At 36.6% G+C, this 46004-nt stretch carries 45 protein-coding genes and 2 pseudogenes; 33 read left to right on the top strand and 14 right to left on the bottom strand.

Annotation, left to right across the window (positions count from 1 at the left end):
• Positions 1-113: 113 nt before the first annotated feature.
• From PR683_RS14410 to PR683_RS14370, 9 genes are all read left to right on the top strand, one after another.
• Positions 114-503 carry a helix-turn-helix domain-containing protein gene (locus tag PR683_RS14410; RefSeq protein WP_004263121.1) on the top strand — a complete coding sequence of 130 codons (390 nt, stop codon included), beginning with the start codon at positions 114-116 and terminating at the stop codon, positions 501-503.
• Positions 504-585: 82 nt separating this feature from the next.
• Positions 586-1149 carry a fimbrial protein gene (locus PR683_RS14405; protein ID WP_004266219.1) on the top strand — a complete coding sequence of 188 codons (564 nt, stop codon included), beginning with the start codon at positions 586-588 and terminating at the stop codon, positions 1147-1149.
• An 84-nt stretch (positions 1150-1233) separates the two neighbouring features.
• On the top strand, positions 1234-1761 hold the full coding sequence (locus PR683_RS14400) for a fimbrial protein (RefSeq protein ID WP_042851703.1): 528 nt from the start codon (positions 1234-1236) through the stop codon (positions 1759-1761).
• Between the two features lie 29 nt (positions 1762-1790).
• Positions 1791-4322 carry an outer membrane usher protein gene (locus tag PR683_RS14395; RefSeq protein WP_042851471.1) on the top strand — a complete coding sequence of 844 codons (2532 nt, stop codon included), beginning with the start codon at positions 1791-1793 and terminating at the stop codon, positions 4320-4322.
• 13 nt (positions 4323-4335) lie between these two features.
• The gene (locus PR683_RS14390; protein WP_004266216.1) at positions 4336-5085 is read left to right on the top strand and encodes a fimbria/pilus periplasmic chaperone; all 750 of its coding nucleotides are present in this window, start codon (positions 4336-4338) and stop codon (positions 5083-5085) included.
• Between the two features lie 8 nt (positions 5086-5093).
• Positions 5094-5711: a fimbrial protein gene (locus PR683_RS14385; protein ID WP_109912303.1), complete on the top strand. Its 618-nt coding sequence runs from the start codon at positions 5094-5096 to the stop codon at positions 5709-5711.
• Between the two features lie 39 nt (positions 5712-5750).
• A complete protein-coding gene (locus PR683_RS14380) occupies positions 5751-6317 on the top strand; it encodes a fimbrial protein (RefSeq protein WP_004266214.1) in 567 nt (188 codons plus the stop codon).
• 13 nt (positions 6318-6330) lie between these two features.
• Entirely contained in the window at positions 6331-7332 is a 1002-nt protein-coding gene (locus PR683_RS14375; protein WP_004266213.1) for a fimbrial protein, read from the top strand.
• Positions 7333-7626: 294 nt separating this feature from the next.
• Entirely contained in the window at positions 7627-8166 is a 540-nt protein-coding gene (locus PR683_RS14370; protein ID WP_004266212.1) for a DUF2058 domain-containing protein, read from the top strand.
• Between the two features lie 102 nt (positions 8167-8268).
• Here PR683_RS14370 and PR683_RS14365 read toward each other — a convergent pair whose 3' ends face one another.
• The gene (locus PR683_RS14365) at positions 8269-8958 is read right to left on the bottom strand and encodes an RluA family pseudouridine synthase (RefSeq protein WP_004266211.1); all 690 of its coding nucleotides are present in this window, start codon (positions 8956-8958) and stop codon (positions 8269-8271) included.
• 189 nt (positions 8959-9147) lie between these two features.
• Between PR683_RS14365 and PR683_RS14360 the strand changes: the two genes are divergently transcribed.
• From PR683_RS14360 to PR683_RS14345, 4 genes are all read left to right on the top strand, one after another.
• Positions 9148-9624, top strand: a complete 477-nt coding sequence (locus tag PR683_RS14360; RefSeq protein ID WP_042851702.1) for a cold-shock protein — start codon at positions 9148-9150, stop codon at positions 9622-9624.
• Between the two features lie 370 nt (positions 9625-9994).
• A complete protein-coding gene (locus PR683_RS14355) occupies positions 9995-10735 on the top strand; it encodes a MurR/RpiR family transcriptional regulator (protein WP_109912305.1) in 741 nt (246 codons plus the stop codon).
• A 194-nt stretch (positions 10736-10929) separates the two neighbouring features.
• On the top strand, positions 10930-12486 hold the full coding sequence (locus PR683_RS14350; protein ID WP_004266208.1) for a PTS transporter subunit EIIC: 1557 nt from the start codon (positions 10930-10932) through the stop codon (positions 12484-12486).
• Positions 12487-12500: 14 nt separating this feature from the next.
• Positions 12501-13871: a class-II fumarase/aspartase family protein gene (locus tag PR683_RS14345; protein ID WP_004266207.1), complete on the top strand. Its 1371-nt coding sequence runs from the start codon at positions 12501-12503 to the stop codon at positions 13869-13871.
• A 72-nt stretch (positions 13872-13943) separates the two neighbouring features.
• Here PR683_RS14345 and ytfE read toward each other — a convergent pair whose 3' ends face one another.
• Entirely contained in the window at positions 13944-14606 is a 663-nt protein-coding gene (gene ytfE, locus PR683_RS14340; protein ID WP_196719960.1) for an iron-sulfur cluster repair protein YtfE, read from the bottom strand.
• A 62-nt stretch (positions 14607-14668) separates the two neighbouring features.
• A pseudogene (norV, locus tag PR683_RS14335) lies at positions 14669-15862 on the bottom strand (anaerobic nitric oxide reductase flavorubredoxin); the annotation flags it as partial.
• Between the two features lie 181 nt (positions 15863-16043).
• On the opposite strand from norV, the gene norR reads away from it, so the two are divergent.
• Positions 16044-17558, top strand: a complete 1515-nt coding sequence (norR, locus tag PR683_RS14330; protein ID WP_210845131.1) for a nitric oxide reductase transcriptional regulator NorR — start codon at positions 16044-16046, stop codon at positions 17556-17558.
• 35 nt (positions 17559-17593) lie between these two features.
• On the opposite strand, the pseudogene PR683_RS14325 reads toward norR, so the two are convergent.
• Positions 17594-17701 (bottom strand): annotated as a pseudogene (locus PR683_RS14325) (TetR/AcrR family transcriptional regulator C-terminal domain-containing protein); the annotation flags it as partial.
• 36 nt (positions 17702-17737) lie between these two features.
• Positions 17738-19564, bottom strand: a complete 1827-nt coding sequence (locus tag PR683_RS14320; RefSeq protein WP_272581829.1) for an FUSC family protein — start codon at positions 19562-19564, stop codon at positions 17738-17740.
• Between the two features lie 108 nt (positions 19565-19672).
• On the opposite strand from PR683_RS14320, the gene PR683_RS14315 reads away from it, so the two are divergent.
• Complete coding sequence (locus PR683_RS14315) at positions 19673-20140, top strand: MarR family winged helix-turn-helix transcriptional regulator (protein WP_110731507.1); 468 nt, start codon at positions 19673-19675, stop codon at positions 20138-20140.
• A gap of 62 nt (positions 20141-20202) precedes the next feature.
• Here PR683_RS14315 and PR683_RS14310 read toward each other — a convergent pair whose 3' ends face one another.
• The 9 genes from PR683_RS14310 to PR683_RS14270 form a co-directional block, all read right to left on the bottom strand.
• A complete protein-coding gene (locus PR683_RS14310) occupies positions 20203-20553 on the bottom strand; it encodes a YbaY family lipoprotein (protein WP_162617353.1) in 351 nt (116 codons plus the stop codon).
• A 131-nt stretch (positions 20554-20684) separates the two neighbouring features.
• Positions 20685-21104: a winged helix-turn-helix domain-containing protein gene (locus PR683_RS14305; protein WP_115168233.1), complete on the bottom strand. Its 420-nt coding sequence runs from the start codon at positions 21102-21104 to the stop codon at positions 20685-20687.
• Between the two features lie 318 nt (positions 21105-21422).
• Positions 21423-21881, bottom strand: a complete 459-nt coding sequence (locus PR683_RS14300; protein WP_164528250.1) for a hypothetical protein — start codon at positions 21879-21881, stop codon at positions 21423-21425.
• A complete protein-coding gene (locus PR683_RS14295) occupies positions 21859-22521 on the bottom strand; it encodes a hypothetical protein (RefSeq protein WP_004266198.1) in 663 nt (220 codons plus the stop codon). Before PR683_RS14295 ends, PR683_RS14300 begins: the two co-directional genes overlap by 23 nt.
• On the bottom strand, positions 22493-23050 hold the full coding sequence (locus PR683_RS14290) for a hypothetical protein (RefSeq protein ID WP_109912314.1): 558 nt from the start codon (positions 23048-23050) through the stop codon (positions 22493-22495). Before PR683_RS14290 ends, PR683_RS14295 begins: the two co-directional genes overlap by 29 nt.
• Entirely contained in the window at positions 23034-23783 is a 750-nt protein-coding gene (gene sctJ / locus PR683_RS14285) for a type III secretion system inner membrane ring lipoprotein SctJ (protein ID WP_272581828.1), read from the bottom strand. Before sctJ ends, PR683_RS14290 begins: the two co-directional genes overlap by 17 nt.
• Positions 23784-23786: 3 nt before the next feature.
• Positions 23787-24083: a type III secretion system inner rod subunit SctI gene (gene sctI / locus PR683_RS14280; RefSeq protein WP_110731501.1), complete on the bottom strand. Its 297-nt coding sequence runs from the start codon at positions 24081-24083 to the stop codon at positions 23787-23789.
• Between the two features lie 55 nt (positions 24084-24138).
• On the bottom strand, positions 24139-24447 hold the full coding sequence (locus tag PR683_RS14275; RefSeq protein WP_123382662.1) for an EscF/YscF/HrpA family type III secretion system needle major subunit: 309 nt from the start codon (positions 24445-24447) through the stop codon (positions 24139-24141).
• 51 nt (positions 24448-24498) lie between these two features.
• A complete protein-coding gene (locus tag PR683_RS14270) occupies positions 24499-25707 on the bottom strand; it encodes a PrgH/EprH family type III secretion apparatus protein (RefSeq protein ID WP_272581827.1) in 1209 nt (402 codons plus the stop codon).
• A gap of 228 nt (positions 25708-25935) precedes the next feature.
• Here PR683_RS14270 and PR683_RS14265 point away from each other — a divergent pair, with 228 nt between their 5' ends.
• The 18 genes from PR683_RS14265 to PR683_RS14180 all read left to right on the top strand — a co-directional run.
• Positions 25936-26715 carry a helix-turn-helix domain-containing protein gene (locus tag PR683_RS14265; protein WP_109912320.1) on the top strand — a complete coding sequence of 260 codons (780 nt, stop codon included), beginning with the start codon at positions 25936-25938 and terminating at the stop codon, positions 26713-26715.
• Positions 26705-28408: a type III secretion system outer membrane ring subunit SctC gene (gene sctC, locus PR683_RS14260; RefSeq protein WP_196719964.1), complete on the top strand. Its 1704-nt coding sequence runs from the start codon at positions 26705-26707 to the stop codon at positions 28406-28408. Before PR683_RS14265 ends, sctC begins: the two co-directional genes overlap by 11 nt.
• Entirely contained in the window at positions 28399-29499 is a 1101-nt protein-coding gene (gene sctW / locus PR683_RS14255; protein WP_123382661.1) for a type III secretion system gatekeeper subunit SctW, read from the top strand. The genes sctC and sctW overlap by 10 nt, the downstream gene beginning before the upstream one ends.
• A 20-nt stretch (positions 29500-29519) precedes the next feature.
• On the top strand, positions 29520-31586 hold the full coding sequence (locus PR683_RS14250; RefSeq protein ID WP_123382660.1) for an EscV/YscV/HrcV family type III secretion system export apparatus protein: 2067 nt from the start codon (positions 29520-29522) through the stop codon (positions 31584-31586).
• 95 nt (positions 31587-31681) lie between these two features.
• On the top strand, positions 31682-32086 hold the full coding sequence (locus PR683_RS14245; protein ID WP_004266188.1) for a type III secretion system protein: 405 nt from the start codon (positions 31682-31684) through the stop codon (positions 32084-32086).
• 6 nt (positions 32087-32092) lie between these two features.
• Positions 32093-33385: a type III secretion system ATPase SctN gene (gene sctN / locus PR683_RS14240; RefSeq protein WP_109912323.1), complete on the top strand. Its 1293-nt coding sequence runs from the start codon at positions 32093-32095 to the stop codon at positions 33383-33385.
• Positions 33385-33840, top strand: coding sequence for a hypothetical protein (locus tag PR683_RS14235; RefSeq protein ID WP_004266186.1), 456 nt, complete (start codon positions 33385-33387; stop codon positions 33838-33840). Before sctN ends, PR683_RS14235 begins: the two co-directional genes overlap by 1 nt.
• Complete coding sequence (locus tag PR683_RS14230; protein ID WP_210782958.1) at positions 33812-35515, top strand: SpaN/EivJ family type III secretion system needle length determinant; 1704 nt, start codon at positions 33812-33814, stop codon at positions 35513-35515. Before PR683_RS14235 ends, PR683_RS14230 begins: the two co-directional genes overlap by 29 nt.
• A 2-nt stretch (positions 35516-35517) precedes the next feature.
• Complete coding sequence (locus tag PR683_RS14225) at positions 35518-36450, top strand: FliM/FliN family flagellar motor switch protein (RefSeq protein ID WP_110731495.1); 933 nt, start codon at positions 35518-35520, stop codon at positions 36448-36450.
• Positions 36451-36460: 10 nt separating this feature from the next.
• Complete coding sequence (locus PR683_RS14220; protein WP_272513474.1) at positions 36461-37117, top strand: EscR/YscR/HrcR family type III secretion system export apparatus protein; 657 nt, start codon at positions 36461-36463, stop codon at positions 37115-37117.
• Between the two features lie 13 nt (positions 37118-37130).
• Positions 37131-37403 carry a type III secretion system export apparatus subunit SctS gene (gene sctS, locus PR683_RS14215; RefSeq protein WP_004266181.1) on the top strand — a complete coding sequence of 91 codons (273 nt, stop codon included), beginning with the start codon at positions 37131-37133 and terminating at the stop codon, positions 37401-37403.
• Complete coding sequence (sctT, locus tag PR683_RS14210; protein WP_042851467.1) at positions 37400-38194, top strand: type III secretion system export apparatus subunit SctT; 795 nt, start codon at positions 37400-37402, stop codon at positions 38192-38194. Before sctS ends, sctT begins: the two co-directional genes overlap by 4 nt.
• A 21-nt stretch (positions 38195-38215) precedes the next feature.
• Positions 38216-39277, top strand: coding sequence for an EscU/YscU/HrcU family type III secretion system export apparatus switch protein (locus PR683_RS14205; RefSeq protein WP_272581826.1), 1062 nt, complete (start codon positions 38216-38218; stop codon positions 39275-39277).
• A gap of 156 nt (positions 39278-39433) precedes the next feature.
• The gene (sicA, locus tag PR683_RS14200; RefSeq protein ID WP_272517691.1) at positions 39434-39955 is read left to right on the top strand and encodes a type III secretion system translocator chaperone SicA; all 522 of its coding nucleotides are present in this window, start codon (positions 39434-39436) and stop codon (positions 39953-39955) included.
• A 10-nt stretch (positions 39956-39965) separates the two neighbouring features.
• Positions 39966-41879: a type III secretion system translocon subunit SctE gene (gene sctE / locus PR683_RS14195; protein WP_164528255.1), complete on the top strand. Its 1914-nt coding sequence runs from the start codon at positions 39966-39968 to the stop codon at positions 41877-41879.
• Positions 41880-41899: 20 nt separating this feature from the next.
• Positions 41900-43234 carry a type III secretion target, IpaC/SipC family protein gene (locus PR683_RS14190; RefSeq protein WP_272581825.1) on the top strand — a complete coding sequence of 445 codons (1335 nt, stop codon included), beginning with the start codon at positions 41900-41902 and terminating at the stop codon, positions 43232-43234.
• Positions 43235-43237: 3 nt separating this feature from the next.
• Positions 43238-44476, top strand: coding sequence for a hypothetical protein (locus PR683_RS14185; protein ID WP_272517693.1), 1239 nt, complete (start codon positions 43238-43240; stop codon positions 44474-44476).
• 77 nt (positions 44477-44553) lie between these two features.
• Positions 44554-46004, top strand: a 1451-nt coding sequence (locus PR683_RS14180; RefSeq protein WP_272581824.1) for a hypothetical protein, incomplete at its 3' end; no start/stop codon positions are given.

Here is a 46004-nt window from a genome sequence, read left to right as displayed (position 1 = left end):
AACATTTTGATTTATTTTGTTGCGTTTTTTTTGCATTTCAAAAAATAAATTGTTCACTTTATAAGCGGTTCTGATTGTTTTGCCACATTACACAAGGCTTTAATTGGTGAGATATGAAAAGTAATAAATTAAAGACCAGTATAGATAGCTTTCAGAAAATACTAACTGAACAAATTGGCATGGAATTATCGCATCTTAGAAAAGAGAAAGGGCTTAGTGGTAGTGATCTAGCTAAAAAATTAAAGATATCACAACAACAAATATCTCGTTATGAAAGAGGAATATGTAGCATTAATTGTGGAATGCTATTTTCAATTTTATTTTATCTAGAAATTAGCCCGAGTGCATTTTTTGAAAGTGTATCATTGAAAATAAATGAAAAAAATCCTAGTGCTAATTCATTTATTCATAATAGTGAATGCTTATCCGATGAAAAGGATAACTACCATTATATTTTTAATCGACAAACAGAAATTATTTTAAATTCTTTATACAGCAAATAGTTATTTTAAAAATAATAAATTCTAACTATGCCCTACATCATGTTGGGTAATCATCACGTTGTTATATATAAATGAGGTTCAAATGAAAAAAGTATTTTTAGCCGCGCTAGTTTCTGCCGCTATTGCATCTCCAGCACTTGCTGATCAAGGGCATGGTAAAGTCACATTTAAAGGTGAAATCATTGATGCACCTTGCTCAATTAGTTCAGATTCTATTGACCAAACAGTATGGTTAGGCCAAATCGCTAACTCTGTTTTAGCGAATGGTGGTACTTCTAGCGCGAAGCAATTCAATATTGAATTGGAAGACTGTGTATTCCCGAAAGATGCAGATGATAAAGTGTACAACGATAAAGTGAGTATCACATTCTCTGGTGCTAGCGCTGCTTTCAACTCTAAATTACTCGGTGTAACAGGCTTAGATGCAACAGACCCAACTATTGCTGGCAACGTGGGTATTCAATTAACGGATACTAATGGTGCAGCGTTAAATATGGGAGTTGCAACAGCTCAAGAACACCAATTACAAGCGGGTGATAATACATTGCGTTATAGCGCTTATGTACAAGGTGCAAACGTTGCGGTTGATAAAATTCCATTAGGTAAATTCGAAGGCGTAACTAACTTTACCTTAACTTATAACTAATTGATTAGTTTAAGAGGAATACCTTTGTGTTCCTCTACTAATCACCAAATTAAGTCAGAGGTTAAAGTGAAAGGATTTATCTATTTGCGAAGAAAAGTATCTTCTCTATTTCTTCTAACATTATTTCTTTCGCCACAAATGGCTGCATCATCTCATGGATGGGGAAAAGTCACGATGAATGGCGAAATAGTCGATACTGCCTGCGCAATAGATATTGGGTCTAGGGATCAGACCATTAATATGGGGGTGCTTCCAACAAGCTATATTCGTGAAGTTGGGAAAGGCCCCATAAAAGAATTCAATATTAAGCTCATTGATTGTCGTTGGGAAAAATATTCGAAAGATAATAACGAATGGAATTCACTCGAAGTCACTTTTGATGGTCCATCAGAAGGTGATTTTTTCACACTCTCGGGTGAAGCAAAAGGAGTGCAATTGGCATTGCATGATATATCGGGATATTCCATTACACCAGGAAAGCCATTACCCGCATTAGGAATTACGCCAGGGACAATGATCCTGAAATATCAAATGCAATTAGTCACCAATTATCATCCTGTTAAAGCGGGTAATTACCAAACCTTATTAAGGTTCAAGGTCGATTATTATTAATTCTAAGAAATTATATTGGTGTTTTAGGGATGTTTTTTATGTTTTTTAAACAACACAAAATAAATATAATAACGACAACGATAATGATTACATTTGGATCATTATCCGCTCAGTTATATGCTGCCGATACCATACAATTTAATACGGCATTATTTGATTTAGAAGACAAAAAAAACATTGATATTAAGCAATTCTCACGTGCAGGCTATATTATGCCTGGTATTTATCCCCTCAAAGTACAAGTAAATAAAGAAACTTTACCTGAGCAACGGTTTTCATTCTATGCACCAGAAAACGACCCTGAAGATAGCCTCGTTTGTATCACACCAGAACAAGTCCAGCAGCTAGGATTAACAGCTAGTTCGTTGAAGCAAATTACGTGGTGGCATAATAATGAGTGTCTTGATTTACGCAGTTTGCCTGGCTTTCAAGCTCGAGGGGATTTATCTGACTCTACGTTGTATCTGAGTATACCTCAAGCCTACCTTGAATATAGAACAGCTAACTGGGATCCGCCTTCTTTGTGGGATGAAGGAATTTCAGGGGCTATTTTAGACTACAATATAAACGCAAGAGCGAATAAGCCTCATGATAACAATAGCAACTATAATGTGACAGCAAATGGTGTCGCAGGTGTGAACCTTGGTGCATGGCGCTTTAGGGGAGATTGGCAGGGGCGTGCTCAACGAGAAACTGGCTCGAATAGTAAAAATGAGCATGACTTTCAATGGAGCCGACTATACGCCTATAAAGCGTTAACCAGTATTAAAGCGAAATTGACCTTGGGTGAGGACTATTTTAACACCGATTTATTCGATAGTTTTCGATTTACAGGTGTTGGCTTACGCTCTGATATCTTAATGTTACCACCTAATTTACGTGGGTATGCACCTGAAATAACAGGTGTTGCTACGACAAATGCGACGGTGATTGTTAGCCAACAAGGGCGAATTATTTATCAAGAACAAGTCGCCGCGGGTCCTTTCCGTATTCAAAATTTAAGTGATGCGACGACGGGAAAACTGGATGTTCGAATCGAAGAGCAGGATGGTTCGGTTCAAGAATATCAGGTTGAAACAGCCAATATCCCTTATTTAACTCGACCAGGTAGTATTCGATATAAACTAGCGATGGGTCGCCCAACGGATATGGATCATCATGTCAATGGAGATACATTTGCGAGTGGTGAAATGTCGTGGGGTGTCACTAATGGTTGGTCATTGCTTGCTGGTTCATTAAATAGCCAAGACTATAATGCATTCAACGTGGGTGTCGGTCGTGACTTATTGGCATTTGGTGCCTTATCTTTCGATATTACGCATTCTATTGCAAATATTCCTAATGATAAAAAACTCACAGGTAATTCTTATCGAATAAACTATTCAAAACGTTTTGATGACTATGATAGCCAAGTTCAGTTCGCAGGTTACCGATTCTCAGAACGCAGTTTTATGACTGTAACCGATTTTTTAACGGCTAAAGATTCAGGTGAGCGTCAAGGTAGTAATAAAGAAATGTATGTGATTTCTTTAAATAAAAACTTTAGAGAATCGAGAATTACAGCTTATTTAAACTACTCGCACCAAACCTATTGGGATAAGCCAGAAAGTAATCGCTACAATTTAATGGTGACAAAAACCTTAGATTGGGGAAGCCTGAAGAATATTAATATTTCGTTATCGGCCTATCGTAATAAATATAACGAAACAAATGATGATGGCCTGTATATCTCAGCTTCAATGCCTTGGGGAAATGGTGCAAATATTGGTTATTCATTACAAGCAACACGGGATGATACTGTTAATCGAGCAACCTATTATGACAAATTGTCAGATAGAACCAATTATCAAGTCAGTGCAGGTTCGACCAACAAAGGTGGAACCGCAAGCACCTATATTACCCATTATGGTGATAATACTAAGTTAACTGCGAATGCCAGCTATATTCATAATAATTACACATCATTTGGGGTAGGGGCACAAGGCGGATTTACCATGACTTTAAATGGTGCGGATGCTCATCGAGTCTCAAATATTGGCGGAACTCGTTTGCTCATTGACACTGATGGTGTGGCTAAAATTCCCGTATCAGACCGAGGGATACCTATTGCATCAAATGCATTTGGTAAAGTGGTTGTCCCTGATTTAAATAGCTACTACCGCAGTAAAGTTAAAGTCGATTTAAATGCATTACCGAATAATGCCGAGGTAACGGATTCTATTGTTCAAGCGACATTAACAGAAGGCGCGATTGGCTATCGCAAATTTAATGTGTTGTCTGGTGAAAAGATGATGCTTTCAATGCGTATGTCTGACGGTTCTGCACCGCCATTTGGCGCTCAGATCACGAATTTGAAAGGAAAAGAAACGGGAATAGTCACTGATAATGGATATGCCTATGTTAGTGGTATCAACCCAAATGAAGTCATGATTATTCATTGGGGTGGTGAAGCACAATGTGAAATTAATTTTCCTGAAAATTTAGAAACAATTAACCAAGGATTATTTATTCCTTGTAAACCATTATCAAATAAACGTAATGAAGCAGATAATAATCTGTAAATGAGTGATTGCTATGAAAAAATTAACTAATTTATATATCAGTACTATTTTATTAAGCAGTTTAGTTAGCGGAAGCGCATTCTCGGCAATTGCTTTAGATAGAACCCGAGTTATTTTTAATGGCGATCAAAAAAGCGTTTCAATTACTATTACTAATAAAAATAACCAGCTACCTTATTTGGCTCAAGGGTGGATTGAAAATATTCAAGGGGTAAAAATCACTTCACCGTTTGCTGTATTACCGCCAGTACAGCGAGTTGAACCCGAAAAATCAAGCCAAGTCCGTATTGAGGCGCTTCCTGAAATTAGTCAGTTACCTCAGGATAGAGAAAGTGTTTATTACTTTAATTTAAGGGAGATCCCGCCAAAAAGTGATAAACCGAATGTTTTGCAATTAGCGTTACAGAGCAAAATTAAATTATTTTATCGTCCTAAAAGTATCATGCTAAGCGAAACAGAAATGCTGAATAACCCTTGGCAAGAAAAAACACAGCTTATTAAGCAAGGTGACCAATATATCATTAAAAACCCAACTCCCTTTTATATCACGATTATTGGTGCGGCTGAGCGAAAAAATTCACCGGTAAATCAGAATTTTAAGGCAGTTATGGTTGCACCATTTAGTGAAGAAAAATTAGGAGTTCCAAGTTCTACTGTGGGGGCAAATCCGGTATTGACCTATATAAATGACTATGGTGGCCGGCCAAAACTTCAATTTAAATGTCAAGCAAATACATGTCAGGTTGTTCCTGAAAGTAAATAGAGAGGAAAATGATGATTAATCAAAAAAGCTTTTCCTTACTCTTTGGATTATCTCTCATATTTCATTCAGCTGTGATATATGCGGCCTCAAATAATGCCTTTTATAACACAACAGGTAATTGGGATGTTGAAGGTGCAAATGGTAAAATTTTCGTTTATGGCTCATTAACGGAGAGTGCATGCCATTTATCGATGGATTCTGCATTTCAATCCGTTGATTTAGGAAATATTGAAACTGCATCATTAAAAACAATTGGCGCCCAAGGCCACAAGACGCCGGTAAACATCGAGTTATTGGATTGTATCGAAACCCCAACGGTATTGAGAAACAATAAATCCGGTAATGTCACATGGAGTCTTTCTCAGCCAGGTATGAAAATTAGGTTTATCACGCCAGTTGTCCCTTTTAGGCCGAACATAGCGAGAGTTGAAGGTGTTAATGGGCTTGGATTACAGATAACTAATCCTAAAGGAAAAGAAATTGCTTTTGGTGAGTACAGTGAACCTGAGCTTATTTCTCCGGGGCAAAATATTTTAACTTATTATGTAGCTCCCGTAAGAATCGCAGAAAAATTACAGGCTGGAGCTTATCGAAGTGTTATTTCTTTTCAAATAACGTATGAATAATCTTAATAGATTTTCTGATATAGCATTGAAGGTATTTATATGAATAACTTAAATTTCAATTTTTATAAATTTAAAAAAATAATACTCTCGATGCTATTAAGTTTGTTATTTTTTCCGTTACCGAGTCAGGCAAAAAATGGTCAAATCGGTGAAATTAAGATACGAGGACAACTTGTCGCAGAAGCTTGTACAGTAAGACCTGGTGATGAAAATATCATTGTGGACTTTGGTACTATTGTTAATAAATACCTCTATATTAACCAAAAAACACCACTTGAAAATTTTAATATTCATTTAGATGACTGTGATAATAGTATCTTTAGAACGGTGACCGTTAAGTTTACAGGAAGCGAAAATACCCATTTACCAGGCCTTCTTGCATTAGATTCTGGCAGCATGGCTTCGGGTATCGGAATTGAAATCTTAGAATTTAGTGGTAAAAAAATTCCTATTAATAGTACGACGCCTGCATACAATTTAGAGAATGGCACGAATATTTTAAGTTTTAATGCGAATGTGCAAGGGGAACCTGATGCAATAAAAAATAAAAGTATTGCGTTTGGCCATTTTACTGCAACCGCTATTTTTAGTTTAATTTATGATTAAGGTATCAGTAACAATGAAGATGTTAATATTACTTCTCGCAACCTTATTATTTTCCCCGACTATTTTTGCTTTCCAGTGTAAAACTAATGGAGGACAAGAAGTTGGTGGGGGAACACAAAGTATTTATGATGTTCCTCTAGATAATGATATTTTTGCTGTACCTAATCGTATAAATGAATTTGCGGATGTGAGTGATTTTATGACCTGCCGTAATGAAGCCCCTAGTGCTTATGTTGATTATTTAAATGTGACTGGTGCTGACCTTGGTCCCACATTTAAGAATAACCCAGAATTAAAAGCGGGAGTGGTCGTGCGTGGTGCTTACTATTTAGCACCATTTAGCGGTAAAGAAATTCAAGTATTTCGTTTAACCACAGCAAGTGAACCTTTACAAATTAAATTATATTTACAGGTAAATGTTAAACCAACGCCATCAGTTTTGGTAAGAAAAGGCGATTTGCTGATGACGTTAGATCTCCATAAATATGCGACATTTGTAAATAGTAATCAGCATATTGACCATGCTTATTTTAAATGGAATTTCTATGCAGGTAATGATGTAGTTGTTGGAACGGGTACGTGTGATATCAATGATAACCAAATCATCATTGTTGATTTTGAAACAGTAAATGCATCGGGTATTTCAACAGTGGGAAGTGCAAGCCGTTTTCAACGTAACGCAGAAATCACTTATAGTTGTGAAGATAATAATCTGACAGCGCCAATAAAGATGATTATTAGCGGAGAAACTTCGACTTTTTCATCTGACGCTTTACTTGTTAGAACTGGAGATATTGGTAGTCAAGGTCCTATTATGCCGGGATTAGGTGTTGAGATTTATCATCAAGGGCAAAGAGTTTCCCCTATGAATGGGCATTTCGATTCAAAAATAGAAAATGGGCATGGTAGAGACACACTAATGTTTACGCTAGTTAAAAAACCTAATTTATCGCCAAATGAATTGATAGAAGGCCAGTTTAGTTCAGCAGCTACCATTATTATGTCCACTCCGTAGTTATTGAAATAGAGAGGTTTTTATGTGGATGAAAGCCTCTATTTTTTCTCATCAGCTCTCTATGGTTACTGAGTAAATCGTGCCTATAAAAAATCACAATATATTGATGGTTTTTTATAAACACATTTTAGATTAGACAAAATAAGTTAAACACGCCGAATTTTGAATTATCCTCGTTAGCATATTTTCTTAAATAACATCACATAATTTCTCTATCAATGAAGCTCAAAGCCTATCAGGTCTCAGCGGCTAAAGGTATAATCACATAATTATCTGATAGATTTAGAGGCGAAGATGGCAAAACTCACCTTACAAGAGCAAATGCTAAAAGCAGGATTAGTCACCAGTAAGAAGATGGCTAAAGTGCAAAGAACGGCTAAAAAATCACGCGTTCAAGCGCGTGAAGCAAGGGAAGCCGTAGAAGAGAATAAAAAAGCACAGCTTGAACGTGATAAGCAATTAAGCGAACAGCATAAGCAAATGGTGCAATCCAAAGAGTTTAAAGCGCAAGTTAAACAACTTATTGAGATGAATAAAGTTGATATTTCAAAGGGAGATATTAGTTTTAATTTCACCGATAACAATGTGATCAAGCAAGTTGTTGTAGATAAAATAACACAAACACAATTGATCAGCGGTCGTCTGGCGATTGCCCGTTTAGCGATTGAGAATAGTGATAACAATGAGTATGTGATTATCCCTGCAAGTGTAGCGGATAAAATAACCCAAAGGGATGCGGATAGTATCGTACTCAATAATGCGCTCAGCCAAGAAGAACAAGATGAAGATGACCCGTACGCGGACTTTAAGATCCCTGACGACCTGATGTGGTAATATTCGTCATAACTTAAATTGAAGTACGGCTAGCGATGTGCACTTACAGGGCAGAGCAATTTATTTTACCAGTCATAAAATGAGACAGTGGTTACTTGGGCGTTAAAACGGGCTCGCACAGCGAGTATTAACGCTTTCTTGGCTAATGGGATGAACAAAATGCAGTTCGCTGGCGTGCAACATGAGCCGAGATGCATGCTCTGGTATTTGGCCCCCATATAGGTCACAGCCTAATATAGGGTGACCTAATTGTTGGCAATGGATACGAAGCTGATGCGTTCGACCCGTTTCTGGAATTAATTGGACTCGGGTTACTGGAAGCAATGTGCCATTATCTAGTGGGTGATACAGACGTTCAATCACGTGATAGTGGGAGCGGGCAGGTTTGCCATTAATTTCGCAAAGAGACATGCGAGGAAACAGTGCTGGGTCTCTTGCTATTGCAGCATCAATGATACCCTCATCATCAGTTAAGTGACCACAAAGTAGAGCTTGATATACTTTAATTACCGTTCGCTGGCTAAATTGTTGGCTCAGAGCGGCATTCACTGCTTTATTACGTGCAATCACCATTAATCCTGAAGTGCCAAAATCGAGTCGGTGAACAAGAGTACATTCAGGGAAGATTTGTACTAATCGGTAATGCACTGAATCTAAGTTTTGTGGGTTTTTTCCAGAAAGGCTTAGTAGGCCACTCGGCTTATTAATAAGAGCAAGATGTTCATCCTGGTAGATAATTTCTATCTTACCGTGGCAGGGCGGCGCAATAAAGGTGTCGATGATTTCAGTCATTAGCCTTTCCAACAAAGAATAGCGGTTGATAATAACCAATTTTTAGTATGCAGGCGAATGCTTGCTACTTGCATCACGTAAATTTATCACTCAGACTAAAAGTAAAGCCGTAGTCTGCACACGCATTGTGCTCTATACTGCGCGTTGTAAAAACTGAATCAATAAAAGATTAATTAGGCGGTAATGGCGATGAATGGAACGATCACAACATGGTTCGAAGATAAAGGTTTTGGATTTATCAAAGATGAGAATGGCGATAACCGTTATTTTCATGTGGTTAAAGTTGCCAACCCTGAGTTGATTAAAAAAAATGCTGTAGTCACTTTCGAACCGACGACAAATAATAAAGGGTTGTCTGCATTTGCAGTCAAAGTCATACCTGAAAGCAAATATATTTATATTGCGGGTGAGCGCATTAAGATTACATCTATAAAATCTTATCGCGTTTATTCGGTGGACGTGCCTGCCGATACACGTATTGATAAAGAAAATACTGTGTTATCTATTGGTGCATTGATGAACAGCATTAAACCTAAATCAGATAAACCGGACCAAATGCGCTCCTTGAAAAAATTAGAAATTAGCACATTACATGGTACTGCTTTAACATTTTCGGAAGATGAAATTGATATTGATGAAGCTGTGAAGCAACTCAAATTTAAGTGATTTTTTGTAAGGCAAATAGCGCTCAAGGGAAGCGCTATTTGCTTGTTTATCATGTTATTCTTTCTTCTACTATTCAGTACTAGAAAGCATCAGATTGACGACGAGCTCCCTAGTGAGAACACTCAATGTACCGTGTTTGTAATGGTGCTGATGAAGTAGCTGAATTATTTGTATAAAAGGTATCACAAAGGAAACAACCTATTGTGATACCAATTTTTCCTCGATTACTGTCGCATTTCACAAAAATCACTTCTTAAATTCAACATCGGTTGCTCATTTAACGTATAATCAATCGATTGGTTGCCTATATTGACTTTATTATCATAAAAAGAATGACTTCTGGGTTAATTAGGCTGATTAAGGGGGGGATATGTTGGATTTCTTAAAAAATTACGATAATTTAACCATTAGCGAAAAAAAAGTTTTAAAATACCTGACTGATAACATTACGGATATCCCTTACTTAAATATTAATGAGCTGGTTGCTAAAACCTTTGTTTCTAAAACAGTTATCATTAATTTATCGCAAAAATTAGGGTTTAGTGGGTTTAAAGAGCTTAAATTTCAGATTAATAATTATATTTTAACAAAAAATAAAACTGAAAAAATTATCCCGTCATCTTATAAAAAACAACTCGAAAAAAATATTAATAAAAGCTTTACGTTAATTAATGAAGAGCAAATTAGTGATTGTGCTAAAATACTACATAAATCGAGAAATATTTTTATTGTTGCAAGAGGAACAAGCAAAGCGGTTGGTTATTACCTTGAGCATTTGCTATTTGCGTTAGGACTACACTGTTTTTTCATTAATGACTACAATTTATCTGACTCTTTCACTCGATTAGTTAGCAAAGATGACACTGTCATTTTTATCTCGCTATCTGGTGGAACAAAAAAAATTATTGAAACAGCAAAAATTGTGCAATTAAAAGGGGCGAATATTATTAGCATGACCGCTTTTAATACCAATGAATTAACCACTTATACTGATAATACTCTGTTTTGTTTTGCCGATAATTTTGATACTAAAAGGGATGATACCAAATCCAGAATTGGCTTTTTTATTTTAGTTGATTTACTTATCAATGAATTAGAAAACCTACTTTAAACTTCCTTTTTTACTTCCTAAAAAAATTTCACCTGTCTTTCATTTTTATTTTTGGCAATGAGTTTTGTATTAAAATGACCTAGGTCATTAATTATGACCTAAGATAATTTTTAAAACCGTGACATCATTTCTTTTATAACCCCCCCAAGCTAGTATGCCTTTAATTCTAATAATAGAAGTCATAAGGAAACAGTATGGCCAGAAAAAAGTTTGGTGAATCTATTCAACGCTTTGGGAGAACATTACTCCTTCCGATAGGTGTATTAGCCCCTATTGGTATGATATTGGGTATCAGTGGTGCATTAGTGCAGACTTATATGATTGCACGTTTTCCTTTTCTTGGAAATGAAACGGTTAATGCATTACTTGTCAGTATTCGTTCAATCGCAGGTGTTATTTTTGATAATATTCCCTTGCTCTTTGCAATGGGTGTGGCCTATGGGATGAGCCATCGAGATAAGGGAATTGCCGTCTTTGCCTCGGTAGTCGGTTACTTATCGCTGATCATCACCATGAATATTTGGTTAGTCCTTACCGGCAAACTTGCAGACCCTGCAATGATGGGTCAAGTGGGACAAATTAAAGTTCTTGGCATACAAACTTTAAATATCAGTGCTGCCGGAGGGATTATTACTGGTTTGATTGCCGCTTGGGCCACCGATAAGTTTTATAACCTTGAGTTACCGACCGCATTCGCTTTCTTTTCCGGTAAAAAATCCGTTTCTATTATTATGATAGGCTTAATGATTGGGGTGGGAGCGTTATTACCGTTTATTTGGGAAGTATTAGTTCAAGGTTTAATGAAACTCTCTGCGGTATTTTTAAGTCCAGTGGGGCCATTTTTTACGGCTGGAGGCGAACGTTTATTTATTCCATTTGGTTTACACCATGTATGGAACGTTTTGTTTAGATTCACTGAAGCGGGTGGTACTTATATTATTGATGGCCAAACCTTTGTTGGTGTTGTCCCTGCATTAACTGAAGTGCTATTTAACCAAGGCCCGGATAGCGAATATTGGGCGATGATGCCAAGTTTGACTCGCTTTATGGCGCAGCAACAAATGTTGGTTACATTGTTCCTCTTCCCTGCGATTGCTCTTGCTATATATAAAACATCGAAGAAAGAAAACCGCGCAGAAGTGAAATCCATGCTTGTCACCATGGTATTAACGGCAATGCTTGGTAACGTCACAGAGCCACTCGAATTTACCTTCGTATTCATTGCGCCATTACTGTATTTAATTTATGCCATTATTGTCGGTATTGGTGCGGTGTTACTTTCATTGGCTGAGGTTGGTATCGGTTATATTCGTGGAACCGTCTTTGATTTTACTATCTTTGGTCTGCTGTACGAACACACTAACTGGATCTTCCTTGTTATTATCGGTAGCTGTTTAGCCGTCGTCACTTACTTTATTTTCTACTGGGCAATTATTAAATTTGATATTAAAACTCCTGGTCGTGAAGAATCTAGTAATCTGAAAAATACTTTAATTAAAGAAAAACGCTACGGCGAAATCGCAGAAATTTTAATCCAAGCATTAGGTGGAAAACAAAATATTCGTAACGTAGATAACTGTATTACTCGTATGCGTATTGATGTTGGAGAAGTTAACCAAATTGATAAAGATTTAATGTTGGAATCAGGATGTACCGCATTCTTCTTTCCATCGGCAAACCACGTCCATGTCGTATATGGACCAAAGGTTGAGTTCGTTCGCAATGCTGTTGATGAAGCAATGAAGAAATAAAGAAAGGATACGAAATGAGAGCATTATACGATTCTAAAAGTAAAACTATTGATGACCGTGGAATTAAAGACTTATTGTCTGATGAAGCAAAATATTCTACTTGGTTAATGTTTGAATCCATGTTGGCCCAAGCTCAAGCTGAACTGGGATTTATTCCTCAATCAGCGGCAAATGAAATTAAAGAAAAGGCCGTAATCGAAAATATCGATTTTGAAGAAATGAGCCGTATTTACCAAAAAATAGGCCATGGTTTCGTACCTTTCTTAAAGGTTTTAGTGAATGCTTGCTCTGAGGAAAGCGGTAAATATATCCATTATGGTATTACCACACAAAATATTCAGCAAAGTTCACAGCTGTATATGATGAAAACCGTACACCATAAATTTATGTTGTTATTGGGTGAAATCATCGAAAACTTGTCGAATCTGGCTGAAAAAACCAAACATATGGTGATGCCGGGAAGAACCCATGGGCGTCATGCAATTCCGATAACCTATGGCTATAAGGTTTCAGTGTGGATCAGTGACTTTATTGACTGTTATCAGCGAATGAAAGAGTGTGAAAAGCGCGTATTCACTATTATGATGGGCGGTGCAGTTGGCGCTTTTAACTCGATGCCTGAGGTTGGAATGGCGGTACAAAAACGTGTCGCTGAACTGGTGGGGATGGAAGCCATGGAAGTACCATCCAGAAATTTGAGCACCCATAAACTTGAATATATGGCAAATTTAGCGCTAATGGCGAATATTTGCCATAAAATCGGCGAAGAGGTCTATAGCACAACGTTAGAAGAAATTGCAGAAGTTTCTGAAGGGTTTACCAAAGGAACAGTAGGCAGTAGTACTATGCCACATAAAATAAACCCGAAACTGGCAAAGGGAATTATCGCTAACTCGCAGAAATTATATTCCTTACCAAGTGTTGGTATGTATTCCGCGGTAAGGCCTTATGAAGGAGATAGTAGTTCTTATATGTTATTTGATGGGTTAATCGAAGAAGCTTTGGAATTAACCACAGAAATTTTATTAAGAACAGAGGAGCTTTCGAGGACGATTGTGCCACATGAAGAGAGAATGCTTCATAATGTATTGAGAAATAAAGGTCTTGATAATACTGAATATGTCATGATGAAGATGGCGGAAAAATTAGGTAAAGATAAAGCTCATTCCCTTCTGTATGAAGAAGCTATTAAAACGGCAGCGGATGGGGAGGATTTCTACACTAATTTAACCAAAAACAGTGTGATATCAGCAGCGTTCAGTAATGAAGAAATTAAAGCCATGCTCGACCCAAGGTCTTATATTGGGTTATCTGTCGAAATTGCTGAAAAAGAAGCAAAACGTGGATTAGCAATTGCCCAAGAAATTAAGCAACAATATCAATAGGTATTTTTAGTATATTATATAAAAATATTTAAAATAACGGCCTATCTATTATATAAATAGGCCGTTATGTGTTTATTCGCCAGCGAGTGCTCTTGGGAATAATAAATTATTTTCTAGGTTAATATGATTCATTAAGTCATCAATCAATTCATTGATACCATTATACAATACACGCCAGGTAGTACAGGCTTCTGGTGGCGGTGTAACATTATCGGTAATGCCTTTAATGGCCTCTAAGATATCACCAGCATCATCATGTTCTTGCTCCATCACACTAATTGGGCCTGCCGCGTTTTTGCCCATTCCATTTTTTATCATAGGGAATAAAACGCGTTCCTCTTTCATCATATGGCTAGTTAATTCTTCCAGTAATGCTTCTAAGTATTTTGATAAACCTTTTGGCACGCTTGGCTTATTTGCATGAACGCGTTCAACTTTTTGTGCTTGTAAAATAAGCTCAGGTAATTGTTCTCTATGCCTATCATGATAGCGAATAATGATAAAATCGATAATTTCACCGAGCGGAGCTTTACGCCAGTCTTTTTCTAACGTTTCTGTGGCTAATTTAGCTAATTGGCTTTCTAATAGGTCAATATCTAAATTTAATTTTTCTGCACTACGGCTGAGAGTCTGTTTTCCACCACAACAGTAATCCATATTATATTGGCGGAATAAAGAAGAGGCTCTAGGAATAGATAATGCGAGCTGTCCAAGTGTTTTATCTCTAAATTGCATATGAGGTATCCTCTAAAAAATCATAAAATTCTGATGCTACTTTGTTAGTTAATTTATGCAGGTAATGCCCATTGGCGAGCAATATTACGTCCATACTCACGGCAGTCATCTAATGTTTTTGTGTCTGGTTTCCATTTTGCTTTTAAAGATAATGCGGTATCAAAACCGGCATCCATCAAACGTGTTTGAACACGATCAACAGCGCCACCATTCCAGCCAAAACTCCCAAAAGCAGCGGCTTTTTTATTTAAAAAACGTAAGCCAGTAATTTCTTCAAGCATACCTGCTATTTTGGGCATCATGACATTATTCATGGTTGAGGTACCGACCAGTGCCGCCTTGGAGCGGAAAACATGAGTAATAATGTCGTTTTTATCACTGCGTGCAACGTTAAATATTTTAACGGAGACATTAGGGTCGGCCTCATTGATGCCTTGAGCGATTGCATCTGCCATTAAACGGGTATTATTTGACATGGTATCGTAGAAAATAGTGATTCGGTCTTCTTGGTAATCTGCTGCCCACTTCAAATATAATTCAATGATTTGATTTGGGTTATTACGCCATACTACCCCGTGTGACGTGGCTATCATATCGACAGGTAGGTTAAAGCCTAAAATTTCATTTATTTTTGGCGTTACTAAGCGGCTAAATGGTGTAAGAATATTGGCATAGTAGCGCTGGCATTGCTCAAATAATTCATTTTGGTCGACCTCATCATTAAATAATCGCTCATCACAATAGTGCTGCCCGAAAGCATCATTACTAAAAAGCACTGCATCTTTAGTAAAATAAGTCATCATACTGTCAGGCCAATGTAGCATTGGAGTTTCAATGAAAATCAATTGCTTATTATTACCTATATTGAGCGTATCGCCTGTTTTAACGATCTTAAAATTCCACTCGGGATGGTGGTGGTGACCATTTATTGAATCAATAGCATTGGCGGTGCAATAGATCGGGGTATTAGGAATAAAGCGCATTAATTCAGTTAATGCACCGGCATGATCTTCTTCTGCGTGGTTAATCACGATATAGTCAATATCATTTAAATCAATTTGTGAACGTAAGTTTTCAACAAATTCACGACTAAACTTATGATCGACAGTATCAATAAGGACATTTTTTTCTTCGCGGATTAAATAACTATTATAACTACTTCCCTTTAATGTTTTATATTCGGTTCCATGAAAGTCACGTACTTCCCAATCACGTTGACCCACCCAATGAATATTATTTTTTACATGAATCGCCATATTAATTTTATCCTGTATTTTTTAAAGTATAGGAAGATATAATCAATATTCATGCCAATATTTAACCAATTGATTTTTAGATAAATTTAAATAAATATTTTTAATTTATAGTCATAATGACTGTATCAATAATCGTCATTATGACTATACTTGTTGTCAAATTGACTATGGGGAGTAGATCATGGGTTTTTCTGTTGAAGCATTAGCAAAGATCGCAATAGAGTTACAAGATGGTATGGAACATGCAGATCGGTTTCAGCGTTTGATTACTACATTAAGGCAATCATTAGGGTGCGATGCTTGTGCGTTATTGCGCTATGAACCAGGTCAATTTATTCCCTTAGCAATTGATGGATTAATGGCTGATGTTTTAGGTCGCCGATTCTTTTTGACGGGACACCCTCGGCTTGAAGCAATTGCAAGAGCTGGCGATGTAGTACGTTTTCCTGCGGATAGCCAGCTCCCTGATCCATACGATGGGTTAATTCCTCATCATCAGCATCTAAAAGTCCATGCTTGTGTCGGCTTACCTTTATATGCGGGGCAGAATCTTATTGGTGCATTAACATTAGATGGCATGGAACCTGATCAATTCGATGCATTTAGCAATGAGTCACTTAGGTTAATTGCTGCATTAGCTGCTGGGGCATTAAATAATGCATTACTTATTGAACAGCTTGAAAACCAAAATATATTGTCGGGTAAACCTATACGATTTAAACCTTCAGGAGAAACCGAAATCATCGGTTTATCTCTTCGTATGCAACAATTAAAAAAGGAAATCGATATTGTTGCTGTGTCAGAATTAAATGTTCTGGTTAGCGGAGAAACGGGAACAGGAAAAGAATTAGTTGTTAAATCCATTCATGAAAAATCCCTTCGAGCAGAGTATCCTCTTATTTATTTAAACTGTGCGGCATTACCTGAGAGCGTGGCAGAAAGTGAATTATTCGGCCATGTTAAAGGGGCTTTTACGGGAGCAATTAGTCACCGTAGTGGTAAATTTGAAATGGCGGATAATGGCACTTTATTTTTAGATGAAATTGGAGAGTTGTCATTAGCATTACAGGCAAAATTACTGCGAGTATTGCAATATGGTGATATTCAACGTGTTGGTGATGACCGCAGTTTACGCGTTAATGTCCGTGTATTAGCGGCAACTAATCGTGATCTACGCGAAGAAGTATTAGAGGGGCGGTTTAGGGCAGATTTATTCCATCGTTTAAGCGTATTTCCTCTACTTGTTCCCCCATTAAAAGAACGTGGTGAAGATATTATTTTATTAGCCGGATATTTTTGTGAGCAATATCGTCAGCGTTTTGGTTTATCTAGTGTGGTACTGAGTTCTTCATTACAAAGGTATTTACTCAACTATTCATGGCCTGGCAATGTACGTGAATTGGAACATGCGATTCATCGTGCTGTTGTTCTTGCTCGTGCCTCAATTGACACTGGCGATATTATCTTACAGCCTCAATATTTTATCTTTGATAACAATGAGTATGAGTTTACGGAAACCTCAAAGAAAGTAATACCATTAACTAAAAACTTACGTGAAGCAACAGATGACTTTCAGCGTAAAGTCATTACACAAGTACTGGAACAAAACCATCATAATTGGTCTGCATGTGCTAGAGAATTATCTTTAGATATTGCTAACTTACATCGACTAGCTAAACGACTAGGCCTGAAATAAAGTATTAAGGGCATCGTAATGCTGCCCTTAGAATCTTAATTTTCTAATCCATTAATAATAAGCTGTAGCCCGTCAGCAAATTTCAAATCGTAGTTATTAGCAAACAACATTTCTTTGGCTTTCCATGTATAGGGATATTTATCTTTAGATAATTGGTTAAATTCAGATTATTTCTTGCCTTATTTTTGGCAATATTCCTTTTTCATATAGAGTTTCACATATTTCTCGAGTTGCTCAAGCTCTTCATTATCACTTTCGTTACGTTGTAAATGCCGAAATAGTGTGGAGATTTTCTTCAAATCAAACCGGTTTTGTTGAATACGTTTTTCAAGTGCAATAAGGGCTCTTTTCTTTGATGCATGATGTGCAAATTGCTTTTGTAAAATAAGTAGGTACAGCCAAATACTTTGCCGAGTGATAAAAAAATCGAATATAGGTGAGGGCGAGAAATTTGCTTTTTTTGCTAGTAATAATCCACTAAATAAGCGGTGGATAAACTGAGTTGTAGATGGTTTATGGCTTTGGATTAGAGCTGTAATTCCCTGTTTAAATTGCTGTTCTGAAAGATAAATTAATTGCTGGTAACGTTTTTTAGGGCTGGTGGGATAAATCCATGCGAAAGCGGCCATTGCAACTAATGGGCCGGAAACAATCGCAATGGCATTACCGATGCTTTGAGGGAATGAAAGCGCAAAAGGATAAGACGGTTGCAGTAAAATCAACGAAACCATGATGTAATCAAAAGCGATTAAAATTAAGCGATTATGAGAAAAAATCACAATGCCGCTAATAATCACAGGAATGATGAGAAAGGTCATTTGCCAAGATGAAGAAGTAAAGGGCCATAAACACCACATACAGATTAACGCAGCAATAGCACCAAAAAATTGCCCTGTGAAAATATTTTTCATGAATCTTGCGGGGTGATCAAGGGAAGCGAATAGAGCCAACATCACGGAAAGGCCGAGAATGAGGTAAGCCAACATTTGCCATTGTGTCCAGAACCATAAAACACCGACGGCGCCTATTGTAACAAAAGAACGAGTGAAAGATTGCCATGCGGAAATTTTATCTTGGTGGAGTTTTAATTTGTCAGTTTTATTTATCTTCTTGATTGATTTACCTAAAGTAGCATAGTAAAACGGGACTAAAAGCATTTTAAGTACACCATTGGGGCATAATGATAAAATATATTTCCACTCTTTGTCAGCGGGCTCTTGTGCAGGAAAATAAAAGGGTGCAATGGATTGATATTTATCTAGGTGTAATAATATTTGGCTTTGAAACATAAGTTTTTGACGTGCTTTAGCAACTTGTTTACGGTGGTAATGACAGCCGATGCGATTCGTTTCTAGAATTTCCTCATAACTTGTCATCACTTGCCAGAGTTGGTCAATTTCCTGTGACTTAATTGGTTTTTTTTTCTCAAGTGTGCGATGCAAAATTTGATAAAATAGTATATCAACTTGGTTTTTAAGTGTAATAACGGGTTCTTGTTCACGTTTTGGTGTAAATAAAACATTGAAAACTACTGCGGAAAGAACGCCAACAAGGATAGTCCATAGCCGATCCCAAGCGACCATAAACAGGTTATCTGTAATGTGGACACTTAGCATGCTGACCATGACCGCGGAATAACCCGCTAAAAAGGTACCATAGGCCACAAAGCCTTTTTGCAGTTGACCAATACCGCTACATGCTCCTAACCATAATGCCAGCCCTACGATAAATAATAGCGGGCTGATAATGTGTAGTTGAATTAATATTACGCCAACTAGCACGCCAATGACTGTTCCCGCGAAACGCCACCAACTTTTTTCCAGTAAGTTTTCGCGCCAAGGTTGTGCAGAGGCCCAGACGGTCATGGCTGCCCACTGTGGGTGAACAAGCTGCAAATATTGAGCAATAAATAGAGCAGCAATTGAGGCACAAGCCGTAATCACCGCAAAACGAAAGCGTATAGGATTAAACCCTAAACGGTGCAAAAAAGTGATGTTTTGTAGCATTGAGTATGAGTAAATTTGGCGTGTTAAATGGTTTATTAGTTGATAATATCAACTAAAGTCACAGTAATTATTAACTAATTAGTTGATAAAATCAACTAAAGAGGCATTATGCGTACAGAGCAAGCCAGAGTGTTTGGGGTGATAAGCCGAGCTGCTCATCATTATATGAAGTGGATGGGGGAGCCTTATGGTATCAATGCCATTGAGTGTTTGATGATTTTGCATATTGATCAGTATGATGAGTCAACCCTAGAGCAAATTACAAAAGCCATGGTTGTGGATAAATCAGTAACGACTCGAGGAGTGAGCAAATTTTTAGCTAAGGGGTGGGTTGCTAAAACGAATAGTTTAGTTGATAAACGGGTTTATCATGTTTCGTTGACATCACGCGGCAAAACGATTGTGAATGAGTTAAATTACAAACTAAATAAGTGGAATGATTATTTAGCAGCGGACTTGCCAGAACAAGAGGCTGAACAGCTATTTAGCGCACTAGAAAGTTTGGCAAAACGAGCCATTGAAAGCTCGGTGGCAGATTTTCCGCGTTTATTAGAAGAACTCAATGAGTGCCGGTAAATATAATTCCCCATTAAGAGGGGATAGAATATTTTTAATTGGTCTTGATGAAATGAGTGTTACTATTGCTGAATGGCAGCCACCGGAAGTAGTACTATTTCAGATAAGTTCTCAGGTATTGGGCTCAATTTATTACTCATCATGATTAATTCACCATCTTTTTCAATTCTTGCACTCATTCCTAAGGTATATCGTTTGGATTGAAATTCTTCAGGAAGAGCGACGGTAAATGCGATACTACGTCCTGCACTTTGTGATTTGAAACTGTAATCAAGATTAGACTTTGCATTGTTTTCATTCTGTAGTATTGACGTCAACGACAGTGTGATTGTGGCATTTTCAGGAATATCGTAAGAATGTGAATAAATATTACCATTGATATGATAAGTGGGAGTTTGAGTAAAATAACTCATTAAATTATTACTACAAGCGGATAGCATGAAAGTTATAAAAAATATGAATATTGAAAAAATGTGTTTTTTTGAAAAGTTGGGGTTAATATTTAACATTAAATGTTCTCTTTGGCGAAATCTAATTATAGTGATTAACGAATAAAAATCTTCTGAAAAAAATATCGCATATAGGTGTAAATACTTTTCTTGGCATCGTATTTAGAAAGCATCGGCATTTCTGATTTTTCCCCTGTGTATAAAATACCAATGCGAGGTAAAGTCATAATTAAATTTTCATCTAGATCAATTTTTTTAAAGGATTGTCGCAATTGTCTGACTAGCTTGTAATAGCTACTTTCAGTCACGATAGTGCCTCTTTTTTCCCAAATCTCGTACATAACTTCTCTTTTACTATTTGTTTTTACTAGTAATAATTTAAGAAGGCATGATTCATTTTCTGAAAGGTTAACGACTTTTTTTTCACGCGAAAGTGTTCGCTTGAGTGGGTCATATACTACATGCCCAGACAAGAGAATCATTGATTCTTTTTCACTATAGTCAATGTTATCCATAAAATTATCTATTGTTGATAAATCGGTCATAATCTATACCTATACTAACTGTTGATGAAATGTATTCCAATATAAAAAAACGAGGCTAGTCAGAATATTTAGAAAATAAAATCGTTTTTTGATATTGGGTTCATGTGTTTTGATGGGGAGAATTTAAACTATATTCATGGGTTGTATATATCAATTTTTATTTATATTTTTTATATTTATTTGTTTTTGTCAAATAAATAGGCTTAGCATATTAAAAAAACATACCAAACCTATAAATATTAGTCGATGGGAAATAAGTAAATGATAAGGGGGGAGAGAAATTTAATGTTAGATTAGTAGTTCGTCTTCCTCATTATCGTTACCCTCTAAATTAATGTTAGTCATATTATGACGAAGTTGGTTGCTAAGAGGAGCACTCATCAAACTGATAGCCATATAATGGCTGAGCGAGCGATTAAATTTTTTATTTAATGAAACTAGCTCAGGGTCACTTGATGATTGTAATATTTGACTAACACCGGTAATAAAGTTTTGTTTTTCATCTCTACCTAATGTAATCATCGTCTTAAATACGTGAGAAAAAAATACTTTTCTATCTTCTTTTGACTTAAGTTCATCAATAAACTTGTTAATTTTATTTTTTTCTTTAGGGGAAAAATCTATTTTTTTACTATCCATATTTTTCTTCTGCCATAATGAAGTCATTTTATTTTGAATGTTTTCAGTGTGAATTTGAGATCTGCTATGTTGAGGACTGATAGCCTTAGCTTGTAAATTGACCAGCATCTTTGTGTTCTTCCTGTATTGAATTTATTGTGGTTATTAAGTTTTGATAGGTCTTTTTATGCATTTTTAAAATTTGGCATTGTGTTGGAACAGAAAATACATGAGGAAAAATATTTTTAGAGGCGGTAATAGGGGAAAAATAGGTAATTTTATTATCAACCTCTAAGGCGATTGTATTATCAGCAGCGGTTGAAAATTTCATATCAGAGCCGCTTTGGGCAATACGAGTTTGCATTTTTGCTGGTAGATGTAATGTGGTATTTGTCACTTTTGCATATTGCTTTTCAAAATAAACAGCAACCACCTCTTGTAGCTCATTATTACCAAAAATGTCATTCAATATTTTCATCAGCTGTTCTTTGCTTTGACTGGTATTTTCTTGGTACTGAATTTCACTGGTTTCTAATACGTGAATAAAGTCAGTTAATAGTTGTTTAATGCCGTCGTAATAACCTTGCTGATAAGCACTTTGATAGATAGTTTCTTGCTGTTGTTTCGCTTGTTGGTAATACTCACTTGCCTTTTTTTGAGCTTGTTGAGTCATAGTTTTGTGGTATCTATCGGCACTTAATGCTTGATATTTGATCAAGACTTTTTCAGACATTGTCTGTTTAACATTCTGGGGTATTTTCTCTGACATAACGGCATGTCTCTTCAATAGTATTCCAAGGTAGCATCGTTTTTACTGATGACGGTATAAGTTGCTGAGTTTCAAGACTAAACATATATTTAGCTCGAAGGGTGTAAGCGGTGCCAAAGGGGGCTAAACACATCAATAATTGTTGTACCCCAAGGGCAGTTAATACCTGTGGTGAAGTTGTAGGTTGATTTTCTGATTGCCAAAGTGGGCGGCTCAAGCGTGTATGTAAGACACGATATTTGGAAAGTTCAACCCACCAAGGAAGCGGTTCAGCGTGTAACAAAATCCCTAAACCTAACGCTACCTCTGGTAATAAAGCCCAATGTTCAGATAATACTTTGGGTAACAAGGGCGTTTTCTCGTTAGGTAAAGGTAATGCGTATTGCTGAATCAATTGCTGGTTATGTTTACGTTGCAGTATAGGAGGAAAGTCTTTATATCCAACCCCATTAAATTCACTATGAAAATAACATCCCGGAGCGAGGAAAATATTTCCTTGTGTAATGAGTAGATTATTCAGCACTGTCATCAACAGGTTTCCCTACCAGATTAGTTGCTGATTTTTTGTTACTTAGCTGGCGCCACAGTAACAGTAAAATAGTCAAAAGAATGATCATTGCAGCAATAATTGAGCCGATTATGACTGGGTTAAATGTATGTTCAGGCTCAGACTTAACTTGATATTGCAACGGCGGGCGATTGACGACCACGACTGAGACATTATCGTAATTTGCCTCAGCAAAACTGTTCGTTAGAAACAGTTTAATCTTATGCATCATCATTTGGGGGTCTTCACTCCCAGAATAGGTCACCAAGCTGGAAACATTTTGCATTTGTTTAGTCGGATTATTGCCATTTAATGGATAACTAACATGCACACGTGCGTTAATAATATCAGGGATGGTAAGTAGCGATTGCTCAAGGCGTTGTTCAATTAAAGAAAGCAAGCGGGTACGTTCTGCCTGTGGTGAGGCCACTAAAGAGTCACCAGGAAATGCTTGGATAATTTCCACTGGTTCTTTTGAGGGCAGGTTATATTGGCGCAGTAAATCTACCGCAATAACAAAGTCACTTGGTTGAACACGAATGGAATCTCCGTTTTTATTATCTTGTTTACGCGTAGCCTCAACACCATGCTCTTGGAGTATGGCTAATACTTCGTTACTTTGTCTTTGGCTTAAATGACTGAGTAATAATTGGTTATCACACCCCATTAATAAGCCAATAAAACTAATTAAGATAAATTTTTTTAAAATATTCATGGCTTATTGAGCTTTTAAAACGGTATCAATCGCAGAAACACTTTTATGTGTTAGTGTGCTAATCATATTCATAGCAAGGCTGTATTTACCGACACGATTTTGAAATTGCAGTAATTGAACTGGGTTACTTGGGTCAATGGTATTGACACTATTCATTAATGCAGTTCTTTCTTGGTTCGTCGATGCGCTGTATTCAGCAAAAAACTCTTTAACTTTATCGGCAATGGGGATTGATGACGGTATCTCTGAGGCTATCTCTGTGGAATTTATCATCGATAAATTTGAAGTAATAGGCGACATAATGTATTTCCTAAATGAAGGTAGAGCACCATCGTCAATGATGCTCTATTGAATATTAAACGTTACGAATAAGAGCTTGGTCAGTATCTTTAATGGATTTCATAAAGTTACTCTGTAATTGGCGTGCCATATTATAATTACCACTTATGGCGGTGATTTTCGCCAGCACTAGTGGGTTATCGACTTCTAATGTTTTATCAGCAAGAATTGTATTTAACTCATCGCCGAATTGTTTTGCTTTATAGCTAATACTGGCAGAGGTACGATAGATCATACCCATATTATTTTTGTCAGTACCTAAAGTTTCTAGAGCGGATTCGGCCCATTTTTCATCGGTATTTAAACCTGAGATCATATCTGCCATTTTTTGTTTCCTCTTTATTTTTGAAGTTATATTAAATAATGATTTGTTAAGTTAAAAACTGATTGAATTAAAAAACCAATGGTTATTTCCTAATAAAATATAACCGTTAGCATTGGTGACAAATGATTTGCCTACAAGCTCATTATTGGCAAGAGAGATTGAGAATTGAATATGATTATCTCCCCATTGCTTATAAAATGAATTTGTGAAGTTAATTAAAGAAGCAGTTTGATTGTCATTTAAACTGTCTTTTATGATAAAAATAACTTTATTTTCTTTAGTTATTTTACGCCATTGAACATTACTTTCTGTTAATCCCAGTTCTGCTTTTTGTAATAATTCACCAAAGCTGATTTTTTTTATTTCACTTTTTATATAGCAACTAAAATAGCTAGAAAGTAACTTATCAATATTTTTTTCTTTATTAATTAAATTGTTGTTATCTATAGTCACGATTATTGGGTTGCATGGATTGGTAAGCTCTACTTTTAATGTGTCTGGTACTATTTCAATAAGTTTATTTTCAATTTCTTGCTCAAGCTTATTTACTATTTTAATTGAGAATTTTTCATTGTATTTAGCTTTAACCAGGCGCTGCATGCTCCAATCAGAATCTCGCTGTGTTTTTACTAGGATAAGGCTTTCATTACTAGTACCTTGGGTTACGATAATGGGAGACTGACTACCTTGAAGTATTTGTTCTAATGCTTTTACTTTTTTCTCGGTGCTTTGTGCTGGAATATATTGAAATATAGTGTAAACAACAAATATTGAAAATAGAGTCAAGAAAAAGACCAACATAGTTTGTTTATTAAAAAGGCTTGATTTTTGCTTAGCTGGTTTTTTTACTTTAGTTTTAACGATAGGTAATGGATTTTCAGCCTCTGAAGTCTGTAAGGTTTCAGGTATTTGAGGGCTTTGCCACTCGGTATCCTGCATTTTGATCACAATAGGAAAAATATCCGCTAAAAGCAGCTGCTGAAAAACAATAGGGATCTCGGTACTTAATCCATTATCATTTAGTTGAATGGCTAGACCACTTTCAGAGTGTTGACTTGCAGTAATAATTGAAAATTCGCAGGCAGTGCCATCGCTTGGAATGGAGTAGGTTGTGAAACCATCATCATTGATGTCAGTTTTATAATCTAAGCCGTTATCAATGATAATCAGATTGCTATCTGTATTAACCATTAATTCTTGGCCGCTCATTGGGCCGCTAGCAATTTTTACTATACATGTGCGGCTATTTGTATCACTCATAAAGATAATCTCATGGAATTAAATTCATTTTATTATGGATTGGCTGGTTCTCGTTATTGGTGGCAAGTAAATCAATAAATGTTTTTATTGTCAGTTGAATTGATCTTATTCATTCACACCTTTAGCTTGTAATAGAAAGTATGAATGATTCCTGAGTATTCCCTTGAGGCTTTTTTTCTTATCGCTCACTCTGTGTACACAACATTACGTGGATAAGGCCTATATATAATGTCAAATAAAGATATTGCAACATTATTAGAAAGTAGAGGCTGTGATTTTTCATTACAAGACAAATTGGTCTTGGCTATACCGAAAAGAGTCACAACGCCTTTTATTTATAAATCTATATATTCAAATTTAAATATTTTGATAGAACGTCAGGCTATATTTATTTGCCAAGAAAATGAATGGAATGCACTAGATAAGTCAAATTGGAAGTTATACTCAATGGATTTATCAGAATTAGTCGAAATTTTAGCAGTTATTGATACCGCAATGGGGCAAGCATTTCTTGCGAAAAAGAAAAAGCTGGAAGCTGATGAAAATAACAATAATGAATATATCGAATTAATTGAAGACTTTTCATTAATGGTATCAATAAAAAATGTAGTGATTGATTTAATTATTAGAAATCATCCTGTATTTGATAGCTGGTGTGAAATACTCAGGCGGTACGAAGCCTATGGAATGATGCGATTTATTCTCTCTTCAGCTCAAGAGAATAAAAACGCCAATATTAATCAGTTATGTGCACGTTATGGTATATCAGCTTCTTATTTTAGACAGCTTTATCGAGAAAACTTTAATAAAACGGCAAAGCGGAAAATTATGAGTGTTCGTATGGCTAATGCAATTCTACAGCTAATTGAAAGTGATGATTCAATATTAGATGTAGGGCTTGAAGCGGGTTATTGTTCAGCATCTCATTTTACTAATGATATTAAAAAAGAGTTAGGCCTAACACCATCAGAAATTAGGCATATTGGAGCAACATTATATGAGCAGTAAAAAAAATCGAGTGTTAGGCTTAACACTGTTTTTACTGAGTATGAGTTTCTATTCGGCCCAAGCTGAAATTATTGTGGCAGAACCAGTTACACAGTCAAAAAACCACGATACCTTTGTCGCAAATAATATTGCAGTAGGTAAGGTATTCGATGCCGTTGCTGAACGTTTAAATAAGCCAATTATTCTCAGCAAATTAGCAGCTCAAAAAAAAGTGACTGGTAATTTTAATTTAGCTAATGCAGATGAAATGTTCAAAGTACTAACTCGGCGAATTGCATTAGTGTGGTATGACGATGGTGCGAGTATTTATATTTATGATAATAGTGAAATGCGTAGCGCAATTATTCCAACAAATAATGTCAGTAGTAACCAGTTGCTTAATTATATTCAACGAAATGGAATTTATGACTCGCGGTTTCCTGTACGTTCACAAGAAGGTGAACGGTTATTATTTGTTTCGGGTCCGCCACTGTATATTGAACTAATTAAAGCCGCATCTTTATATCTTGCAGAACAGATTAGGAAAGAGGAGTTATCTAGCGGTGAAGTGGCTATTATTCCATTAAAACACGCATCGGTAACGGATAGAAGTTATTCATTACGTGGCCAAAATATTACGATCCCTGGTTTATTAACAGTCATTAATTCTTTGTTTAAACAGGGAGCTTCACCAGATGAAATATTACATATTCAACCACCACCAACACCGATTAATCCAACAGGAGATTCGATAGACGAATTAATGGATACACCAATTGGTGACTCACCATCTTCAGGGAATAAGCCGATGATGGTAACAAAAAAACCGTCTAACAGCGCTTTTTCTTTGGTAGCACACCCTGATAGCAATAGCTTGATCGTTAAAGGTAGCCAAGAGCAAATTCGTTATGTTCGCCAATTAGTTAATACATTAGATATGCGCCGCCGGCAGGTAGAGTTATCTTTGTGGATTATAGATATTACTCGCTCAGAGCTCGATAATCTTGGCGTGAACTGGGAAATTGGTACTTTTAGTACAGGTACTGGATCGATCTCATTTAACCGAAGCACGCTATCAAACAGCCAACAATTTTTATTGCAGATTGATGCATTAAGTAAAACGGGTAACGGGCACATTGTTTCTCGCCCCGTGTTATTAACCCAAGAAAACATTCCTGCTTTATTTGATAACAACACCAGTTTTTACGCCAAATTACAAGGGGAGCGTATTGCGACTCTTGAGCAGGTCACATATGGGACCATGGTGAGTGTAATGCCGCGTATTTCCGTGGGTAATAACGTAGAAATGGAAGTCAATATTGAAGATGGTGCTGAAAACCGCGATAGCACAGGGAAAACCTCCAGTGTAGAAGGGTTACCTGCCGTTAACAGAACCAGTATTAACACAGTTGCGCGTATTGCAAAAGACAGTAGTTTGCTTATCGGTGGCTATACACGTGAGCAATATGTTGAAAATGAAAGCAAAATTCCTTTTTTAGGCGATCTTCCTTATGTGGGAGGGTTATTTAGTCATTCATCGACTAATCAACAGAAGATGGTTCGTTTATTTTTAATCCAGCCGCGTTTATTGGATGAAAATGAAGGATGGGATGGGCGACAATTTTCTGAAAAGACGCGGATCACCACCCATGATAGCCAGTTGCACGGTACGGTCCAATTTCTTCAACAATACATGAGTGAGTCATGGCAATAACACCACTGAGTTTTAATAACCGTTTTTCAGTTAATACTCAAAACAAAAGTCGTGCACCTGTGAGTAGCAGTAGTGATGACTCCGATGAAGTAGCACGTGGTGCTGGTGTCATTGATAGCTCTAGTGAATATGCATCGATGTCGATGTTAGCGGCAAGCCATGTACGCCGAGGAAGTTCTAAGAAGGGCAGCGAAGAAGAATGGATGCAATTTGCCGAACGCATTTTGGATAAAGATGCAGATGACAAAGTATTGCATATAGAAGGCCTGCTTAATAAGCAACTGATGACACCAAAGCAATTACGGGCATTTTTATTGCAGTTTTTTACTGATCCTAGTGATTTACTAATGGTACTTGCTGCATTAATTAATCGTAAAAAATTAAAAAAAGAACAAATTGAAAATATTGAAGCTTTAGAACAATTATTGCAAGCAGAAGATACTAAGCGTCATACACAAGCAGGAATTAACGTTGCATTAATCGCAAAAGCATTTGCTGAAAAATTACATTTTAGTGCTGGGAATTTACGTTCGGTGTACCGTGAGTTTATCACTTATGACGGGCCTGTTGTTTATTTATATGAACAATGGGTTGAAGAAATGGAAATTCAAGAGCGCGAAAATATGATGCGTTATCTTGGGCGAGCACTAGCTTGTGATTTGCAAGCGTTACCATTAGGTGACTTAAATATTAGTGAGTTTGGAAGTTTTTTTAATCGTGTTGGTCGGTTACGAGAACTGCAATCTTTAGATTATGTATTCTGCCAGCAATTCTTTCAATCTGGTTTTTTTCGGATCAATGAAAAATCAAACAAATCAAAAATTGAAAAAGAGCTCAGTCAATTATTTACCCGTGGCATTCGTAGTCAGGTTGATTTTGAAACAGTGGTTATCGATTTTATTTCTGAAAAACTGAAAGCCATGACTTCGGATATGTGTGGCAGGTTTTTACAACTATTATTACTGGCTTTTGCAGTTATTCCTATCACTGTCTTTCAGTCAACGGAAGCAAGAGACCAACTTATTGAAAAATTAAAAGAACTCATGGACCAAATTATGGTGCAAGAGAGAATATTACACCGAAAGCCATAGTGCGATAGGAAAATTATCCCATGAAAAGTATCACCGGATTTTTATTACAAATCCGTAATCGTCCAGAATTGATGGTATTAGTTATCATGGTAATGGTTATTGCGATGTTGATCATTCCATTGCCAACTATATTAGTCGATTTATTAATTGGCTTAAATATTATGATATCTGTACTCATTTTTATGAGCTCTTTTTATATAACTCGGGTATTAAACTTTCAATCATTTCCTTCTATTTTATTAATAAGTACATTATTTCGATTAGCTTTATCAATTAGTACCAGCCGCTTAATTTTACTAGAAGCAGATGCTGGGGATATTATTGCTACTTTTGGTGAATTTGTTATTCAAGACAATTTAGTGGTTGGAATGGTGGTATTTGCCATTGTCACCATTGTACAGTTCATTGTTATTACGAAAGGTTCTGAACGTATTGCTGAAGTGGCAGCCCGTTTCTCTCTCGATGCAATGCCAGGTAAACAAATGAGTATTGATGCGGATTTACGGGCTGGTGTGATTGATGAGGCGACAGTTAAAGAGAAGCGTGGCGACCTTGAAAAAGAGAGCCAATTGTTTGGTTCTTTCGATGGTGCGATGAAATTCATTAAAGGGGATGCGATCGCGGGCATTATCATCATTTTTGTTAACTTAATTGGAGGGATATCTGTTGGTACAGCTCAGCAGGGTATGGATGTTTCAACTGCACTAAATACTTTTTCCTTATTAACTATCGGTGATGGTTTAGTCGCTCAAATCCCTGCACTACTCATTTCTATCAGTGCTGGTTTTATTGTGACTCGAGTAGGTGGTAATGATAAGAACTTAGGTGAAAATATTGTTTCAGAGTTATTTGCAAATGACTTTACGATATTAATTACGGCATTTATTGTACTCTCTATGGGTTTTTTGCCTGGTTTTCCAACTATGATATTTTTACTATTATCCGGGGTTCTTATTGGGTTATTTACTTTCAGGTATTTAAAAAAACAAAAAAATAAGCAAAAAACAGCGAATAGTGAAGCTGAAATTATTAATTCAGATGTGACGGAAGGTGAAACTCAAAGAGAAAATAGTGATGTTGAAGATGAATATATCCCGGAAACATTACCGATTATCATTTCTGTTAATCAAAAATATAAAAAACATTTAGAAGATAATAAATTTTTATCCAGAATGAAAAAGGATATTTTTATTCGTTATGGGTATAGGATTCCTGATATTGCCGTTAACTATTCACCTATTATACCTGAAAATAAAATGGTGATACTCATTAATGAAATTAAAGCAGGAGAATATGATATCTATTTCCATGGGTATCGTTTACTGACTATCAATGACGAACCTGAATACCTTGGTATGTCATTGACTAAGTTTACGGATGAATATGGTTCGGTGAGTACTTGGTTTGAACAAAAAGACCTACCCAACATTGAGCAGCTGGGTCTAATGGCTCGAGACGATGTGACAGAAGCCATTGATTGTGTAAGTAGTTTGTTGTTGAGATTTATTAATGAATTTTTCGGTATTCAAGAAACGAAAAACTTACTTGATGATCTTGAAAGAAAATACCCAGAATTACTGAAAGAGTGCTATCGCCATGCCACAGTACAAAAAGTAACCGAAGTTTTTCAACGCTTATTAATGGAAAAAATATCAGTTCGTAATATGAAATTGATTATAGAAACCTTAGTGCAGTGGGTGCCAAAAGAAAAAGATAGCTTAATGTTAGTCGAGCACGTAAGAAGTGCAATGGCACGCTACATTTCATCTCGTTTTTCTGTAGATGGGCGTTTGAATGTTCTCATGATTAACTCAGAGCTAGAAGACACTATACGTCAAGGGATTAGGCAGGCTTCCGGTGGAGTATACTTACATCTTGAGCCAGAAAAAACTAATGAGTTGATACAGGCAGCAGAGTTTGCTTTAGAAAATAGTTATTTATCAGTTAGGGATGTGAACATTTTAGTGCCTGTTGATATTCGTCGTTTTGTCAAAAAAATCTTAGAAGGCCGTTTTCCTGAGTTAGAAGTACTTTCTTTTAATGAAGTTTCTGAAATGGTCAAAGTCAATGTGGTCAAAACCATATAATCAAAAAATCGGCTTTATTAACAAATAAAGCAACCGAATTCAATATAACTATCAGTATTGAATAATTAAAATATCCTAAAATATAAGGAATACCAATGAAATATAGATTTATAGAAATGCTAAATGAATATTTAAATTCTATGGGACGTAGTGATCTAGTTAACTCTCAATTAGATTGTCATTCTAATATTCAGTTTGAAATGCATGGTTTTGCTGAAATTAATATTGACCTATCTACAGACGATATTATCATTTGGTGTAGTTTAGATAATTGTAACTATAGCCATTTAGATGCGGTTAGTGCTTCCTTATTAAAATCATTATTAGAATACCCGCCAAATAATTTTTATCCAGGCCAACCGGCATTGAATATTGTGGATGATGCATATGTCCTTTCTGCCGTTTTAAAAGAATCAGCTTTAAATAATATTCAATTATTTGCAGATAGTTTTGAAGAATTCTTTGAGCGTGCAAATGAACTTAACAGCCTAATTTCTTAATCTATTATGAAGTTATTTGATCTCTGCGCGCATCCTGCGCGCATTCATGGGTGCCTAATTGAAGCCCCACTACAAGGCGTATTTATTGGTGAGATTTGTTTTATTGAGCATTCTCTTGCGCAGCCAAATGTTATTGCCAAAGCACAGGTTGTTGGTTTTAAAGAAGGGCTCACGGTACTGAGTCTAATCGGTCGTGCTCAAGGTTTAACACGAGAAGTGGTTATTCGCCCGAGCGGTTATCCGTTTGTATTTGAAGTGGGTGAACATTTAGCAGGTAAAATTTTTAATGCGGCAGGTGAACAAGTTGGTACGTTGAGTGAAAACTTTTCTGAGCCAATGTTACTCAATACGAAATTACTGCGCATTGATAGCCCTCCAGTGAGTGTTACACAAAGGCGGCCTGTTGCTGAACCGATGGTAACAGGGGTGCGTGCCATTGATAGCTTACTGACATGTGGCTTAGGTCAGCGAATTGGTATTTTCGCCGCTGCAGGTAGCGGTAAAACTTCATTAATGAACATGATCATCAACCATGCTCATGCGGATATTCATGTCGTTGCTTTAATTGGTGAGCGAGGTCGAGAGGTTATTGAATTTATTGAAGAATTAAAAGAGTCACCTCATGCAGCACAGACCATTTTAATTTATGCGACTTCAGATAGCCCACCAATTGAGCGATGTAATGCCGCGTTACTTGCGACTACGATTGCTGAATATTTTCGTGACTGTGGTCGTAATGTATTGCTGTACGTTGATTCTATGACTCGATATGCGCGTGCGTTGCGAGACGTGGCTTTGGCTACCGGAGAACTACCTGCTAGGCGTGGTTATCCTGCTTCTGTTTTTGAACAGCTTCCTATGTTGTTGGAACGCCCAGGGCAACTAAAACATGGCTCGATTACCGCTTTTTATACGGTGTTATTAGAAAGTGAAGAAGAAGCTGACCCGATTGGTGATGAAATTCGCTCAATTCTGGACGGCCATATTTACTTGAGTCACAAATTAGCCGGACGTGGACATTATCCAGCGATTGATATCTTACACAGTATTAGCCGCGTATTCCAAAAAGTGACTACACCGGAACATCGTCGGTGTGCAATTGATTTGCGTGACATGATCTCAAGGCTTGAGCAAATTCAGCTTTACCTTGAGTTAGGTGAATATCAACGTGGAGAAAGCCATGAAAATGACCGCGCTTTAGATAAAAAAGAGCAAATTGAAGGTTTCTTAAAACAAGCCATGGATGAGCCAATGAATTTCGACAATATGTTAAACATTCTCAATGAATTGGCGTCTTAATGATTTCTAATTTATTGGCTTTAACTGAGCGACGTTTTGACCGGACATTACAAGAACAATCGCAATTAAATTCAATAATAAAGCAACAGCAACAACAATGTATGGATATTCGCCAGCGTATTTTAGTTCTGGCGACACAGACCACATCTTATGAAAAATCAGAAGAATTAAGCCGAATCGCATTTTGGGAACGGCAGCGATTGAAGGCTGTGGTTCTATCCGAAATTGCTCAATTTGAATTTCAAATAGAAACCTTAGCCGTTGAAATATCAAAAAATAAAATACTGCAGTCTGAAATTGCTAAACGAGCATTTATTTTACGCAATAAGTGCGAGAAATTCCGAAATTATCTCAAGCAGCAACGTATAGCAAGAAGGTTAAAATCAGAACTTCAGCAACAAAATGAAATTGAGGAGTTATTCGTACATGTCAGTAATAAAAGCGAGCTCAAATGACAAAGTACCTCATGTAGTTATCGAGGGAAAAGCAATGTCATCAACATATAATACCACTGAATTTAGCCATCAAAATATAACAAAAAAAATGGCGAAGCTAGTGAGTGACAAAAATATGATGAAGTTGTTCAATCATAAAAGTCAAAATCAACAAAAGGATATATCTATTTTTCTACCGGTAGCTCTTTCTTCTATGCAACAAATATCGCAATTTAGCGACTTAGCGAAAGAACTGATTACCTGGAAAGAAAGCGCATATATTGGTGAAGGCAACCAAACGGCAGAACAAAACAAAGAATTAAATATTAAAGAGACCGAGCCGTTAATAAATCACTATCTATTTACGGAGCACAATAATTTAGATATTAACCCATTGCCTCATTTGACGACTATGGACCAAGCCGAAAATGTAGGTGCATTAATCGTAGATAATAATGCGAATATTAAATTACAGAGTAATTCACTTACTGAGGACCAAGTTGAAATTTCTTATAACCTAGTAGCTGATAATAACTTTGATACTAATCTCATTACTAGCACACCTACCGTTGATAATAACTTGCCGATGACGCCGAACATTTCAGCTGAACAGAATATTACTGACGAAGATGAGACTCCATTATATAACACTATGATGGTTGGTTTTCCATTACAGAATATCCCGCAGCGAGCAAAGGGAAAAGTTAGCGATAATTCAGTTCAATACGAAAAAAATAAATTTCAATTAAGTGAAAAGACTCAGCTCAATGTAGAAAGTTCGTTGGCGGAGTTAGCGTCTAAGAATACTTTAAGGCTGACATTAAAACAGTTAAAACCACAGATAAAAACTGAACAACCACATATTGAACATGCAGAAAAAACCGTAATTAAATCCGTAAATCCACAGGAAATTGGTCAAGAGCTATTAAAGCCAATTCATCATCGACCAATTAGTTCATCTGATACCACTTCATTAAATATGTTCCCTCGAACAAATAACCGATTGAAAGATGGGGCATTAAAAAATAATTCTTCCCTTCTGGGGCAGCAGTTAGTATTCCATCAGGTGGATGATCAACAGGGTATTAAGCAAGGTATTAAAGATAATAGCGCTCATCATGTTGACGCACAGCTTGAGTTCGTTATTGCAGAAAAGGAGCCCTTTATGCTGCCGGCAGCATCACAGAGGATCACCGCTTTAGATAATAATAAGCAGATTTCATTATCTGAAAAACCTACACACCATTTCTCTAATGAAGCGCAAGCGGCGGCGACATCTTCACAAATTTCATCTGTAGAAGAAATAGATCCTTCTACCAATATCATGGCAACAACATTAAATGAGGCAATGCGACCGTCTGTACCACTACAGGTTGTGCAACAGAAGCAAGAGGTGCATAAAGCGCCAGAACTCATGGAAAATAATCCACTTTTAGGTGAAGACAAACAGCCAAAATCGATGGGGCGTAGTCTCACTTATACCTTTAATCAGTGGCAAAGTAGCCCCTCAGTGACATTTGAATTGGCATCTAAAGGGGAGTTCATTGCTTCGACAGCGAGCCGAGACGTCCAGTTGGCATTGAATGAAAATAAACATTTATTGAACCATGAAAGCAGCATGCAGATCCGACGTGAAGATGAACGCCAGCAGCAGCGAAACAGACAGCAGCATGACCAACAGCAAGAAGAAGATTAATTATGTTGAAGATTCGACGGATCAGTTCTCAAGAAAAACAACTTAAAATTTGGCAGCAATGTTACCTAGTTAATGCACAAATAAAGCAAGCTAACCGCAGTATTCCTTATTTCAAATTATCGCTTGTGAGTGAAACACAGAAAATAAACGCATTAGTTGCAGTTGAAAGTTGGTGTCATTATCGTTGGCCTAAACTCGTTCATTATGCATGGAATTTATTATCAACCAATCAGTTATGCGAATTATTTGCCTCTGAATATATCGGAATTACATTTTTCTCCCAGGATTTCCGTTGTGAATCTGTCGAGATAGTTGATGATATGCGTATTAACTACCAGCCTTGGTTAATCGTCAAGGAGACTCACCTTGGGGAAGTATTATTAGCAGAGCCAATTGAAGGCTTAGAAAAAAAACAACAAACGAATCAGATAGTTGGACATTTGAAATTGCAAGCTGATTGGATATTGGGATATAGCTATATTAGCGCCAAACTTTTGCAAACCATAGAATTACGAGATGTGCTGAGTATCCAACAATTACAGTTAAATATGTCTGTTACAGGACAGACATTAGCACGATATCAAAAGCAAGAAGAAGGACTATTTATGATTGAAGAATTAGTGGCGCCAAAAGATGAAAGTGAATGTGTACTTCCTGAAGAAGATGAAGTGCAAGAAGCTGTACGTCCCTTTAATGTAAAAGATATGAATATTAAATTAACCTTTGTTTTAGGCCATACCGATATTACTGTTGATGAGCTTTCAAAGATGGAGCCTGGTTATATTTATTCTATTGGTGAAAATAAAGAACGTGAAGTTAAAGTTTATGCCAACAAACAACTTATAGCCGAAGGGGAACTTATTTATATTGGCAATAGTGATGAGCTAGGGTTAGAAATCACACATATTGTGAGTTTAGGTGATAAAAGAGTTTAATATGCCAACAATACCAGAAGGAATTCCATTATTAGTAATTATCGCCTTTTCAACATTATTGCCATTTATTATTGCTGCGGGCACTTGTTATTTAAAAATCTCGATTGTATTAATTATGGTACGTAATGCGATGGGGGTTCAACAAGTTCCTTCTACTATGGTATTAAATGGTATCGCGTTGCTACTTTCTATTTTCGTGATGATGCCAGTATTACAGGATGTGAATAATCATATGCGGCAAGAGCCGGTTGATTTTAGTAATGCTCAATCAATCGATAATTTTGTTGAGAATGGACTAGGGGGATACAGAGCTTATTTGAAAAAATATTCAGACCCGCAGTTAGTCACTTTCTTTGAATCAATACAACAAGGCCGAAGCGAAGAGGAAGTGGCGGCTGATGAGGGTGAAGCTACATTATTTTCTTTGTTACCCGCATATGCATTAAGCGAAATTAAATCGGCTTTTGAAATTGGTTTTTATATTTACTTGCCGTTTGTTGTGGTTGATTTGGTTATTTCCAGCATTTTATTGGCGCTGGGTATGATGATGATGAGCCCAGTGACAATTTCGATCCCAGTTAAATTAATTCTATTTGTTGCAATCGATGGGTGGTCGCTGATTTCTAAAGGATTGGTAATGCAATACATTGAATTAGCACAGCATTAAAGCGAATAATACTATGGATCAAATCGTTTATTTAAGTAATAAAACGATGCTATTAATCGTTTTATTATCAGCAATACCCGTGATAGTAGCTACTACTGTGGGGTTATTGGTAGGGTTACTGCAAACCGTCACGCAGCTTCAAGAACAAACATTACCTTTTGGCATAAAACTATTAGCGGTTTTTGGTTCGCTCTTTATGATCTCAGGTTGGTTAGCCGATAAAGTGATGAATTTTGCATTAGAAACTTTAAGTGCAGCGATCCCTGCTATTGGGCTATTCGGATGAACCAGGAAATGCTATCGCTGATGTCCTCACTCTATTTTGTCTTTCAAGAGGGGTTGATAAAAATAGCGTTAGCTTGGCTGAGAATTGCACCAGTGATGTTTTTACTTCCTTTTTTAAGTAATAAACTGCTCAATGGTGGAATTATTAAAAACTGTGTGGTGGCGTATATTGCGTTAGGTTTATGGCCTTTTTTTTCTTCTCATGCCATACAATGGGATGAAATTAACTTCGTTGATGTCTTTATTTATGAAATTTCGATTGGGCTCGTATTAGCATTGATATTAGCTTTACCTTTTATGATAGCTAATGTTATTGGTGAGTTAATCGATGCACAGCGTGGTGAAACGATTAGCAGTATTGTCGACCCGGCGAGTGGTTCAGAAGCATCAGAGCTGGCAGTTTTATTGAGTCATATTACTTGTATGGTGTTTTTAGCTCAGGGAGGCATGTATCAACTCGCTAATATATTTGCACAAAGTTATCAATTATTACCCTTTGCTCATGGATTTACTTCATTTAATAGCCTCCCCTTAGGGGAGTGGTTAAATAAAATGGTTGTTAATGGTGTTGTTTTGACAGCTCCAATATTAGTGACATTATTTATTACAGAGGTCGCTCTAGGGTTATATTCCCGTTTTTGCCCTCAACTAAATGCATTTTCGTTATCTTTGGCAATAAAATCAATCATCGCATTTTGTGTATTTCTGCTTTATTTCCATAATGAAGTTCCTGACATATTAGTGAATATGATTTCAATTTCACCACTACGAGATGTATTTATTTCCTCTTAATTGCTATGAGTATAAATAGTTATGGCTGAAAAAACAGAGAAGCCTACCGATAAAAAAATCAAAGACTCAGCAAAGAAAGGACAAAGTTTTAAAAGTAAAGATAGTGTTGCTGCAATTGTGCTAGTAGTTAGTGCATTTGTGATAGAAGGGCTCTCTAGTTTATATGAGCTCGGTGGGTTAATGCGTAAAATATTTTTACATCCAACGGAGATAAAAATTGATGCATTACTTTGGCAATTTTTCACTATCTTTTTAAGCGTTGTTTTACCGGTGTTATTTGCTTGTTTTTTATCTGGTGCGATAATTTCTTTATTACAAAGTCGTTTTAGATTAGCTAGCGAAGCTATTAAACTCGACTTTGCAAAATTAAATCCAATTGCAGGGTTTAAAAAAATATTTTCATTGAATTCATTGAAGGAATTAATTAAGGCTGTTTTGTATTTAATTGTCTTTATTGTATCAACATTAGTCTTTTTTATTGTTTGGCGCAAAGATATTTTTATGCTCTACAGAACGATGATAAATGGAATGATTAGTCAATGGGTTAGTCTGTGTATAACATTTATTGTTGTTTTTCTTGCTGTCGCTCTAATAATTATATTGGTTGACGCAATAGCTGAATTCTTTTTGTATATTAAAAACTTAAAAATGGAAAAGCAAGAGGTCAAAAAGGAATATAAAGATAATGAGGGTGACCCTCATATCAAAAGTGCACGCCGAGGGATGCATCAGGAATTACTGTCGGAAGAGGTTAAGTCAAACGTTCGTAATTCAACATTCGTAATGGCAAACCCAACGCATATTGCATTACTTATTTATTATGACTCGGATATTGCACCATTACCCTTTTTATTCTCTAAAAGTAAAGGTTCGCAAGCAAAAGCAATTGTTAAATACGCGGAACAACAAGGTATTCCTGTTATTAGAGACATAGTCCTAGCAAGGCAAATATGGCGTTCATATAAAAATGACAGTTTTATCGATGAAAGAGGATTGGAGGATGTTATGCAAATAATATCATGGTTATTCCGTATCGAATTAGTAAAAATGGGAGTTGATATTGATAGCGCATTGGAAAAATAGGGGAGGATGAATCACACTCACAAAAAGATAACAATCATTAATTAATGATTTATTTATTACTTGAATCGTTTTTTTAAAGAAAGAACCAAGCCGGTTAATTATGATGCAAACATAAAGTATGTGTTATGCATTGCATATCAACAATAAGGTAAATATATGAATAATGCGGAAACAAACAATTTTCAACAAACTGATATGGAAGAATTACTTGACAATATTACTACTGCATTAATGGATGGTGCCACTTATAAAGATATACACGGTATTCCACAGAGTACGATGGATGGTATTTATTCTTATGCATACGAATTCTATCAACAAGGTAAATTAAAAGAAGCAGAAACTTTTTTTCGATTTTTAAGTATTTATGATTTCTATAATACAGATTATGTCATGGGCCTTGCTGCCGTCTATCAATTAACGAAGCGATATGCGAAAGCAACAGAATTATATGCCTTAGCATTTGTATTGGCTAAAAATGATTACCGCCCACTTTTTCATGCAGGGCAATGTAATTTAATGATGAAAAAAAGTAGTGCAGCGATTCACTGTTTTGAAAGTGTTGTAAAAAGTAGTACCGATATTGATTTACAAAATAAATCTCAAGCTTATTTAACCGCACTGGAAAAAAACCTAGAAAAAACAAATTCAGATAATAAAAAACCTAATATGGAGTAGAGGAAATTATATGGTTCAAATTACCAATTCAAGTAATGAACGAATAAATAATATTCATACATTTCTACAAGGCAATAATCCTATTGGATTAGGGGAAGAGAGCATCAAGGCAGTTCTGGCTTTGGAAATGGCGTGTGAGGAATTAACGTCAACAGAGCAGATGAAGCGTAGCCGCATTGAGAATGCGCCACAGTTACCATCCCCCAAAATTAAGCTGTCCATTATGTCCAAGGCCGCTGCGGCAAAAGAGGAGAGGTTATCGCTAAAGGAAGAGGAATTTAATGCGACTTCAGTCCTTGTTGGGAGTATTTCGACATTACGCCAATTATTACATGAAGGGAATATTAATGAGTTGGCTAATCGTCTTCAATTATTGAACATAGCATCAAATACACTGAAAGAAAAAGGAAATGATTTATTAAACTCTTTTGTAAATAATACGAATCAAGCCAGTGCGTTTAATAACGAAGTTAACGTTTTAAAACAAGAGCGTGCTGAAAGTAAAGCGCGTTTAGCAAACCTCCAGTCTCAGCAAGGTGGGAACCAAGCGAAGATTAAGCAGCAAATTACGACAGAAAAAACAAAAATTACAAGTTTGGACACCCGAATTGATGACCTGCTTGAGTTAGCGAGTAAATATGCGGAAGACGCAGGTGAAGATTCTAGCAAACTCAACCAATTTATAGATGCTGCACCACGCCGCGTTGATATTGATGGTGAAAAATGGGAAAGCACCTTAGCACTATTAACTATGTTGACTGGCCAGCTTAAAAAATCGATGAACGAAGATTCGATTCGTAATATGAAAGAGCAAGAAGAAGTCATGGCAAAAATCAATGAAGCTTCTCGCAAAGATTCAGATAAAAAAGCCAAAGAGGCAGATGAAGCGCAGCGTAAAGCTGATGAAGCCAATAAATCAGCCTCCTGTGCCAGTAAAATTTTTAGCTATGTGATGCTTGCAGTGTCTGTGATTGCGACGGTTGCGACCTTTGGCGCTGCTGCGCCATTAGCGATTGCGGTCGCTGCGGTTGGTATTGTTATCTCTGTCGCTGATATCGTGCTGGAAGAAACCGGGCAAAGTAGCTTGATGCAGATGTTAGCTACAGAAATCTCTAGTGCCGTTACCGATATGCTGATCAATTTTGGTGTCTCAGAGGAAAAAGCGAAGCAGATTGGTAATATTGTTGGAATGGTTGTGGCAGCAATCGCATTCTTAGCTCTCTCATTAGCCTCTATGTCATCTTTTGTGAAAAACATCGCCAAAGTTGCCACTAACGCAGTAAAAATGCTTGCTAAAAATGCAGGAGCTTTATTGAAAAGTATTATTAAGTCGATGCCAAGTAGTTTAACGAATGCCTTAGGGAATATTGCGAATGGCGCAGGTAAGGTAGGGAAATCGGCTGATAATATGGTAACGCTCACTAAATTTACCAAATTAGCTGACGGTATTGATGATTTACAGCAAGCGGTAAAAACCACCACGAAGGTAGCACAAAAAGCCGATGACATGAAAGACCTTGTAAAAGCGGCTGATAAAGTAGTAGACCAAGCTGACAATATTACAGATATCACCAAAACTGCAGATAAAGCAATAAATTCAGTTAAAACACAAAGTGTAGCCGCAGCTCGTCTTGAAGTGGGTATGAAGGGAACCGGAGCGGTATTGACGGTTGCTAATACAGCAACGACAGGAGGACTGAATTTACATGCTGCTGGACAAATTCGTGACATGAAAGAAATGCTTGCAGGCATGATGCTTAATAGCGAAACCATTCAAGCTTTGGATGAGTTATTAAAAAATTTATTGAAGTCTATGTCGAAAAATTACGAACAATTCGAAGATATGTTTAGTGGCATGCTTGCATCGTTAAATCAATCAGACCAAACGAAAGCCAATATGCTGAAAACAGCCCGCTTTGCATAGTTAATATAGGAATTTATCAAATGAGTTTTAATATTCAATCAGAATTAAGTAAGCTAGTATTATTTCATAAGCCTGCCAGTTTTGGCGGTGTTTCTCCTACTATTAACAGTAATGTAAAAGTAGGAGTGACTCATTTCCCGCAAGGCGTTCAATTAAATGATGTGCATGCAATGGCATCAGGGGCTGAGGTAATGGTGGATAGGCCATCCTTAAGAACGCCTCAATTTTCAATTGATGATGGCCAAATGTTGTCGGATATCAGTGCGTTATCCGATTCAGATAAGCTAACCATTTTGGATGATCTTCATGCATTTCGCACATTAACACCCGAAAGTATCCAGCAGGCAATCAGTAAGGTGTTAAAAGAAGAAAAAAGCCATATTGAACAGGTGGTTGGAGATGCTCAGCTACCCGACGAAGCTAATTTAAAGCAGATGTCCCAAGCTATTCAATTATTGATTGCCAGTAGTTTTTTCAAAGATTCATTCTCTGGGCAGCTTGAAAGTAATGATGGTAATAGAGGGCAACAGTCTATTGATAGTGTTAAAAACGATACTTTTGTTGGCATTATTAGTAACGATTTGATGGTGGAACTATCGAAAATTATTCGCAAAGTAATGGTAGAAATTAATATTTCAGATCGCCGTATTAGTGCGGATTTCCTGCAATTAAATGCCAAAATGGTACAAGCTTCCGCGGATTCAACTATTCGTGAGGGTAAAGAAACCTTTAAAGGCGCGATGATGGGCTTTTTTACCTCCCTAGCAATTACTGCTGCGGGCAGTGCTTTCCAAGCTAGAGGGCTGCGTCAGCAACAGCAATCGATTAAACATAATTTGGTGCCAGGAAATCAAAATATCAGTGGTGCTAGTAAGTTATCTGGGTTAAATGGCAAAGTGGGTAGCGATGCAGCGAAACCGAATACCCTGAATTTAACGGGGAAAGATGGTTCAACTGTGACGTTGAGTAGTCAACCTACACAAAATCAAAAGAATCTTGCAAGCCAAAGAGTTGAAGAAGCCGGTATACGTACAAGAGATTTGGGAATGTCACAGCATGAGAAGCACGACCAAATCATGAATAAATCTCGCGTACAAATGGGTGTGGCTGAGCAGGCCTCTCGAATGTCAGATAATGCAGGTCAGTTAGCAACGACATCAAATCAAGTCAATGTGAAATCGGCAGAAGCAGACAAAATGATGGAACAATCAGTGGCTGATATTGCACGGTCAGTTTCCGCTGATAAAGATAAACAAATTGATAAAAGCCAAGACCTTGTTAAACAAATGCTAGAGTATTTACGTGAAATTCGTGAAGTCAGCTTTAAAGCAATGCAAAGTCTGGTAAGGGGCTAGTGAATGAATATCTCAGCCTTGGGTTATCATAATTCATTGAATGTTACTCAATTACCGTCAATCCCTATCGCTGTTGAACAAACACCTCCCCCCTTTCTGGGGGAGGTTACTTTTAATGATGCACTTCCCCCCCATGAGAGGGCAGCCGATGCATTTCAGCAAATGGGGTATCAAGTTCCAGAGCAAAATATTCAACCACCGCAGGTAAAGGACTCATTGGCAACGATAAACATCAAAGCAAAAATGCTGGCACACAAAATTAATAGCACTAATGATAACTACAACAGTGCGAAAGGATTATTAGCCAGACAACAGATTGCTGATGGTAGACCTCATATTGCAGGGATAAGTGAGGTTATTGAAAATATATATACGGATTATCAGAAAAAATACGGTGAATTAGTTAAAGCCTCGACCCAATATATGCAAGATATGAATACGTTGGCCAGTAAGATGTCCCGTTATATAGAGGCAGGGGATAACGGTAAAATAAATTTTGCCAAAGAGCATATATTAAATAGCATGGATGAAATAGTTGCTAAATATGCAGGTACCAGTGCGAAAGAAAAGGTAAAAATAGAGATAAAATATGATGGAACCGCGAATGCTATAGGGCTTAGTATGCTGGAAGAAGAGTTAGCTAAAAGAACTAACCTTTTAAAGATATTGGAAGTTACAAACAAGGGAGTTTCTGGTTCATTTCAATCCTTGATTGATAAGGTAAAGGGTGAAATTGCAGAATTAAAGCGACAGCAGCAGCAGCTAAAAGACGATAACAAAAGAATAGAAGAACAAATTAAATCAAATGAAACACGAATCGGGATCGGCGAATATTTCGGTAAATGGGAACCTGATTACAACAAAGCTGATCCGTTGATGAAGATCAAAGGCAGTAAGGAAGAACACGAATTCTGGACAAAAAAATTGACAGGCCAAGGGTTCGTAATAAAAGAGATTAAGGGTGAGCTACGTATTTACCCCGATTTAAAACCGATCAAAGAGATGTTCCATGCTATTAATCATTCTTCCGGTAAATGGAATGAGGGTAGTGATATTATGTCTCAAGAGTTTCAAAGCTTACAATCAGCAGTTGATAGCCAAAAAAATACCATTAATAGCTCAGTATCTCGTTTATTAGAAACGTTCCGTCAAGATAATAGTCATTTTGAAACGTTAACTCAGTTACTGATTCAATTATATAAAGATTTACAACAATATAATAATGGTTACGTCAATATGTAATAGCAGAAATTAACCTTTATCTATAGGGTAAAATTGTATATTTAATTTCACCCTATATTTATCAATAAGGAGGGGCGATGATTATAAATAAAAATATAACGACACCAATTGTAAAAAATTCATTATCTGTATCTAATCAAAACAATAAATCATTTTTAAATAATATAAATTCAGTTAATAATGTAGGGCAGGAAGCGCATTTCTCTGTCAAAGAACAGGGTGTTGATAAAACATATAATATTTCAGGTAGAAGTGAAGAATTACATTCGAGTAACCAGAAATTACAGGCGAATATAATCAAATCACTATTAAGTGAAAAACATCCAGATATAAGTTTGGAAATGATAACCAAAACCCTAGGTTTGGGACATGGTGGAAATCTTCAAGGGCAAAAGTTGCAGTATCAGCCTGAAAATGCCCTCATTGTTTTGACATTATTGGCACCTGAAGAAATTAAGGGTTCAAAGGTATTAGATTGTGCAGCAAAGCTTATTAAGCAACTAAATAACAGCGAGAATGATAAAAGCTTTAAGCAGGTACTTAAATCATCGCAAACAGCCCTTGAAGCAGAACTCCTTGACAATATATTGAGCGAAAATAATATTGATGAGTTAATTCAACGTTTTGCAGATAAATATGTTCAGCCTGCAATTAAAGAAAAATTAGCGCCTTTTTTATCTGAAAAAACTATCGAAGAATTACCAACAGATAAATTATTCGATGTTTCTCTTCAGGAAACAAAAAAAGAGTTAATTATGGAAGCGAAAAACCAGCTGATAAAACATAAAGTTGATAAATCAGTTGATAGGCTCTTACAGCTACATAATATATTTTCGGCATTGGAACAACAAATCGAAATTATGGGGCAGCTAAGTGTTTCTATAAATGTGGATGGTAATACTGAGAATAGTGTAACAACAAGTTCTGCGAAAAATAGCAAACCAGAAGATACTGTGGATGGTGGTACGGACCCTGTTATTTCCTCTAATGGTTCAGCGCCAGCATCGTCTAAATCAACGGTGAACAATTACGTTACTAACAATTATTATTCTATGCCAAAAGAGTTAAAGGTTATGAATAACGAAGGGAGCAAAACGAGTCAGTTTGAAAATAAAACTGTTGATAGTCACACACCTGAATCAGTGGAAAAAAATAGCCCCGAAGAGGATGATAATAAGCCCAGTATGCCTCGGTTTAAAAGCACGTTAGAAATTCCTCAAGTCAATAACGAACGGCCAGCGGTATTAGGCGAAAATGCACGTTCTTCGGCTGATAAATTACGCCAAAGCGTTCTGGATAATGCACAGGCTCCATCTGCGCAAACGAGTAGCATGCCATCAAAACCTATTGAAACTAAGCCTAATTTTGATATTAACGCTTTTCTTCCTAAATCGATGGCATCAACGGGGCGCTTCGAACTCGTTGAAATTATTGACAAAGTGACAGGTAAATCGAAGAAGAGTTGGCAAACTAAGGCCCCTGAAGCAAAGAGTGTCACATTATCGGAGCATGGGGCGTTAACTCGTAG

The organism is Providencia sp. PROV269, from assembly GCF_028477785.1.
Taxonomy (GTDB): domain Bacteria; phylum Pseudomonadota; class Gammaproteobacteria; order Enterobacterales; family Enterobacteriaceae; genus Providencia; species Providencia rettgeri.
The sequence above is the reverse complement of the archived record's forward strand: the minus strand, read 5'-3'. Positions and strand labels throughout refer to the sequence as shown.

Bases quoted from the DNA above. Each gene is read 5' to 3' on its own strand.
- PR683_RS14410 (WP_004263121.1), top strand. From the start codon at position 114: ATGAAAAGTAATAAATTAAAGACCAGTATAGATAGCTTTCAGAAAATA.
- PR683_RS14405 (WP_004266219.1), top strand. From the start codon at position 586: ATGAAAAAAGTATTTTTAGCCGCGCTAGTTTCTGCCGCTATTGCATCT.
- PR683_RS14395 (WP_042851471.1), top strand. From the start codon at position 1,791: ATGTTTTTTATGTTTTTTAAACAACACAAAATAAATATAATAACGACA.
- PR683_RS14390 (WP_004266216.1), top strand. From the start codon at position 4,336: ATGAAAAAATTAACTAATTTATATATCAGTACTATTTTATTAAGCAGT.
- PR683_RS14385 (WP_109912303.1), top strand. From the start codon at position 5,094: ATGATGATTAATCAAAAAAGCTTTTCCTTACTCTTTGGATTATCTCTC.
- PR683_RS14380 (WP_004266214.1), top strand. From the start codon at position 5,751: ATGAATAACTTAAATTTCAATTTTTATAAATTTAAAAAAATAATACTC.
- PR683_RS14375 (WP_004266213.1), top strand. From the start codon at position 6,331: ATGAAGATGTTAATATTACTTCTCGCAACCTTATTATTTTCCCCGACT.
- PR683_RS14370 (WP_004266212.1), top strand. From the start codon at position 7,627: ATGGCAAAACTCACCTTACAAGAGCAAATGCTAAAAGCAGGATTAGTC.
- PR683_RS14365 (WP_004266211.1), bottom strand. From the start codon at position 8,958: ATGACTGAAATCATCGACACCTTTATTGCGCCGCCCTGCCACGGTAAG.
- PR683_RS14360 (WP_042851702.1), top strand. From the start codon at position 9,148: ATGAATGGAACGATCACAACATGGTTCGAAGATAAAGGTTTTGGATTT.
- PR683_RS14355 (WP_109912305.1), top strand. From the start codon at position 9,995: ATGTTGGATTTCTTAAAAAATTACGATAATTTAACCATTAGCGAAAAA.
- PR683_RS14350 (WP_004266208.1), top strand. From the start codon at position 10,930: ATGGCCAGAAAAAAGTTTGGTGAATCTATTCAACGCTTTGGGAGAACA.
- PR683_RS14345 (WP_004266207.1), top strand. From the start codon at position 12,501: ATGAGAGCATTATACGATTCTAAAAGTAAAACTATTGATGACCGTGGA.
- ytfE (WP_196719960.1), bottom strand. From the start codon at position 14,606: ATGCAATTTAGAGATAAAACACTTGGACAGCTCGCATTATCTATTCCT.
- norR (WP_210845131.1), top strand. From the start codon at position 16,044: ATGGGTTTTTCTGTTGAAGCATTAGCAAAGATCGCAATAGAGTTACAA.
- PR683_RS14320 (WP_272581829.1), bottom strand. From the start codon at position 19,564: ATGCTACAAAACATCACTTTTTTGCACCGTTTAGGGTTTAATCCTATA.
- PR683_RS14315 (WP_110731507.1), top strand. From the start codon at position 19,673: ATGCGTACAGAGCAAGCCAGAGTGTTTGGGGTGATAAGCCGAGCTGCT.
- PR683_RS14310 (WP_162617353.1), bottom strand. From the start codon at position 20,553: ATGAGTTATTTTACTCAAACTCCCACTTATCATATCAATGGTAATATT.
- PR683_RS14305 (WP_115168233.1), bottom strand. From the start codon at position 21,104: ATGGATAACATTGACTATAGTGAAAAAGAATCAATGATTCTCTTGTCT.
- PR683_RS14300 (WP_164528250.1), bottom strand. From the start codon at position 21,881: ATGCTGGTCAATTTACAAGCTAAGGCTATCAGTCCTCAACATAGCAGA.
- PR683_RS14295 (WP_004266198.1), bottom strand. From the start codon at position 22,521: ATGTCAGAGAAAATACCCCAGAATGTTAAACAGACAATGTCTGAAAAA.
- PR683_RS14290 (WP_109912314.1), bottom strand. From the start codon at position 23,050: ATGACAGTGCTGAATAATCTACTCATTACACAAGGAAATATTTTCCTC.
- sctJ (WP_272581828.1), bottom strand. From the start codon at position 23,783: ATGAATATTTTAAAAAAATTTATCTTAATTAGTTTTATTGGCTTATTA.
- sctI (WP_110731501.1), bottom strand. From the start codon at position 24,083: ATGTCGCCTATTACTTCAAATTTATCGATGATAAATTCCACAGAGATA.
- PR683_RS14275 (WP_123382662.1), bottom strand. From the start codon at position 24,447: ATGGCAGATATGATCTCAGGTTTAAATACCGATGAAAAATGGGCCGAA.
- PR683_RS14270 (WP_272581827.1), bottom strand. From the start codon at position 25,707: ATGAGTGATACAAATAGCCGCACATGTATAGTAAAAATTGCTAGCGGC.
- PR683_RS14265 (WP_109912320.1), top strand. From the start codon at position 25,936: ATGTCAAATAAAGATATTGCAACATTATTAGAAAGTAGAGGCTGTGAT.
- sctC (WP_196719964.1), top strand. From the start codon at position 26,705: ATGAGCAGTAAAAAAAATCGAGTGTTAGGCTTAACACTGTTTTTACTG.
- sctW (WP_123382661.1), top strand. From the start codon at position 28,399: ATGGCAATAACACCACTGAGTTTTAATAACCGTTTTTCAGTTAATACT.
- PR683_RS14250 (WP_123382660.1), top strand. From the start codon at position 29,520: ATGAAAAGTATCACCGGATTTTTATTACAAATCCGTAATCGTCCAGAA.
- PR683_RS14245 (WP_004266188.1), top strand. From the start codon at position 31,682: ATGAAATATAGATTTATAGAAATGCTAAATGAATATTTAAATTCTATG.
- sctN (WP_109912323.1), top strand. From the start codon at position 32,093: ATGAAGTTATTTGATCTCTGCGCGCATCCTGCGCGCATTCATGGGTGC.
- PR683_RS14235 (WP_004266186.1), top strand. From the start codon at position 33,385: ATGATTTCTAATTTATTGGCTTTAACTGAGCGACGTTTTGACCGGACA.
- PR683_RS14230 (WP_210782958.1), top strand. From the start codon at position 33,812: ATGTCAGTAATAAAAGCGAGCTCAAATGACAAAGTACCTCATGTAGTT.
- PR683_RS14225 (WP_110731495.1), top strand. From the start codon at position 35,518: ATGTTGAAGATTCGACGGATCAGTTCTCAAGAAAAACAACTTAAAATT.
- sctS (WP_004266181.1), top strand. From the start codon at position 37,131: ATGGATCAAATCGTTTATTTAAGTAATAAAACGATGCTATTAATCGTT.
- sctT (WP_042851467.1), top strand. From the start codon at position 37,400: ATGAACCAGGAAATGCTATCGCTGATGTCCTCACTCTATTTTGTCTTT.
- PR683_RS14205 (WP_272581826.1), top strand. From the start codon at position 38,216: ATGGCTGAAAAAACAGAGAAGCCTACCGATAAAAAAATCAAAGACTCA.
- sicA (WP_272517691.1), top strand. From the start codon at position 39,434: ATGAATAATGCGGAAACAAACAATTTTCAACAAACTGATATGGAAGAA.
- sctE (WP_164528255.1), top strand. From the start codon at position 39,966: ATGGTTCAAATTACCAATTCAAGTAATGAACGAATAAATAATATTCAT.
- PR683_RS14190 (WP_272581825.1), top strand. From the start codon at position 41,900: ATGAGTTTTAATATTCAATCAGAATTAAGTAAGCTAGTATTATTTCAT.
- PR683_RS14185 (WP_272517693.1), top strand. From the start codon at position 43,238: ATGAATATCTCAGCCTTGGGTTATCATAATTCATTGAATGTTACTCAA.